At 74.4% G+C, this 56717-nt stretch carries 48 protein-coding genes; 15 read left to right on the forward strand and 33 right to left on the reverse strand.

The genetic code is table 11. The features are described 5' to 3' along the window. On the reverse strand, positions 1-1163 hold a 1163-nt coding region (locus IEZ00_RS27940), incomplete at its 3' end, for an ABC transporter permease subunit (RefSeq protein ID WP_229796159.1). Continuing rightward, positions 1160-2647, reverse strand: a complete 1488-nt coding sequence (locus IEZ00_RS27945) for an ABC transporter substrate-binding protein (protein WP_189226327.1) — start codon at positions 2645-2647, stop codon at positions 1160-1162. The genes IEZ00_RS27940 and IEZ00_RS27945, both read right to left, overlap by 4 nt. Positions 2648-2864: 217 nt before the next feature. Between IEZ00_RS27945 and IEZ00_RS27950 the strand changes: the two genes are divergently transcribed. Further along, positions 2865-3593: a zf-HC2 domain-containing protein gene (locus IEZ00_RS27950; RefSeq protein ID WP_229796160.1), complete on the forward strand. Its 729-nt coding sequence runs from the start codon at positions 2865-2867 to the stop codon at positions 3591-3593. 16 nt (positions 3594-3609) lie between these two features. Here IEZ00_RS27950 and IEZ00_RS27955 read toward each other — a convergent pair whose 3' ends face one another. Next, complete coding sequence (locus IEZ00_RS27955; protein ID WP_229796161.1) at positions 3610-4230, reverse strand: DJ-1/PfpI family protein; 621 nt, start codon at positions 4228-4230, stop codon at positions 3610-3612. Positions 4231-4596: 366 nt separating this feature from the next. Between IEZ00_RS27955 and IEZ00_RS27960 the strand changes: the two genes are divergently transcribed. After that, entirely contained in the window at positions 4597-7575 is a 2979-nt protein-coding gene (locus IEZ00_RS27960; protein WP_189226330.1) for an AfsR/SARP family transcriptional regulator, read from the forward strand. Positions 7576-7614: 39 nt separating this feature from the next. On the opposite strand, the gene IEZ00_RS27965 is transcribed toward IEZ00_RS27960, so the two are convergent. The 4 genes from IEZ00_RS27965 to IEZ00_RS27980 all read right to left on the reverse strand — a co-directional run bounded on the left by IEZ00_RS27965 (position 7615) and on the right by IEZ00_RS27980 (position 15670). After that, the gene (locus IEZ00_RS27965) at positions 7615-11322 is read right to left on the reverse strand and encodes a S8 family serine peptidase (RefSeq protein WP_189226331.1); all 3708 of its coding nucleotides are present in this window, start codon (positions 11320-11322) and stop codon (positions 7615-7617) included. A 151-nt stretch (positions 11323-11473) separates the two neighbouring features. Next, positions 11474-13513, reverse strand: a complete 2040-nt coding sequence (locus tag IEZ00_RS27970) for a bifunctional aldolase/short-chain dehydrogenase (RefSeq protein ID WP_189226332.1) — start codon at positions 13511-13513, stop codon at positions 11474-11476. A gap of 32 nt (positions 13514-13545) precedes the next feature. Beyond that, positions 13546-14706 (reverse strand): L-rhamnose isomerase, encoded by a 1161-nt coding sequence (rhaI, locus tag IEZ00_RS27975; RefSeq protein WP_189226333.1) that lies wholly within the window; start codon positions 14704-14706, stop codon positions 13546-13548. A gap of 184 nt (positions 14707-14890) precedes the next feature. After that, positions 14891-15670, reverse strand: coding sequence for an NYN domain-containing protein (locus IEZ00_RS27980; protein ID WP_189226334.1), 780 nt, complete (start codon positions 15668-15670; stop codon positions 14891-14893). A gap of 152 nt (positions 15671-15822) precedes the next feature. Between IEZ00_RS27980 and IEZ00_RS27985 the strand changes: the two genes are divergently transcribed. Together IEZ00_RS27985 and IEZ00_RS27990 are read left to right on the forward strand one after the other, a co-directional pair. Next, on the forward strand, positions 15823-15984 hold the full coding sequence (locus tag IEZ00_RS27985) for a hypothetical protein (protein ID WP_189226335.1): 162 nt from the start codon (positions 15823-15825) through the stop codon (positions 15982-15984). A gap of 67 nt (positions 15985-16051) precedes the next feature. Further along, positions 16052-16282 carry a hypothetical protein gene (locus IEZ00_RS27990; protein ID WP_189226336.1) on the forward strand — a complete coding sequence of 77 codons (231 nt, stop codon included), beginning with the start codon at positions 16052-16054 and terminating at the stop codon, positions 16280-16282. Here the strand turns inward: IEZ00_RS27990 and IEZ00_RS27995 are convergent. From IEZ00_RS27995 to IEZ00_RS28020, 6 genes are all read right to left on the reverse strand, one after another. Next, on the reverse strand, positions 16222-16818 hold the full coding sequence (locus IEZ00_RS27995; protein WP_189226337.1) for a hypothetical protein: 597 nt from the start codon (positions 16816-16818) through the stop codon (positions 16222-16224). The two genes, IEZ00_RS27990 and IEZ00_RS27995, sit on opposite strands and share 61 nt — an antisense overlap. A 20-nt stretch (positions 16819-16838) precedes the next feature. Then, positions 16839-18680, reverse strand: a complete 1842-nt coding sequence (locus IEZ00_RS28000; protein ID WP_189226338.1) for a WD40 repeat domain-containing protein — start codon at positions 18678-18680, stop codon at positions 16839-16841. A gap of 36 nt (positions 18681-18716) precedes the next feature. Beyond that, the gene (locus tag IEZ00_RS28005; protein WP_189226339.1) at positions 18717-19148 is read right to left on the reverse strand and encodes a PPOX class F420-dependent oxidoreductase; all 432 of its coding nucleotides are present in this window, start codon (positions 19146-19148) and stop codon (positions 18717-18719) included. Between the two features lie 48 nt (positions 19149-19196). After that, positions 19197-19703 (reverse strand): MOSC domain-containing protein, encoded by a 507-nt coding sequence (locus IEZ00_RS28010; protein WP_189226340.1) that lies wholly within the window; start codon positions 19701-19703, stop codon positions 19197-19199. A gap of 48 nt (positions 19704-19751) precedes the next feature. After that, positions 19752-20255 (reverse strand): peptide-methionine (S)-S-oxide reductase MsrA, encoded by a 504-nt coding sequence (gene msrA, locus IEZ00_RS28015; protein WP_189226341.1) that lies wholly within the window; start codon positions 20253-20255, stop codon positions 19752-19754. Positions 20256-20428: 173 nt separating this feature from the next. Further along, complete coding sequence (locus tag IEZ00_RS28020; protein WP_189226342.1) at positions 20429-21634, reverse strand: glycosyltransferase; 1206 nt, start codon at positions 21632-21634, stop codon at positions 20429-20431. Between the two features lie 202 nt (positions 21635-21836). Here IEZ00_RS28020 and IEZ00_RS28025 point away from each other — a divergent pair, with 202 nt between their 5' ends. Further along, a complete protein-coding gene (locus IEZ00_RS28025; RefSeq protein WP_229796162.1) occupies positions 21837-22283 on the forward strand; it encodes a hypothetical protein in 447 nt (148 codons plus the stop codon). A gap of 65 nt (positions 22284-22348) precedes the next feature. On the opposite strand, the gene IEZ00_RS28030 is transcribed toward IEZ00_RS28025, so the two are convergent. Then, positions 22349-23221, reverse strand: a complete 873-nt coding sequence (locus IEZ00_RS28030) for a hypothetical protein (protein ID WP_189226343.1) — start codon at positions 23219-23221, stop codon at positions 22349-22351. A gap of 193 nt (positions 23222-23414) precedes the next feature. Between IEZ00_RS28030 and IEZ00_RS28035 the strand changes: the two genes are divergently transcribed. Continuing rightward, entirely contained in the window at positions 23415-25862 is a 2448-nt protein-coding gene (locus IEZ00_RS28035) for an ATP-binding protein (RefSeq protein ID WP_189226344.1), read from the forward strand. A 36-nt stretch (positions 25863-25898) separates the two neighbouring features. On the opposite strand, the gene IEZ00_RS28040 is transcribed toward IEZ00_RS28035, so the two are convergent. From IEZ00_RS28040 to IEZ00_RS28060, 5 genes are all read right to left on the reverse strand, one after another. Further along, a complete protein-coding gene (locus tag IEZ00_RS28040; protein WP_229796163.1) occupies positions 25899-27362 on the reverse strand; it encodes an MFS transporter in 1464 nt (487 codons plus the stop codon). Between the two features lie 157 nt (positions 27363-27519). Next, positions 27520-28326 (reverse strand): carbohydrate ABC transporter permease, encoded by an 807-nt coding sequence (locus tag IEZ00_RS28045; RefSeq protein WP_189226345.1) that lies wholly within the window; start codon positions 28324-28326, stop codon positions 27520-27522. Beyond that, entirely contained in the window at positions 28326-29219 is an 894-nt protein-coding gene (locus IEZ00_RS28050; protein ID WP_189226346.1) for a carbohydrate ABC transporter permease, read from the reverse strand. The genes IEZ00_RS28045 and IEZ00_RS28050 overlap by 1 nt, the downstream gene beginning before the upstream one ends. Further along, positions 29216-30460: an ABC transporter substrate-binding protein gene (locus IEZ00_RS28055; protein WP_189226347.1), complete on the reverse strand. Its 1245-nt coding sequence runs from the start codon at positions 30458-30460 to the stop codon at positions 29216-29218. Before IEZ00_RS28055 ends, IEZ00_RS28050 begins: the two co-directional genes overlap by 4 nt. Positions 30461-30546: 86 nt before the next feature. Continuing rightward, positions 30547-31428 carry an alpha/beta fold hydrolase gene (locus IEZ00_RS28060; protein ID WP_189226348.1) on the reverse strand — a complete coding sequence of 294 codons (882 nt, stop codon included), beginning with the start codon at positions 31426-31428 and terminating at the stop codon, positions 30547-30549. 82 nt (positions 31429-31510) lie between these two features. Between IEZ00_RS28060 and IEZ00_RS28065 the strand changes: the two genes are divergently transcribed. Then, the gene (locus tag IEZ00_RS28065; protein ID WP_189226349.1) at positions 31511-31990 is read left to right on the forward strand and encodes a MarR family winged helix-turn-helix transcriptional regulator; all 480 of its coding nucleotides are present in this window, start codon (positions 31511-31513) and stop codon (positions 31988-31990) included. A 44-nt stretch (positions 31991-32034) separates the two neighbouring features. Here the strand turns inward: IEZ00_RS28065 and IEZ00_RS28070 are convergent, their stop codons facing one another. Together IEZ00_RS28070 and IEZ00_RS28075 are read right to left on the reverse strand one after the other, a co-directional pair. Beyond that, a complete protein-coding gene (locus IEZ00_RS28070) occupies positions 32035-32784 on the reverse strand; it encodes a GH12 family glycosyl hydrolase domain-containing protein (RefSeq protein ID WP_189226350.1) in 750 nt (249 codons plus the stop codon). A 103-nt stretch (positions 32785-32887) separates the two neighbouring features. Further along, complete coding sequence (locus IEZ00_RS28075; RefSeq protein ID WP_189226351.1) at positions 32888-35581, reverse strand: alpha/beta hydrolase family protein; 2694 nt, start codon at positions 35579-35581, stop codon at positions 32888-32890. Positions 35582-35757: 176 nt separating this feature from the next. Between IEZ00_RS28075 and IEZ00_RS28080 the strand changes: the two genes are divergently transcribed. Beyond that, positions 35758-37098: a protein kinase domain-containing protein gene (locus tag IEZ00_RS28080; RefSeq protein WP_189226352.1), complete on the forward strand. Its 1341-nt coding sequence runs from the start codon at positions 35758-35760 to the stop codon at positions 37096-37098. 120 nt (positions 37099-37218) lie between these two features. Continuing rightward, positions 37219-38235: a TerC family protein gene (locus IEZ00_RS28085; protein WP_189226353.1), complete on the forward strand. Its 1017-nt coding sequence runs from the start codon at positions 37219-37221 to the stop codon at positions 38233-38235. 10 nt (positions 38236-38245) lie between these two features. On the opposite strand, the gene IEZ00_RS28090 is transcribed toward IEZ00_RS28085, so the two are convergent. Then, positions 38246-39523 carry an AAA family ATPase gene (locus tag IEZ00_RS28090; protein ID WP_189226354.1) on the reverse strand — a complete coding sequence of 426 codons (1278 nt, stop codon included), beginning with the start codon at positions 39521-39523 and terminating at the stop codon, positions 38246-38248. Positions 39524-39591: 68 nt separating this feature from the next. Between IEZ00_RS28090 and IEZ00_RS28095 the strand changes: the two genes are divergently transcribed. After that, positions 39592-40842: a tetratricopeptide repeat protein gene (locus IEZ00_RS28095; protein ID WP_373293212.1), complete on the forward strand. Its 1251-nt coding sequence runs from the start codon at positions 39592-39594 to the stop codon at positions 40840-40842. An 88-nt stretch (positions 40843-40930) separates the two neighbouring features. On the opposite strand, the gene IEZ00_RS28100 is transcribed toward IEZ00_RS28095, so the two are convergent. The 6 genes from IEZ00_RS28100 to IEZ00_RS28125 form a co-directional block, all read right to left on the reverse strand. Continuing rightward, the gene (locus IEZ00_RS28100; RefSeq protein ID WP_189226356.1) at positions 40931-42079 is read right to left on the reverse strand and encodes an oxygenase MpaB family protein; all 1149 of its coding nucleotides are present in this window, start codon (positions 42077-42079) and stop codon (positions 40931-40933) included. 97 nt (positions 42080-42176) lie between these two features. Then, a complete protein-coding gene (locus IEZ00_RS28105; protein WP_306344704.1) occupies positions 42177-44735 on the reverse strand; it encodes an HAD-IC family P-type ATPase in 2559 nt (852 codons plus the stop codon). Next, positions 44716-45339, reverse strand: coding sequence for a CBS domain-containing protein (locus IEZ00_RS28110; RefSeq protein ID WP_189226357.1), 624 nt, complete (start codon positions 45337-45339; stop codon positions 44716-44718). The genes IEZ00_RS28105 and IEZ00_RS28110 overlap by 20 nt, the downstream gene beginning before the upstream one ends. Beyond that, a complete protein-coding gene (locus IEZ00_RS28115; protein ID WP_189226358.1) occupies positions 45336-45881 on the reverse strand; it encodes a universal stress protein in 546 nt (181 codons plus the stop codon). The genes IEZ00_RS28110 and IEZ00_RS28115 overlap by 4 nt, the downstream gene beginning before the upstream one ends. Continuing rightward, positions 45878-46336 (reverse strand): universal stress protein, encoded by a 459-nt coding sequence (locus IEZ00_RS28120; protein WP_189226359.1) that lies wholly within the window; start codon positions 46334-46336, stop codon positions 45878-45880. The genes IEZ00_RS28115 and IEZ00_RS28120 overlap by 4 nt, the downstream gene beginning before the upstream one ends. A gap of 114 nt (positions 46337-46450) precedes the next feature. Then, on the reverse strand, positions 46451-47326 hold the full coding sequence (locus tag IEZ00_RS28125) for a universal stress protein (protein WP_189226360.1): 876 nt from the start codon (positions 47324-47326) through the stop codon (positions 46451-46453). Between the two features lie 263 nt (positions 47327-47589). On the opposite strand from IEZ00_RS28125, the gene IEZ00_RS28130 reads away from it, so the two are divergent. Next, positions 47590-48360: a nitroreductase family protein gene (locus tag IEZ00_RS28130; RefSeq protein ID WP_189226361.1), complete on the forward strand. Its 771-nt coding sequence runs from the start codon at positions 47590-47592 to the stop codon at positions 48358-48360. Positions 48361-48385: 25 nt separating this feature from the next. Here IEZ00_RS28130 and IEZ00_RS28135 read toward each other — a convergent pair whose 3' ends face one another. Then, entirely contained in the window at positions 48386-49396 is a 1011-nt protein-coding gene (locus IEZ00_RS28135; RefSeq protein ID WP_189226362.1) for a zinc-dependent alcohol dehydrogenase, read from the reverse strand. Positions 49397-49559: 163 nt separating this feature from the next. Here IEZ00_RS28135 and IEZ00_RS28140 point away from each other — a divergent pair, with 163 nt between their 5' ends. Together IEZ00_RS28140 and IEZ00_RS28145 are read left to right on the forward strand one after the other, a co-directional pair. Next, the gene (locus IEZ00_RS28140; RefSeq protein WP_189226363.1) at positions 49560-50294 is read left to right on the forward strand and encodes a DUF6544 family protein; all 735 of its coding nucleotides are present in this window, start codon (positions 49560-49562) and stop codon (positions 50292-50294) included. A 155-nt stretch (positions 50295-50449) separates the two neighbouring features. Beyond that, positions 50450-51103: a response regulator transcription factor gene (locus tag IEZ00_RS28145; RefSeq protein WP_189226364.1), complete on the forward strand. Its 654-nt coding sequence runs from the start codon at positions 50450-50452 to the stop codon at positions 51101-51103. A gap of 52 nt (positions 51104-51155) precedes the next feature. On the opposite strand, the gene IEZ00_RS28150 is transcribed toward IEZ00_RS28145, so the two are convergent. From IEZ00_RS28150 to IEZ00_RS28160, 3 genes are all read right to left on the reverse strand, one after another. Continuing rightward, positions 51156-52850, reverse strand: coding sequence for a GAF domain-containing sensor histidine kinase (locus IEZ00_RS28150; RefSeq protein ID WP_189226365.1), 1695 nt, complete (start codon positions 52848-52850; stop codon positions 51156-51158). A gap of 143 nt (positions 52851-52993) precedes the next feature. Continuing rightward, positions 52994-53599 carry an Rv1733c family protein gene (locus tag IEZ00_RS28155; protein WP_189226366.1) on the reverse strand — a complete coding sequence of 202 codons (606 nt, stop codon included), beginning with the start codon at positions 53597-53599 and terminating at the stop codon, positions 52994-52996. A 3-nt stretch (positions 53600-53602) separates the two neighbouring features. Continuing rightward, positions 53603-54181, reverse strand: coding sequence for a CBS domain-containing protein (locus IEZ00_RS28160; RefSeq protein ID WP_189226367.1), 579 nt, complete (start codon positions 54179-54181; stop codon positions 53603-53605). A 210-nt stretch (positions 54182-54391) separates the two neighbouring features. Between IEZ00_RS28160 and IEZ00_RS28165 the strand changes: the two genes are divergently transcribed. Together IEZ00_RS28165 and IEZ00_RS28170 are read left to right on the forward strand one after the other, a co-directional pair. Further along, a complete protein-coding gene (locus IEZ00_RS28165; RefSeq protein WP_189226368.1) occupies positions 54392-54826 on the forward strand; it encodes a universal stress protein in 435 nt (144 codons plus the stop codon). Positions 54827-54855: 29 nt separating this feature from the next. Beyond that, the gene (locus IEZ00_RS28170) at positions 54856-55368 is read left to right on the forward strand and encodes a hypothetical protein (RefSeq protein WP_189226369.1); all 513 of its coding nucleotides are present in this window, start codon (positions 54856-54858) and stop codon (positions 55366-55368) included. A 73-nt stretch (positions 55369-55441) separates the two neighbouring features. Here IEZ00_RS28170 and IEZ00_RS28175 read toward each other — a convergent pair whose 3' ends face one another. Beyond that, entirely contained in the window at positions 55442-56542 is a 1101-nt protein-coding gene (locus tag IEZ00_RS28175; RefSeq protein ID WP_189226370.1) for an SH2 domain-containing protein, read from the reverse strand. Positions 56543-56717 lie beyond the last annotated feature (175 nt).

Here is a 56717-nt window from a genome sequence, read left to right on the forward strand (position 1 = left end):
AGCGTGGCGAGCGCGCCGTGGCCGACGCGGGCGAGCACGTCCCGGCCGAGCGCGTCGGTGCCCAGGGGGTGCGCCCAGCTCGGCGCCGCGAGGCGGGCGGCGGTGTCCAGGCGGAGCGGTTCGCCCAGCAGCCCGCACCCGACGACGAGCGCGAGCACCGCCGCGGAGGCGGCCACCACCACGCGGTGCCCGCGCCCCCCGGCGGTCACCACCGGCGGCGGGGCGGGCAGGGCGGCGGCGCGCAGCGCGGGCCCGAGGGCCCGGCGGCGCGCCACGGCGGTGACGACGCCACCCGCGGTGCCGAGCAGGACCAGGGCGAGCACGGACGCCTGGAGCAGCGGGAGGTCCTGCGCCTCGGCCGCGCCGAGCGCGGTGCGGCCCAGGCCCGGCACGGCGAACACCGCCTCGACCGCGACCGCTCCCCCGGTCAGCCCGACGGCGACCAGTCCCAGCTGGGGCAGCACGGGCGGCAGGGCGCGGCGCAGCGCGGCGCGGGCGATGACCGGGGGCGCGCAGCCCCACGACCGCCACAGCACCACCCAGCGCTCCTCGAAGACCGGCAGCAGGGCGTCGTCGACGAGGCGGCCCAGCACGGCCCCGGCCGGGATGCCGAGCGCCAGCGCGGGCAGCACCGCGTGCCGGGGCGCTTGCCAGCCGTAGGGCGGGAGCCAGTCCAGCCACACCGCGCCCACCACCAGCAGCACGGCGGCGAGCAGGAACTCCGGGACCGCGGCGAGCACCGCGGCGGCCGCCCCGCTGCCCCGGTGCGGCACCCCCCGTGCGCCGCGCACCAGCGTCCGCGCGAAGAGCGCGGCGGCTGTGGGCAGCGCGACGGCGAGGGCGGCGGCCATCAGCGTCGTGGAGACCCCCAGCGCGGACAGCACCGACGGCAGCACGGCGTCACCGCTGACCCAGGACCGACCGGCGTCGCCGCGCAGCACGCCCGCGAACCAGTCGCCGAACAGCGCGGCCGGGTGCGCGTCCAGGCCCAGTTCCCGGCGCACGGCGGCCAGCGCCTCCTCGGTCGGCTCCTGCTCGCCCGCGCGGGCGCGCAGCACCGACAGCGCCGGGTCGCGCCCGGCCAGCCACGGCACCAGGCCCACCACCACGACCACGGCGGCGACCGAGGTGACGCGGGTGGCGGCCGCCGCGAGCCCGCTCACCTCAGGTGGGTCGCGGTGGTGACCAGGGTCCGCTCGCGCGGGTCCTTGGCCGAGTCCGCGACGGAGGTCGCGTCGCCCTGGATGACGCGCTCGTGCAGCATCGGGATGGCCGCGTCGGTGCGCAGCACGGCCGCCTCGGCGGCCAGGACGGCCGCCCTGCGGGCGTCGCCCGCCTCGGTGGCCGCCGCCGCGCGCACCAGCTCGTCCACGGCCGGGTCGCACAGCCCCGACAGGTTGAACGAGCCGTCGCAGGTGAAGTCCGACTTCAGGTACGCCACGGGGTCGCCGGAGTCGAGCACGGTCGCGCGGGACAGGATGAACGCGTCGAACTTCCCGGCCAGCGCGTCCTGCTCGATGTGCGCGTACTCGCGCACCACCTGGGTGACGGTGAACCCGGCGTCCTCCAGCCGCTGCTGCACCACCGAGGCGACCTCGGGCAGCTCGGCGCGGTCGGAGAAGGTGGCGAGGGTGATCGCGGCGCCGCGCGGCTGGGCGGGCGCGGTCCGCCCAGCCAGCGGCGCGCGTCCGGCCGCCGCCCACGGCAGCGCGGGGCCGAGCAGGCCCTCCGCGCGGTCGGCGCGTCCTTCGTAGACCGCGCGCACGATCTCGTCGGCGTCGACGGCCTCGCGGACCGCGGCGCGCAGCCCGGCGTCGCGGAACGGCCCGGACCGCGTGTTGAGGTACAGGGTGTTGGTGCGCGGCATGGGGACTTCGGTGATGGTGGCGGGGTCCAGCAGCGCGGCCTGGGACACCGGGACCGCCTCGGCGATGTGCGCCTCGCCGCTGCGGATGGCGGCGGCGCGGGCGGCCCCGTCGGGCACGAAGGACACGTCGATGCCCGCCGCCCGCGCCCGCTCGCCCCAGTAGCCGTCGAAGCGGTCGAGGGTGGCGGTGGTGGTGCCGTTGACCGAGACCAGCCGGAACGGCCCGGTGCCCGTGCCGACCGGGCTGACGCGCCCGTCCGGGGTGTAGGCGCTCGGCGCGAGGATCGCCAGCTGCGGCGAGGAGAGCCGGTGCGGCACCAGCGGGTCCGGCTCGCCGGTGGTGACCACGACCGAGCCCTCCCGCGCCTGCGCGGTGAGCGAGACGCCGTCGAGGATGCGCGGCTTGGGTGAGGCGTTGGTGGCGCGGTCGAGGCTGTTCGCGACGGCGGCCGGGGTCAGCGCGGTGCCGTCGTGGAAGGACACCCCGGCGCGGATGGTGAACTCCCAGGCTCGGTCGGAGATCCGCTGCCAGCCGGTGGCCAGGCCGGGCAGCGCGGTGCCCTCGGCGTCGAGGGTGACCAGGGTTTCCGCGGTGGACCAGCGGGAGAGCTTGAACGCGTCGTCGCTGAGCGGGGACAGGCCGGAGCGGGGCGGTTGCAGCATGGCGAGCTTGATGCGGCCGTTCGAGGCGCCCGCGTCCGCCGCGGGGTCGCCCGCGAAGCACCCGGACGCGAGCAGCGCCGCGGTCATGGCCAGGACGAGCGGGGTGGGAGCGCGCATGGGGGCACCTGGTGGGTCGGCGACGGGGAGCCCTCACCTTATGCAGGCGATAACCGTTTTCATAGTCGTTGTGGTTTGGACCATACCGGCAGGGCAGCCGCCCCCGCCGGACGAGTGCGGCCGACTCGGCGCTCAGCTCCACCGCTGCGATCACGATTCCGGATCGCAACCACACCCCGACGGGGACTCGCACGCCGGATCGGGCGACCATGGGGACGTGGACTGCGAAACGTGCCGCGAAGCGCTCTCGGCCCGCATGGACGGCGAGGCCGGGCCCGCGCCCGACGCCGAAGTGGACGCGCACCTGGCCGGGTGCGCCGCCTGCGCGCACTGGAACACCCGAGCCCAGGCGCTGACCAGGAGCATCCGCGTCCGCCCCGCGCAGCCCTCGCCGGACCTGGTGGAGGCGGTGCTGGCCGCCGCGCCGCCGCGGCACGTCGCCCTGACCCCGCGCCTGGCGCTGGCCGCGGTCGCGCTGGTCCAGCTGTGGGTGGCGCTGGCGCAGCTGCTCGCCGGAGCCACCAGCGGCCACGGCGGCCACGGCTTCGCCGACCACCTGTTCAACGAGGGCGCCGCCTGGAACCTGGCGCTGGGCGTCGGCCTGCTGGCCGCCGCCGTGCGCGTCCACCGCGCGGCGGGGCTGCTGCCCACCCTGGGCGGGTTCGTCGCCGTGCTGCTCGCGTTCTCCGTGCACGACCTGGTCGAAGGCACCGCGACGGTCGCCCGCGTCGCCTCCCACCTGCCGCTGCTGGCCGGGTTGGTCCTGCTGCACCTGGTGGCCCGCGCGCACCGCTCCCAGCCGACGCCCGGCACCCCGGCGCGGCACGACGACGAGGACCACGACCGCGCCGACGGCCACGGCGGTGAACCGACCGGGCACCAGGGGCAGCGCCGCGGCCGGTTCCGGCACCTGCGTCCCACGGCGACCCACCGGCGGGTCGCCTGACCGCTGGTCCCGCTGGTCAGGCCCGCCAGACGGTGCCGCGGCGCTCGTACTCCAGGAGGGTCTCCACCAGTTGCGCCTGCTTCGCGCCGAGGAAGCGCTCCACCAGCCACAGCCCCACGTCCAGGCCGGAGGTGATGCCGCCGCCGGTGATCAGGTCGCCGTCGTCGACCACGCGGGCGTTGATGACGTTCGCGCCCTGCGCGGCCAGGTCCGCCCTGGCGAGGGTGTGGGTGGTGGCGTTGCGGCCCCTGGTCAGCCCCGCCGCCGAGAGCACCATGACACCGGTGCAGATGCCCGCCAGCAGCACGTCGGCGGCGGCCAGGCGGCGCAGGAAGTCCTGGTCGGCCATCAACCGCCGGACCCCGCTCTGGGTGCCGTAGCCGCCGCCGGGCACCACCAGGACGTCCGCCTCGTGCGGCGACCACCCCTTGGCCACCTCCAGCCGCGTGCCGAAGCTGCAGGTGACGGCGCCCGGCCTGCCGGGGGTGACCAGCGTGCTGGTCAGCGCGCCGTTGCTCCTGCGCCCGGCGACGCCCAGCACTTCCAGCGGCCCGGCGAAGTCCTGCTCCTCCACGCCGTCGAACACCAGCACCTGCACCCGCAGCGGGTTGGCCGCCGACGCCACCGGGGCGGCCATCGCCACACCGCCCACCGACAGCGCTGACGCACGCAGGAAAGTACGACGCTCCACTGCTGACCTCCGTTGGGTTGCCATCACCACAGAGGTCGGACGCGGGAGCCGATCGGTTCCGGGGACGAACACGCGGGCCGGCTGACCCGGGTCAACGGTCAGCCGGCCCACCCCCCAGTCGTGCGGTCTCAGATCCCCCAGTCCACACCGTCACGTGCCCGCATCGGACATCTCCCCTCGTCCCCCGCCGGGCGTCGGTCGCCCGACGTGCACCAGGATGCCCGTTGCCGGTGGGCGCAACGTTGACGAAACATTGACTCCGCAGGTCACGACTGTGCTAGACCGTTTCGGTACCGAACGAGGGGACACGGGGTGGCGGTGGACATCCGGCTGCTGGGGCACGTGCGGGCACGCGTCGGCGGGCGGGAGGTCGACCTCGGCGCGGCTCAGCAGCGCTGCGTGCTGGTGGCGCTGGCGGTGGACGCGCGGGAGCCGGTCAGCGCCGACCAACTGGTGCACCGGGTGTGGGGTGACCGGGTGCCGCTGCGGGCCAAGGAGACGCTGCGCACGTACCTCACGCGACTGCGCAAGGCGCTCGGGGACGAGGTCGGGATCGTCCGCCGGGCGGGCGGGTACGTGCTGGAGGTCGACCCGGCCGCGGTGGACCTGCACCGGTTCCGCGGGCTGGTCGAGCGGGCGCGGGCGGCGGGCGGGCAGGCGGACGAGCTGTACGGGCAGGCGCTGGAGCTGTGGCGCGGCGAGCCGTTCAGCGGGCTGGACACCCGGTGGGTCAACGAGGTCCGCGCCGCGCTGGAGCGCGAGCACTGGGCCGCCCTGCTCGACCACACCGACGCGCTGCTGCGCCGGGGCAGGCACGCCGAGCTGGTGCCGGACCTGGTGGCGCGCGCCGCCGCGCACCCGCTGGACGAGCGGGTGGCGGGGCAGCTGGTGCTCGCGCTCTACCGCAGCGGACGCCAGGCCGAGGCGCTGGAGCACTACCGGCGGGTGCGCGACGAGCTGGCGGAGCAGCTGGGCGTCGACCCCGGCCCGGAGCTGCAGGACATGCACCGGCGCATCCTCGGCGCGGACCGGGCGCTGGCCGTCCGCGAGCCGTCCCCGGCCACGGCCAAGCCCCACCAGCTGCCCAGCGCGGTCCGGCACTTCGTCGGCCGGGCGGGCGAGCTGGAGGCGCTGACCGCGTGGGCGGAGGACGCCGCGCGGCACGACGACGCGGTGTCGATCGCCTGCGTCACCGGCATCCCCGGCGTGGGCAAGACGTCGCTGGCGGTGTCGTGGGCGCGCCGCAACCGCGACCGGTTCCCCGACGGCCAGCTGTACGCGGACCTGCGCGGGTTCGACCCGGCGGGCGCGCCGCTGTCGCCGGAGGAGGCGATCCGCGGGTTCCTGGACGCCTTCGGGGTGCCCGCGCACGCGGTGCCCGCCGAACCGGGGGCCAGGGCGGCGCTGTACCGCTCCCTGCTGGAGGGCAAGCGGATGCTGCTGGTGCTGGACAACGCCCGCGACACCGACCAGGTGCGGGCGCTGCTGCCGCACGACGCGGGCTGCCCGGTCCTGGTCACCAGCAGGCGGCAGCTGAGCGGGCTGGTGGCGCGCGAGCACGCCCACCACATCAGGCTGGACGCGCTGGACGCCGCCGAGGCGCGCGACCTGCTGGCGACCTTCGTCGGCTGGGGCCGGGTCGCCGCCGAGGCCGAGGCCGTCGAGCAGATCACCCGGCGGTGCGCGCACCTGCCGCTGGCGCTGTGCATCGCGGGGGCGCGGGCCAGCGCCGAGCCCGGCCTGCCGCTGGCGACGCTGGTGGCGGACCTGAACGCGGAGCGGCGGCTGCTGTCCGCGCTGTCCACCAGCGACAGCGCGGACACCGACCTGCGCAGCGTGTTCTCGTGGTCCTACCGGGCCTGCCCGTCCCCCGGCTCCGCGCGGCTGTTCCGCAGGCTGGCCGACCACCCCGGACCCGACATCGCGATCGCCACCGCCGCCGCGCTCGCGGGCGTCGGCGAGGACGAGGCCCGCGCGGCGCTGACCGAGCTGGCGGAGGCCAACCTGGTGCAGCACCACCGGCCCGGCCGCTACCAGCAGCACGACCTGCTGCGCGCCTACGCCGACGAGGTGGCGCGCGCGGCCGACGACGAGGTCGAGCGCCGGGCCGCGACCACCCGGTGCCTCGACCACTACCTGGCCAAGGCCGCCTCGGCGATGGCGCTGGTCGACCCGCGCGGGTCCGGCGCGTCGGAGTTCCCCGACCGGGCGGCGGCGGTGGCGTGGCTGGACGCCGAGTACCACAACCTCCTCGCGAGCGCGGCGCACGCGGCGGCGCACGGGTGGTACGAGCACGCCTGGCGGCTGCCGTGCGCGTTGCAGTACTTCTTCGACATCCGGGGGCGTGTCGACGACTGGCTGCGCACGCACGGCGCGGCGCTGGAGGCGGCCCGAGAGCTGGCGGACGAGCGCGCCGAGGCCGAGGTCCGCAAGGGCCTGACCATCGTCTGCTGGCTGACCAGCAGGCTGGACGAGGCGCTGGAGCACAGCGGCCGGGCGCTGACCCTGTACCGCCGCTCCGGCGACCGGTCAGGTGAGGCCGAGCTGCTCAACCTGCGGGGGTTGATCGAGGAGCGGGTCGGCCGCTACCACGACGCGCTGCGGCACTTCGGGCAGGCGCTGGCGCTGCGCCAGGGCACCGGGCAGCACCGGGGCGAGGCGGTGGCGCTGCAGAACCTGGGCAACGTGCTGGACGTGCTCGGCCGCCTGGAGGAGGCGCTGGACCACTACCAGCGCGCCCTGGTCAGGTTCCGCGAGTCCGGCGAGCGCCGGGCCGAGGCGATCGTGCTGATCAACGTGGGCATCGTGCGGAAGCGACTGGGTCGCCTCGACGACGCCGTGGCCGCGTTCCAGGAGGCGCTGGTGCTGACCGAGGAGGGCGACCACTGGGTGACGGGCAACGCGCTGACCGGGCTGGGCACCGCGCTGGGCGCGCTGGGCCGCCGGGAGGAGGCGGTGGAGCACCACCGGGAGGCGCTGCGGCTGATCCGCGCGGTCGGCGACCGGGCGGCGGAGAGCGCGGTGCTCAACAACCTCGGTGTGGTCCACCTGGCCGAGGGCGACGCGGCGCGCGCCCTCTCGCTGCACCGCGAAGCGCTGGCGCTGGCGGTGCGGGCGCGGCACCGCCACGAGGAGGCCAGGGCCCACGACGGCATCGCGTCCGCGGTGGCCGACCGCGACCCCGCCACGGCGCGGCACCACTGGACGCGGGCGATCGCCGTCTACGACGAGATCGGGGCTCCGGTGGAGGAGCGGATACGCCGCGCCCTCGCGTCCCTGCCCGCCCCGTGACGGCGGTGGTGGGCGGGCACGCGGCCCGCCCACCACGGGTCAGCCGATCCGGTAAGCCCGGATCACGGTCTGCTCCACGGCGTTGCCCTCGGTGTCGGCGGCTTTGGCGCGCAACGACGCGAAACCGCTGTCCGGGTTGGTGACGGTCGCCGTCCAGCGCTCCCCGTCACGGCTGAGCGGCACGGGCGCCCAAGTGCCCCCGTCGTCGAAGGAGACCTCCAGCTCCACCGACTCGGCCGAGGGGACCGCGTCCTGCCGGTGCAGCGCGACCGGGAACGAGAACGGCCCGGCGGGCGCGGCGTTGCCCAGGTCCACGGCGGGCGCGAAGCCCACCGAGAGCAGCGGGAGCGGCCTGCCCGGTCCCTGGCGGAACCCGGAGCGGAACGTCCAGCTGCCGCTGACCTTCGTCGACAGCGGCCACCACGGCTGCTCGCGGCTGACGTCGGCGGTCAGCCGGTACTCGGCTTCCCCGTCGGGCACCGCGAACACCGCGATGCCCGGCTGGTCCTGCGTGCCCACGACCCGGCCGTCGCGGTGCAGCGCGGTCGACCCCCGGTCGTAGCCGAAGAACGGCTCGGCCGCCCTGGCGTGCCCGTCGGCGTCGGTGAAGAACGGCACGGTGATGTCGAGCTTGTTGCCGACGCGCCAGGCCCACGGGTGGTCCTCGCCGAGCTCGTTGCTGGTGGTGCCGGTGAACCGCGGTGCGGCCACCGCCGCGTGCCACCGCATCCGGTAGGACTTGCCGCCCTCCAGGGTCATCACCTCGCGGGCGCGGCCCGAGGCGGCCCACCAGCCGCCGACCTCGACGTGCCAGCGGCCCGGCGTGAAGTGCTCGACCCGCTCGGCGTGCGGTGGGACGGGCAGGCTCCACTGGGTGCCGATCCGGCCGCCCAGTGCCTCCACCCAGGCCGAGGCGGTGGGCGGCTCCTCCGGCGTGCCGCCGTGGTAGGCCATGCGCACCGCGGCGAGGTCGGCGGTCCTGGCCACGGTGGTCAGCCGCGGCGGCAGCTGCCCCTGCGAGGGGTAGGACAGCTCGTAGCGGTGGGCGCTGGCCGTCCGGGCGGTGTAGCTCGCCGTCACCCCACCCGCCCGGACCAGGTCGGCGAACCGCTGGCCCGGCTTGTCGTGCACGTGCAACGTGGGCAGCGCGGCGGGGGACTCGTCGTCGAGCGCGGCCGCGAGCGCCGTCCGCTCCAGGACGCCGACCGCCACCGCCTTGCCGCCCGCGTCCTTGACCGCCCGGATGCGCCGGTAGACCTCCTCGTAGGTGAGCTCCCCCGGCAGCTCCAGCACCACCAGCTTGCCGTGGGCGTCGATCCCGGCCAGGTCCTCGGGCGTGCCCTGGCCGCCGTGCACGGCGGCCAGCCGCTGGGTGCCGGTGGGCTCAGGCGAGCCCCTCAGCCAGTTCGCGGGCACCTCGAACCGCTGCGGCTGCTCGGCGAACAGCTCCAGGCCGGGCTCCTCCAGCCGCAGGTTGTCCGCGTAGCCGAACCACGGCGCGGGTTCGCGCCGCGCCGACTGCGCGTACAGCTCGCTGAACCGGGGGTCGGACATGACGACGAAGCTCGTCGAGGGCCGCTCGGGGTTGGCGGTCGAGGTCTGCAACCGCGTGGTCTGCACGCCCCCGCGCGCCGCGGGCTGGTCGGTGGTGCGCGAGACCCGCTGCCCCTCGCGCGCGTCGAAGACGATCTCGGTGTCGCTCGACAGCCGCACGTCCGGGTCGACGAACGTGCTCGTCGCGGGCGGCGCGTCCGGCCTGGGGGTCTCGACCGAGCCCATCACGGAGTACCTGCCCGCGGGCAGCCGGGTCGTGCTCGGCACCTGGCCGAACCACACCTCGCCGCTGTCCACGTCGGTCACCATGACCACGGCGCTGTCCTGCGGCGCGGGTTGCGCGCCGTCGCGGTTGCGCACCGACAGGGTGAGGTCGTGCTTCTCCGGCTCGTCGTGGACCCCGACCGGGGTGCGCAGCCGGACCGCCCCGTCGGCGGAGGTGGCCGTGAGCACCCCGCTGTGCACGCCGGGCGCGCCGGAACGGGGGGTCAGGATCAGCTCGACTTCCGCGACGCCGCCCGCCGGGACGGTCACCGAGGACGCGGACAGCGCGGCGAGCCCGGCGGGGGACGCCTTGCCGTCACCGTCGGCGAGGTCGAGTTCCAGCGCCAGGGTCAGCGGCGTGGTTGCGGTGTTGGTGTAGGTCACCGCGCGCCGCTGCGGCTGGGTGTCCGGCCACGCCAGGTAGGCGTTGACCGCGGCGGGTGAGGCGTTCGCCCGCTGGGTGGTCGCCCTGGCCACGTCCAGCAGGCCGCCGCCCACGGCGAGCACGCCCGCGCCCGCCACCGGTGCGGCCGTGCCCACCAGCGCAGCCTTGAGCTGGTCACCGGTCCAGTCCGGGTGCTGCTGGGCCAGGATCGCCGCCGCGCCCGCGACGTGCGGCGTGGCCATGGAGGTGCCGGACAGCCTGGTGTGGTGCTCGTCCACCGGCTCGCCGATCCGGCCCTGCCCGGCCCTGGCCGCGACGATGTCGGAGCCGGGCGCGGCGATCTCCGGCTTGACCGCGCCGTCGGTCAGCCGCGGTCCGCGGCTGGAGAAGTCCGACAGCGCGCCGGACTTGGTGACGCTGCCGACCGCGAGCGCCGCGTCGGCCGCGGCGGGGCTGCCGACCGACTCCGGGCTGCCCGAGTTCCCGGCCGCCGCCACGAACAGCGTGCCGTGCCGGGCGCTGAGGGTGTTGACCGCCTGCGCCACCGGGTCGGTCCCGTCGGTGGGACCGGTGCCCAGGCTGAGGTTGACCACCTTGGCCCCGGTTTCGGCCGCGGCCCACCGCATGCCCGCGATGACGTCGTCGAGTTGGCCGGAGCCGGAGTCGTCGAGCACCTTGCCGACGGCCAGCTTGGCGCCCGGCGCGACCCCCTTGTACCGGCCGCCCGAGGCCGCGCCGGAGCCCGCGATGGTGGAGGCGACGTGCGTGCCGTGCCCGTCACCGTCGCTGGCGTTGCCCTTGCCGCTGAAGTCCCGGCTCGTGGTGACCCGGTCGGCCAGGTCGGGGTGCCGCTCGTCGTAGCCGGTGTCCAGCACGGCCACCGTGACGTCCTGGCCGGTCAGGCCGTTCTGCCAGGCGGCGGGCGCGCCGACCTGCGGGACGCTGGCGTCCAGCGCCGCTTCGACGCGCGCGTTGAGCCAGATCCGGGTGGGACCGCCCGCCAGCCGCGCGCCGCTGGTCCCGCCGCCGGTGACGGCCGACCAGAAGTGGCGCGCGTCGACCTTGTGCTCGGCGACGGCCGCCAGCCGCAGGTCCGGGATCTGCCGCTCGACGGCGGCGCCCGGCGGGGCCGTGGCCACCGCGGCGTCCGGGTACTCGACCAGCAGCGGCACGGTGTCGCTGCGGGCGTCGTCGTAGCGCTGCCGGATCAGCCCGGAGACGTTGAACAGCTCGGCGTCGAGCACCCCGGCCCGCACCAGCGCCACCGCTTCCGCCGGCAGCACGTATAAGTCGGTCTCCGCGCCGCGGCGCTTGCCGTACTGGAGGAAAGCGGTGGCCCGGCCGTCCCGCGACGGCTCGGTGAGCACCGACCAGCGGCCCTGCGCGGTGCGCGAGGCGAGCACGCGGTGCCCGGTGACCAGGGTGACCCACTGCCCGTCCGTCCCCGTCCGCGCGCCCTGCGCCGGGACCGCCCCCGCGCTGCCCGCTCCCAGCGGTGCTGTCGTCGCCGCGGCCACCAGTGCCGCGACGGCGAGCAGCCGCATTCGTCGTTTCATACACACCCCAGTGCGTCAGGAGGGCTCGTCGTCCCTCGCCCACGCACAGACGCCCTTGAGCTGCGCCAGGTTGTCGTTCGCTGCGCGGACAACCTGTTGGGAGCAAGCGGTCGTGACGCTGAGTCACCAGGTCCGCGGGTCAGCGCAGGAACGCGGCGGCCACGCCGGAGTCGACCGGGACGAGCAGGCCGGTGGTCCGGGACAGGTCGCCGCCGGTGAGCGCGAAGACCGCGGCGGCGACGTGCTCGGGCAGCACCTCGCGCCCCAGCAGGGTGCGCTTGGCGTAGAAGGCCCCCAACTCCTCCTCCGGCACGCCGTAGACGGCGGCGCGCCGCGCGCCCCACCCCCCGGCGAAGATGCCCGAGCCGCGCACCACGCCGTCGGGGTTGACGCCGTTGACCCGGATGCCGTGCGCACCCAGCTCCACGGCCAGCAGGCGCACCTGGTGGGCCTGGTCGGCCTTGGTGGCCCCGTAGGCGATGTTGTGGGGTCCGGCGAACACGCCGTTCTTGCTGCAGACGTAGACGATGTCGCCGCCCATGCCCTGCTCGACCATCATCCCGGCGGCGGCCCGGGAGACCAGGAAGGAGCCCTTGGCCATCACGTCGTGCTGGAGGTCCCAGTCCCGCGCCGTGGTCTCCAGCAGCGGCTTGGAGATCGACAGCCCCGCGTTGTTCACCACCAGGTCGACCCCGCCGAAGGCGAGCACGGTCTCGGTGAAGGCGCGCGCCACGGCCGCTTCGTCGGAGACGTCCACGGCCACGCCCACCGCCGCGTCGGTGCCGCCGATCCCCTCGGCCACCGCCGCGGCCCGGTCCGCGTCGAGGTCGGCGACGACCACGCAGGCGCCCTCGGCGGCCAACCGCTCGGCGGTGGCCCTGCCGATGCCCGAAGCGGCCCCGGTGACCAGTGCCACGCGCGTGGCCAGCGGCTTGGGCGCGGGCCTGCGCCGGAGCTTGGCCTCCTCCAGCGCCCAGTACTCGATGCGGAACTTCTCCGCTTCGGGGATCGGGCGGTAACCGGACACCGCTTCCGCCCCGCGCATGGCGTTGATGGCGTTGACGTAGAACTCGCCCGCCACCCGCGCGGTCTGCTTGTCGCGCCCGAAGGAGAACATGCCCACGCCGGGCACGAGCACGATCGCCGGGTCCGCGCCGCGCATCGGCGGCGAGTCCGGGGTGGCGTGCCGCCGGTAGTAGGCGCGGTAGTCCTCGCGGTAGGCGGCGTGCAGGTGCTTGAGCCGCGCCACGACCTCGTCCACGCCCGCCGTGCCGGGCAGGTCGACCACCAGCGGCTTGACCTTGGTGCGCAGGAAGTGGTCCGGGCAGGAGGTGCCCAGCTCGGTCAGCGGCCCCAGCTTCTCCCGCGCCAGGAAGTCCAGCACGGCCGGGGCGTCGGTGAAGTGCCCGACCTGCGGGTGGTCGGTCGAGGCCAGGCCGCGCGCGACCGGCAGCAGAGCCGCCGCCCTGGCGCGGCGCTCGGCCGCGGGCAGCGGCTCGTGGCCGGGCACCACCGCGCCGAACGGCTCGGCCGCGCCGTGCTCGGCCAGGAACCGCTCGGCCGCGCGGATGATCTCCAGCGAGTGCTCCTGGCACTGCTCGGAGCTCTCACCCCACGCGGTGATCCCGTGCCCGCCCAGCACGCAGCCGATCGCGCGCGGGTTGGCCCGCTGGACCGCCGCGATGTCCAGCCCCAGCTGGAAACCGGGACGGCGCCAGTCCACCCACAGCACCCGGTCGCCGAAGCACCGCCGGGTCAGCTCCGCCCCGTCGGCCGCGGTGGCCAGCGCGATCCCGGCGTCGGGGTGCAGGTGGTCCACGTGCGGCGCGTCGAGCAGTCCGTGCATGGCGGTGTCGATCGACGGCGCCGCCCCGCCCCGGCCGTGCAGGCAGTGGTCGAGCGCGGCGACCATCTCGTCCTCGCGCTCGACACCGGGGTAGACCTCCACCAGGGCGCGCAGCCGGTCCAGCCGCAGCACGGCCAGCCCGCGCTCGGTCAGCGTGCCCAGGTCGCCACCGGAGCCCTTGACCCACAGCAGCTCCACCTCCCGTCCGGTCACCGGATCGGTGCCCACCCCCTTCGCGGAGGTGTTCCCGCCCGCGAAGTTGGTGTTGCGCGGGTCGGCGCCCAGCAGGTTCGAGCGGGCGACCAGCCGCGCCGCGGTGGTGTCGTCGGTCATCTCGGGCGGCTCCTCGGCAGACGGGGACGGGGTCAGGCCCAACCGGCCTGGGTGCCGCCGACGCGCTCGGCGGCGATCCTGGCGGCGTAGCCGGAGGCGCGGTAGGCGGCCATCGGGTCGCGTGGCAGGCCGCGGGCCTCGCGGCGGTCGGCCAGCAGGCCCCGCACGTCGGTGTGGAAGGCGTCCATCAGCACGTCGTGCGCGCCGATCACGTCACCGGCCGCCTGCGCGGCGGCGAGCGCCCCGGCGTCCAGGAGCAGCGCCTTGGCCAGCGCCTGCTCGACGTTGAGCACCGAGCGGATCTGGCCCGCCACCTTGTCCTCGATGTTGTGGCACTGGTCGAGCATGAAGTTGACCCCGGAGGAGGGCAGGTGCGCGTCGGTGGCCACGATCTCGACCATGACGCGGAACAGCTGGAACGGGTCCGCGGAGCCGACGATCAGGTCGTCGTCGGCGTAGAAGCGGGAGTTGAGGTCGAACGCGCCCAGGCGTCCGGCGCGCAGCAGCTGCATCACGATGAACTCGATGTTGGTGCCCGGCGCGTGGTGGCCGGTGTCGAGCACGACTTGCGCCCGCTGTCCCAGCGCCTGGCAGTGCAGCAGCGCGGTCCCCCAGTCCGGGATGTCCATGGCGTAGAAGTACGGTTCGAAGAACTTGTACTCCAGCAGCAGCCGGTGATCGGGGTCCAGCGCCGCGTAGATCCGCTCCAGCGACTCCGCCAGCCGGTCCTGCCGGGCGCGCAGCGAATCCTGCCCGGCGTAGTTGGTGCCGTCGGGCAGCCAGAGCTTCAGATCCGTCGAACCCGTCGCGCGCATGACGTCTACGCAGTCGAGGTGATGCGCGACGGCCTTGTCGCGCACGCGCGGGTCGGCGTGGGTGAGCGAGCCGAGCTTGTAGTCCTCGTCCTGGAAGAGGTTGGAGTTGATCCCGCCGATCCGCACCCCGTGCTCCTCGGCGTGGACGCGCAGCCGCTGGTAGTCCTCCACCCGGTCCCACGGGATGTGCAGCGAGACGCGGGGGGCCAGGCCGGTCAGCGCGTGCACCTGAGCGGCGTCGGCGATCTTCTCGAACGGGTCCCTGGGGACGCCGGGGGTGGTGAACACCTTGAAGCGCGTGCCCGAGTTGCCGTACGCCCAGCTGGGCACCTCGATGGTGAACCCGTCCAGCCCGCGCAGCGCGTCCTGCGGCGACATCCCGGCTCCTCTCCAGAGGTTCTCGGCAGCCCGACGGTAGCGAGCATTTAAACGTTTCACAACTACTGGTGCGGCTTCAGCAAAGCACTCAGCACATTCGTTCTGAACTGGTCAGACAGAGTGCTCATCAGAGTTGTGACGTTTCAACACCTACTGCCGCCAGTGGTGCGAGGACTCGCGCTGTTCAGTCGTGGGCGACCTCTTGCGGCCGGTTCCGCGCGTCGCGGACGTAGATGACCACCGGTTTGCCGTCGCTGGCGACGCGGCGCTCCAGCTCGAACAGCCCGGTGGCCGCGATCAGCGTGTTGAGCTTGCCGAAGCCGTAGTTGCGGGAGTCGAAGTCGGGGCGCTGCTGGATGATGATGTGGCCGACGTTCGCCAGCGGCGCCCAGCCGTCCTCACCGCACGCGGCCTCGACCGCGTTGCGCAGCAGGCCGGTCAGCACGTCGTCGAGCTCCAGCCGCGCCCTGCCCGGAGGCCCGACCACGGGACCGGCGGGCTCCGGCGCGTCCTGCGGGTAGCCGAGGTTCTCGAAGTAGACGAACTTGTCGCAGGCGGCGACGAACGGCGCGGGCGTCTTGCGCTCGCCGAAGCCGTACACGGTCAGCCCCGACTCGCGCAGGCGCGCGGCCAGTCGGGTGAAGTCGCTGTCGCTGGACACCAGGCAGAACCCGTCGAAGCGCCCGGTGTAGAGCAGGTCCATGGCGTCGATGACCATCGCCGCGTCGGTGGCGTTCTTGCCGCTGGTGTACGCGAACTGCTGGACGGGTTGGATCGACTGCGCCAGCAGCCGGTCCTTCCACCCCCGCAGGTTCGTCCCGGTCCAGTCGCCGTAAGCGCGCTTGACGTGCGCCGTGCCGTACCTGGCGACCTCGGCCAGCAGCGCCTCCGCGATCAGCGGGCGGACGTTGTCCGCGTCGATGAGGACCGCGAGCTTGGCGGTGCTCGCGTCGACGTCGACCACACGACCTCCTCGACCACCGGGCGGGCCGGACTCCGACCGCGCCAGTGTGGCACCGACGGCGGGCGACGAGTCCGCCGATGTGCAAACGGGTTGGCGGCGATCGCGGCGTCGGTAGCGTCGCCCCCCGCTGGTCGGGGTTTTCAGGAGGCACCGTGGCGGAGCTCTTCGTCCAGGCAGGGGACGTCCGGCTCTGGAGCCAGGCGCTGGGCGATCCCGCGCACCCGCCGGTGCTGCTGGTCATGGGCGCCAACGCCTCGGCGATGGGCTGGCCGTCGACCACGCCGACCGCCTGCGCTCCCTCACCCCGGCCCTGACCGGCGCGCTCGACATGGGCACCACCGACCGCCCCGGCCGGAGCACGGCGAGCGCCTGGAGAAGCTGATGGCGCCGGCCGAGCGGGCCGAGGACGAGGAGTCCGAAGTGGAGCGCCGCGTGGAGCTCTGGCGGCTGCTGCACGGCGCCCGGCTGCTGGGGGTCGGCGGGCTCGGCCACTGCCTGCCCGCCGCCGTCCACCGCGTCGTCGCCGACGCGATCCTCCAGCACGCCCGACGTCACTCGTGGGTGGTCAGCACCAGGCAGAGCACGTTCTCGTCCTCGTCGAGGATCTCGTAGCCGTTGACGCTCTCGCCGCTCACGGGGAAGACGAAGGCGTTGGCGCCGGTTTCCTCGTCCAGGACCACGGTGGCCCAGTTGTCCCGCCGGAAGTGCGGTCCCCTCGCCGCGATGGCGTCGCGGGCGTCCTCGAAGAACGAGGACGCGGCACCGGTCAGACTCGGTGCGCGCATCGCCTGGCCGTCCCACAGGACGGCGTAGTCCTCGACGAACTGGAAGCCCCCGCCGTAGTCCTCGACGTCCCAGTCCGCCTCGGCGATCCGCCCCGGTTCCGCCAGTGGGATCACCACCGCGCGCACGTCGTAGCGGAACGTGTCGGGGTTCCAGTCGTCACCAGGTGAGGCGTTGGTCCCCACGTACACGGGGTAGGTGCCCGCGGGCAGCTCGTGGTAGACCGCCCCGTCGGTGACGTCGGGGGTCTCCCAGACGACCTCGCCCCGCACGACGACGAGGTCGCCCGCGTGGTCGAACCAGGCGGGCTTGGGGTCGTCGACGAACCGGTCGCCCAGCCGCCACAGCAGTTGTCGCATCTCCACGTGTTCTCCCGCACCGCTGGTCACGAGTTCACCCGCCGCACCGCGATGCGCGCGTCGCGCGAGGCGATGGCGATCACCAAGCCGTCGGACGTGCCGCGCGCGGTCACGGCCTTCGTCTCGCCGCACGTGATCGGCTCACCGATGGGCAGGCCGGTTTCCGCGTCCCAGCACAGCACCGTGCCCCGCGGGTCCCCGCTGACGAACACCGGGCGCCCGCCGACCCGCGCCGTGGCCACGGAGGTGATCGAGTAGCGGGGGTGGTGGCCGGGCATCGGCTCGCCCACCGGTTCGCCGGTGGCCGCGTCCCAGCGGCGGAAGGTGCCGCGGTCGCCGCCGCAGGCCAGCAGGACGCGTCCGTCGTCCAGGGTGGCGGCCGCCGCCGGGCCCCAGAGCCCGCTGTCGGTGATCGGCTCGCCCACCGGCTCGCCGGTCGCCGCGTCCCAGCGGCGCAGGGTGTGGTCGTAGGAGCTGCTGACCAGCAGCGTGCGGCCCTCGACCACGACGGCGGTCAGCGAGTTCAGGTTGTTGGTGTGCCCGGTGAGCACGCCGAGGGAGCGCCCCGTCCCCGCGTCCCAGAGCCGGATGAAGTGGTCCTGGTCACCGCTGGCGACCAGGGTGCGGCCGTCCAGGTCGAACGCCAGCACGCAGGTCACCGTCGCGGTGTGGCCGGTCAGCTCCCCCCTCGGTTCGCCGGTCGCGGCGTCCCACAGGCGGACCACGCGGTCCTTGCCGCCGCTGACGACCAGCGAGCCGGAGCAGTGGACCGCCCAGGCCCCGGCGGTGTCGCTCACGATCGGGCGTCCCACCGGGTGGCCGGTGCTCAGGTCCCAGCGGCGCACCGTGGTGTCGCCCGTGCTGACGAGCAGGACCCGGCCGTCGGGCAGTTCGGTGGTGCACATCTGCTGCACGTGCGTGGTGTGGCCGCTCAGCTCAGCCGTCCGCTGCCCGGTCAGCACGTCCCACCGGCACACCCTGCCGTCATCGGAGCCGCTGAACACCACCGACTCGACAGCCGCCAACGCCCGCACCGGGGCGACGTGCTCGGCGAGGGTTTCCCCGACGGGCGAACCGGTCCGCGCGTCCCAGCGGACCGCACCGCCGTCGCGGCAGCCGCCCACCAGCAGCACGCGGTCGTCCACCTCGACCGGGACCAGCGACAGCACAGCTGCGGTGTGGCCGCTCAGCTCGCCCAGGGGCTGCCCGGTCATCGCGTCCCAACGACGCACGGCGCCGTCGTCGGAGGCGCTGAACACCACCGGCCCCACGGCCGCCAGCGCCCGCACCGGCCCGGTGTGGCCGGTCACCGGCTCCCCCAGCGGCTGTCCCGTCACCGCGTCCCACCGCCACAGCGCGCCGTCGGCGAAACCACCCACGACCACCGAGCGGTCCGCCTGCTCGACCGCGACCAGGGACCACACCGACGACGGGCGACCCGGCAGCGGGTCACCCGCCGGTTCCCCGGTCAGCGCGTCCCACCGGCGCACCTCGCCGTCGTCGGAGGCGCTGAACACCACCCGGCCGACGACCGCCAAGGCCCGCACCCACCCGGTGCGGGCCTGTCCCGCCAGCCGCTCGCCGGTGGTCGCGTCCCACCGCGCCAGGCGGCCGTCCTGGAAGCCGCCGACGACCACCGCGCGGCCATCGGCAGTGGCGGCGGTCAACGACCACGGCCACCCAGCACCGCCCGGCGGGTCGTCCAGCGCTTCCAGGGTGGTCGCGTCCCACCGGCGCACCGCGCCGTCACCGGACGCGCTGACCAGCACCGCGCGGCCGTCCGCCGCGCGGACCGCGGTCAAGGCGGTGACCGGCCCCCGGTGCGGGCTCGCCAGCACCAGCGGCTCTTCCCGTTCTCTGCTGTGCACGGAGTCGATCTACCACAGCGGTACGACAGGAACGGGTCAGCGGATCCTGGCCCCGTAGACGTGGTCGACCGTCATCACCATGAGCACCCGGCGATCGGCCACCATCACCGACCGGTACTCGTCCCAGTCGGGGTGCTCCCCGGCGGCGCGGCGGTAGTAGTCCACCAGCGCCTCGACCTCGGGGCCGTGCGGGTCGGTCCCCGGCCCGGTGAGCGTCGCCACGCCCTCGGCGGTGGCCCACGCCCAGCCGTCGGGGCTGGTGACCTCCAGCGTGGCGCGCGGGTCCCGGCGCAGGTTCACCGTCTTGGCCCGCCCTTCGGTCATCGAGACGTAGATGACGTCGGCGCGCCGGTCGTAGAAGGGCATGACGGGCGACAGCTGGGGCCTGCCGTCGGACTTGATCGTGGCAAGAACGCCGAGTCGGCTCTCCGCGAGCAGGTCGCGGGGGTTGAACGGCGCTTCGGTCATGTCGGCTCCTCCGAGGACTCGCGGACCTGATCACCCATCATGGCGCGATCAGGTGAGCAGGGTCGCCGGGCCCAGCCGGAGCACACCGTCGTCGAGGGGGACGCAGCGCACTCCCCCGTGCCCGCGCAGCGCCTTGAAGGCCCCCGGCGCGATCACGGCGTCCATCCACGCGCACGGGTTGGCGGCCCGGTGCGCCTCGAAGCGCACCGGGCCGTCGCCGGAGTCCAGGGCGAACACGTCGTGCCGGGCCAGCCCGTCCACGTCGAACCCGCGCAGGACGACGTTGCGCCGCACGACCAGCGGACTGGGCGCGGTGGCCAGCCCGAGCTCGTCCGCCACGGCGTCGAGCGCTTCGGCGGCGAAGACGGTGACCGCGGCGAAGCGGTGCGCCGGGTGGTTGAAGTAGCGGTCGCCGACCAGGCCCAGACCCGCCCGCACCACCACCCGGTCGCGGGCGACCGGCTCGGGGTCGGGGCGCGGCCCGTCACCGGGCCGTCCCTCGTAGGCGTGCACGGACGAGACGTGCAGCGCGACGACCTCCACCGCCGTGGTCAAGCGCTCACCTTCAGCGCCCGTCTCAGCGCCCGTCCTCAGCGCTCGTCCTCAGCGCTCGCCGAGCTGCCACTCGGGCCGGACGTAGTGGCAGGTGTAGCCGTTGGGGTAGCGCTCCAGGTAGTCCTGGTGCTCCGGCTCGGCCTCCCAGAAGTCGCCGACCTGGGTGACCTCGGTGACGACCTTGCCCGGCCACTTGCCCGACGCGTCCACGTCGGCGATGGTGGCCTCCGCGATCCGCTTCTGCTCGTCGCCGTCGTAGAAGATCGCCGAGCGGTAGCTGGTGCCGATGTCGTTGCCCTGGCGGTCGCGCGTCGTCGGGTCGTGGATCTGGAAGAAGAACTCCAGGACCTGGCGGTAGCTCAACTGGGCCGGGTCGAAGACGATCTCGATGGCCTCGGCGTGGGTGCCGTGGTTGCGGTAGGTGGCGTTGGGGACGTCGCCGCCGGTGTAACCGACCCTGGTGGAGACGACGCCGGGGTGGCGGCGGAAGAGGTCCTGCATGCCCCAGAAACAACCACCCGCCAGGACAGCCCTCTCGGTCACAGTGGCCATGTGCTCGCTCCGCTCCTCGATCCGGTCGCTTCCACCCAGTTGAACGCTCCCGCCCTCCTCATCATCCCCGCCGGGGCTGTGATCCGCGCCCCGCGCGGGGCCTCAAGCGGCGACGGCCCCACGCCTGCAAGTACCACCCGTCCCCCGCCAGCGAGCGCGTGACTACCTCCCGTTCAGCCCAAAGTGGTCAACCGGTGCGCGGCGACCCGCGCGCCGTCGGTGCGCACCGCGCGGGCGACGGCTTCGGCGCGGGTCCTCACCTCCGGTCGCAGCACCCGTTCCAGCGCCTCGGCCAGCGAGTCGACCGTCGGGACGACGGGCGGGTGCGCGACCCCGATGCCGAGTTCGCCGACCCGCCGGGCGAAGTAGTGCTGGTCGTACTGCTGCGGGACGACGACCTGCGGCACCCCCGCCAGAGCGGCCGTGGTGGTGGTCCCCGCGCCACCGTGGTGCACGACGGCCGCCACCCGCCGGAAAAGCGACCGCTGGTCCACCTCCCCGACCGACACGCAGTCGGCACCGTCGTCCGGCAGCGACAACCCCGCCCACCCCCGCAGGACGATCGCGCGCAGGCCGAGCTCCCGCGCCGCCCCGACCATCGCCTCGGCGAGCCCCTCCGGGGCGCGGACGCTGCCGAAGCCGAAGTACACCGGCGGTTCACCGGTGTCGAGGAAGACCTCCAACCCGGCGGGCAGCGACCGCCGCTCCGGCAGCAGCCAGGCCCCCGGCTGGAACACCTCCAAGTCCGGGGCCCCCGGCCACGGCGCCAAGGTCGGGTCGGCGGCGAGCCAGGGCGCGTCGGTGAGCATGTGGCCGCGCACGTCGTCGACCGGGGCCAGGCCCAGCGACGTCCGGTGCGCGTTGAGAGCCGCGCCCCAAAGATCGTTGTAGCGCCGGGCATCGGCCTCCCAGAGCCCGCGGTGGTCGTCCTCCCGCGCCGGGGTCTCGCCCAGCGTCCCCATGACCGGCGGCGCGTGGTGCGGGGAGGGCAGGACCGCCGGGCAGTAGCCCGCGTAGACGTAACCGATCCCCCGCCGCTCGGCCACCGAGCGCGCGGCGACCTGGAGCGCCGTGGCCGCCACGATGACGTCGCAGCCCTCCGCCGCCGCCAGCACGGCGTCGAACTGCGCGGCGATCGTCGCCTCGGCCATGTGGCGCCGCTGCCGCGGCGAGGGCGGGGACGACGGGCCGGGCTTCGCGGTCGACCGCAGCTCGGGCCCGACCGGTGTGAAGGGGATGCCGAGACCGCCGATCCAGTCGCCGAAGTCCGGGGGCGCGCACACGCGCACCTCCTGGCCGAGCCGCCGCAGCTCCAGCGCCAGCGCCAGCAGCGGCTGCACGTCGCCGCGCGAGCCGATGGTCGACAGCAGGACACGCATCAGGATTTCCCTTCGGACGAGAATGCGAGCGAACCCGTTCGCGGAAACGGATTCTGGGGTACTCCGGGGGGCTTGCCACAAGACCGACCCCGCGCTATACGTTCCAATGGGGAGAAACGCGGCACGCGCCGCATCGGCCGAAAGTACTAGACAGCTTTCGCTTGCGCTGCAACCACTTCGCCGCCGCCCTACGCTGCCGATCATGGTGACGACAACGAAGACATCGCCCCCGGCCACGATCATCGCCGCGTTCTTCGGTTTCCTGTTCTCCACGGTCACCGCGTTCGCGGGCGTGGCGTTCCTGCTCGGCGCCCGGCAGGAGCTCGTCGACGCGGTGCGCACCGCGAACCCGGAGATGACCGCCGAGCAGGCGGAGCAGGCGACCACCGTCACGATGGCGTTCAGCGCGGGCGTGATGGTCCTGGTCGGCCTGGTCTACCTGTGGCTGTCGTTCAAGCTCAAAGCCGGGCGCAACTGGGCGAGGGTCGTGCTCACGGTGATCACGCTGCTGCAACTGGCCGCCGTGCTGACCGACCAGGGCACCACCGCGTTCGGCTACGTCAGCTGCGCGATCGCCGTCGCGGCGCTGGTGCTCAGCTACCTGCCCGCGTCCAACACCTACATCGCCGAGGTCAAGCGCTCCGGCTGAGCCGGACGCGCCGGGAGGCGTTCCGGGCCGTGACCCGGAACGCCCCCTCCCCCGGTCACCCCGGCTCAGTCCGAGCAGATGACGTAGGTCCTGAGCTGCCAGTTGTCCGCCACCGCACCGTTCTCGGCGGCCCCCGCACTGCCCGAGGTGGTGGTCAGCGCGGCCGTGGTGCTCAGCGCGATCCTGCCGTCGACGGCGTCACCGGGGGACGCCTCGCTCATCGTCTGGACGCCCACCCCGTGCGCGCGCGTCCCGCTCTGCTGGCAGACCCTGCTGACGCCCCTGGTCGAAGCGGAGCCCGGCGTGGTCGTGGCCTGCTCGACCCTCATCGTGGGCGCCGCGTTGGCGCAGACGCCGAAGACGTCCAACCGCCAGCCGGGCGTGAGCCCCGGCCGCGCGGTGGCGCGGGCCGTGACGCTCTTCGGTGCCACGGAGGTGCCGGGGATGACGTCGTGCACGAGCACGCTGCCGCTGCCGCCGCTGGTGCGGAAGCCGGTCCCGTACAGCGCCCGGCTTCCCGGACACGACATCGACACCTCCTTTGTGGTGGCGGTGCTCGACGCCGTGCTCGCGGGGACGACCTGCAGGTTCGTGGTCAGCGGCCCGCAACTGGCCCACGCCGAGACGCTCCAGCTGCCGCTGAACGCGCCCAGCTCGACCGCCGTCACCCGCGCCCGGAACGGCGGGCTGCCCTCCGGCACGACCGACTCCAGCGTGACGCTGCCCGCTCCCCCGTCGATGCCCCCGCCGGGACCGTAGAGGAAGGTGCCCGTCGGGCAGTCGACCGTGATCGTCTTGCTCGCCTGCGAGTTGGACGGCGACTGCTCGGTCTCGACGGTGATCGCGGTGACCGCCCGCGCCGACGCCACCGGCAGCACCACGGGTGTCGCGACGACCACCCCCGCCACCAGTGCCGCCTTCCACGACCTGCTGCCCATGCCGCACCTCCTGTCCGCTCGACTCCGGGCTGTCCGCTCGGTTCCGGGGAGAACTCTGCGGCAGGTCCGGCCATGACGGCGGAATCCCGGACACCTCGGGGACGTCGCCGCAGCGTGCCCCCGGTGACTTGACGGGGGTGTCCGAGCTGTCCGAGGATCGCCCCGGCCGACCGGACAGGAAGGCGCACGGGTGATGACCGATGCCGGGCGCACGGCGCTCACCCGGTTCGTCGACGAGCTGAAGCGGCTGCGCGACCGAGCCGGGGCGCCTTCGCTGAACCGGTTGGCGGCGCTGACCGCCGCCCTGCCGCACCCGTTGCCCCGCAGCACGATCAGCGACAAGCTCAACGCCCGGTCGTTACCGGAGTGGGAGTTCGTCGCGTCGTTCGTGACCGCCTGCGCCGCGCACGCCGAGCAGTCCGGCGTGGCGCTGCCCCCGACCGCGGTGGACCTGGACCGGTGGGCCGCGCGGCACCTGCGGATGCTGCGCGCGGTCGACGGCGCGCGCGCCGCGAGCAGGTTGGCCGCCTCCGCCCGCGCCGAGCTGGACCGGCACGCCCCGGAGACCACACCGGAGCGCGTCGTGGTGCCCCGGCAGCTGCCCGCGGCACCACGGCACTTCGCCGGGCGGACGGCCGAGCTGGCGGCGCTGAACCGGATCGCCGAGGACGCCGCCGAGCCCGGTGGCGCGGTGGTGGTCTCCGCGATCGGCGGAACCGCGGGCATCGGCAAGACCGCGCTGGCCCTGCACTGGGCCCGCCGGGTGGCCGACCGGTTCCCCGACGGGCAGCTCTACGTCGACCTGCGCGGTTACGGCCCCGGCTCGCCCCTGGCGCCCGCCGAGGCCGTGCGCGGCTTCCTCGACGCCTTCGCGGTGCCGCCGCGCGAGGTCCCCACCACCCCCGACGGGCAGGCCGGCCTGTACCGCAGCCTGCTGGCGGGCAGGCGGGTGCTGGTGCTGCTGGACAACGCGCGCGACGCCGAGCAGGTCCGGTCGCTGCTGCCCGGCTCGGCGGGCTGCCTGGCACTGGTGACCAGCCGCGACCGCCTCGCCAGCCTGGTCGCGGTGGAGGGCGCCCACCCGCTGCGGCTGGACCCGCTCCCCCCGGCCGAGGCGCGTTCGGTGTTGGCCGACCGCGTCGGGCCGCACCGCGTGCTGGCCGAGCCCGAGGCCGTCGACCGGATCACCGCCGCCTGCGCCGGGCTGCCCCTGGTCCTGGCGATCGTGGCCGCTCGGGCCGCCGCGCACCCCGACTTCTCCCTCGCCGACCTGGCCGCCGAGCTGACCGGGGCGCGGGCCCTGGACGTGTTCGCGGGCAGCGACCGGGCGGTGGACGTGCGCACGGTGTTCTCCTGGTCCTACCGCGGCCTGGCCCCTGCGGCGGCCCGGCTGTTCCGGCTGCTCAGCCTGCACCCCGGACCGGAGGTCGGCACGGCGGCTTCGACCTGCCTGGCCGGGGTGCCCGCGCGCGAGGCGCGCCGGCTGCTGCGGGACCTCGCCGACGCGCACCTGCTGACCGAGCACCGCCCCGGCCGGTTCACCCGCCACGACCTGCTGCGCGCGTACGCCGAGGAGCTGACCGAGGAGCACGACGGCACCGAGGAGCGGCGGGCCGCCACCCATCGGCTGCTGGACCACTACCTGCGCACCGCGGACCGGGCCGCCCGCCTGGTCGACCCGTACCGGGTGACCGCCGAGCTGCCCGAGCAGGCGGCGGGCGCGATCCCGGAGCAGGTGCCCGACACCGCGCGGGCGCTGGCCTGGTTCGCCGCCGAGCACCGGGTGCTGCTGGCGGTCCTGGCGCAGGAGCACGCGGGCTTCGACGCGCAGGCGCACCTGCTGGCGAGGTCCCTCTCGACCTACCTCTACCGCGCCGGGTACTGGCACGACTGGGTGTGCGCGGAGCAGGCGGCGCTCAGAGCCGCCCGGCGCGGCGGGGACCGCCGGGGCCAGGCCGCCGCCCACCGCGGCCTGGCCCGCGCCTACCTGCGGCTGGATCGGGAGGAGGCGGCGCTGGCCCAGCTCCGGCTGGCCCTGGTGCGCTATGCCGAGCTCGACGACCGGGTCGGGCAGGCGCACACCCAGCTCAACCTGGCCGAGGTCTTCGACCGGTTCGGCAGGTACCCGATGGTGCTGCGGCACGCCCGGCTCGCCCTGGACGGGTACCGGGCCGCCGCCCACCCCGCCGGGCAGGCCAAGGCGCTCAACAGCATCGGCTGGAGCCTGAGCATGCAGGGCAGGCACCGGGAGGCCGTCGGCTACTGCCGCGAGGCCCTGGACATCCAGTTGGAGCTGGGCGACCGGGACGGCGCGGCGGACACCCTGGACAGCCTGGGCCACGTGCACCACCGGCTGCACGACCACGCCCTGGCCCGGACGTTCTACCAGCGGGCGGCCGAGCTGTTCCAGGAGACCGGCAACCGCCCCGAGGAGGGCTTCACCCTCGACCACCTCGGTGACGTGCTGGCGGAGTCGGGCGAGCCGGACGCGGCGCGGGAGACCTGGCGACGTGCGGTGGAGCTGCTCGACCGGGGTGGTCCGGCGGAGCGGGTGGACGCCATCCGGGCCAAGCTGGAGCGCGTCGGCCCGCGCTCGTCCGTCACGCGGACGGGCGGCCGGAGCCCGTACGAGGCGTTCTGAGGTCCGTCGCCAGGTGCCGCCCCTGGACCCGAACGCTCAGCTCGCGGTGTCCGAACGCGCGACTGACGGTGCCGGAACGCTCGACTCGTCCGGCGGGGCGGGGCGGTCCTTGGCCATGGTGGACACGACCAGCAGCAGCAGGCCCGCCGCCACGGCGACGGCGACGAAGACCCAGCTGAACGCGGTGATGATGGTGCCGGGGTCGTGCTCGCCGCCACCCGAGGCGATCCCGGTGTTGACGATGGCGCCGAACACGGCCACGCCGACCGCGCTGCCCGCGGACCGGGCGAAGGTGTTCATGCCGGTGACGGTGCCGCGCTCGGCCCAGTCCACCGACGCCTGCGCCGCGATCAGCGTGGGCGACGCGGTCCAGCCCAGGCCGAAGCCGATGACGAACGCCGTGAGCGCCACGGTGATCGGGTTCGGCCACGGCGCGACCACGGCCAGCGCCACCGAGCCGACCAGGGCGATGGCGCTGCCGGTGAGCGCCGTGGCCCGGAAGCCCCGCCGCAGGTAGAGGCGCCCGGCGGTGGACGCGGCCAGCGGCCAGCCGAGGGTGAGCGCGGCCACGGCGAGACCGGCCAGCAGCGGGGCCGTGCCCGCCGAGCCCTCCAGGTAGGTCGGCACGAAGCTGGTGATCCCGGTCAGCAGCGCGCCGACGGCGAGCGAGGCCAGGGTGGTGGTCAGGATCAGGCGCCTGCCCAGCACCGCGAAGTCGACGACGGGCTCGGCGGCGCGGCGCTCGACCACCGCGAACGCGGCGAGGGCGACGGTGCCGACCGCGAAGCAGGCGATGCTGGGCGTCGAGGTCCACGCCCAGGCCGTGCCGCCTTCGAGCAGGGCGAGGATCACCGCGGTGAGCCCGACGGTGAGCAGTGCCGCCCCGGCGTAGTCGATGCGGTGGCGGCGCTTCTGGACGGTCTCGCGGTAGAACCGCAGCAGCGCCCACCCGGCGAGCAGGCACAGCGGGATGTTGACCAGGAAGATCCAGCGCCAGGAGGCGAACTGGGAGAACACCCCGCCCAGCGTCGGGCCGACCACCGAGGACACCGCCCACACGCTGGCGATGTAGCCCTGGACCCTGGCGCGCTCCTCCACGGTGTAGATGTCGCCCACGATGGTCATCGCCATCGGGGCCACGGCGCCCGCGCCGAGCCCCTGGACGAGGCGGAACAGGATGAGCGAGGTCATGTCCCAGGCCAGCCCGCACAGCAGCGACCCCAGCAGGAACAGCGCGATGCCCAGCAGGATGACCGGCTTGCGGCCGACCATGTCGGCGACCTTGGCGTAGAGCGGGACGCTGACCGCCTGGGCGAGCAGGTAGATCGAGAACAGCCACGGGAACCGGGTGAACTCGCCGATGTCGGCGACCACCGAGGGCACCGCGGTGGCCAGGATCGTGGCCTCGATCGCGATCAGCCCGGTGGTCAGCATGAGGGCGAACAGGATCGGCCCGCGCTCCGAACGCAGACCCACGGCGGTTGCGGTGCTGTTGGTCACCTAGTCTCCAAGTCGGTCGCTCGGCCCGCTATTCCCGGCGGCGGTACCCGGATACCGCGAGTCGCGCGTCCGGACACCACGAACCGCGCGTTCGGACACCGCGAATCGCGCGTCGGGGGTGAGCCAGCGCACACCGGTCAGTCCACTGTGGACATCGTCATCCGGTGAGGCCGGTCTCGGTGACACCACGGACGAGGTAGCGCTGCAGCAGGGCGAACACCAGCACGATCGGCAGGATGGACACCGCCGCCGCGGCGAACAGCAGGGCGATCTTCGGGTTCTGCGCCGTGAGCAGGCTGGACAGCGCCACCTGGACCGTCCACGTCGAGGAGTCCTGCGCGATCACCAGCGGCCACAGGAACTGGTTCCAGCTGCCGATGAAGTCGATGACCGCGATGGCCGCGAAGAACCCCGTCGAGTTCGGGACGACCACCCGCCGGAACACCCCCCACCGGGACAGCCCGTCCAGCCGCCCGGCCTCCTCCAGCGACACCGGGAAGTCGAGGAAGTACTGGCGGAACAGGAACACGTTCAGGGCGCTGAACAACCCCGGCACCACCAGCCCGCGCAGGTCCGACAGCCAGCCCAGGCTCGACACCACCACGAAGCTCGGCACGAAGGTGACCGCGGTCGGCACCATCAGCGTCGCCACGATCGCGCGCAGGACCAGCGGCGCGTGCCGGTACGGGACACGCGCCAGCCCGTAGCCCGCGAGCGAGCACAGCAGCAACTGCCCCGCCGTCTGCAGCACGGCGACCACGGTGGAGTTCAGCAGGCTGCGCGCGAACGGGATCTCCTCGCCGGAGAACACCTCCGCCGCGGTGGACCACCCGGTGCCCAGCCCGTCGCGGACCAGCACGGCGAACGGCAGCAGGAACAGCGCCGCCGCGACCACGAGCGCGGCCCAGCGCGCGACGGCGCCGACGCGGCCCGCCGGGGTGCGGTGGTAGCCGGGGGGACGCATCAGCCCGCCCTCCGCAGCACCCGGCCCGACAGCAGCGTCGCCAGCGCGATCACCAGCGCGAGCACGACCGCGCCCGCGCTGCCCCGGCCCAGGTCCTGCCCGCCGGAGCCGAGCGAGGTGTAGTACAGGTAGACCAGGGGCGGCCGGGCGAACGGCGGGTAGCCCCTGGAGTCGCCGAGGATGTTGTAGAACTCGTCGAACGCCTGGTAGGCGTTGATCAGGTTCAGGGTGAGCACGGCGACCAGCGCGCCGCGCAGACCCGGCAGCGTGACGTGCCGGAAGGTCTGCCACCTCGGCGATGCCCCGTCGGTCCACGCCGCCTCGTACAGGTGCGCCGGGATGCGCTGCAGCGCGGCGATGAACAGGATCATGTAGAAGCCCAGCTGCAGCCACAGCCGGGCGGTGACGAGCACGACCCAGTACAGCGGCGGGTCGACCGTGCCGACCCACGCCTGCGGCTGCCCGCCGAACCAGCCCAGCGCGGTGTTGGCCACCCCGCTGTCGACCCCGGAGAACAGCGACATCTTCCACACCAGCGAGGCCACCACGTAGGAGCAGGCGAACGGCAGGAAGAACACCGACCGGAAGAACGCCCGCGCGACGCGGACCTGGTTGACCAGCAGGGCCAGCGCGAGCGCCAGCACCACCGTGGTGGGGATGACGAACGCGGCGAACACCGTGAAAGTGCCGATGCTGTCGAGGAAAGCGCGGTCGGTGAGCACGTCCGCGTAGTTGCCCAGCCCGACGAACTCGGTCGGTGTCACGGTGTTGCGCGCGTCGAAGAAGCTGAGGTAGGCGCTCCACCCGATCGGCACGTAGGTGAACGCCAGCAGCCCGGCCGCGAACGGGCCGACGAACAGCCAGAACGCGAGCGCGGCGCGCCGCCCGCTCACCTGTCCAGCCGCGCGATCTCGTCCCGCGCCACGTCCAGCGCCGTGCGCAGCTCGGCCGCCGGGTCCGCGCCTTCACGCGCGATCCGGGAGACCGCGTCCGACAGGGCGGTGTTGGCGCGGGCCGACCAGCGGGCGGGGCTGGCGATGCGCCCGCCCGCGGTGACGAGTTCGGCGATCCGCTTGCCCGGCCCGTCGCGCAGCGGCTCGGCCCGCTCCGCCAGGCTCCGCCGGGCGGGCAGGTGCGCGCCGAACGCGGTGGCGAACTCGGTCTGGTACTCCGTCTTGTCCACCCACAGCCACTTGACGTAGGCCTTGGCCGCGTCGACGTCGGCGCTGCGCGCGTTCACCATCGCGCTGTACGCGCCCACCGGCACCGATTCCGCGCCGTCGGCGTCCAGGCGCGGGAACGGCAGCACGCCGACGTCGTCGCCGTGCGCCTCGGTGATCTCGGGCAGGTTCCACAGGCCGGTCCACTGCATGGCGGCGAGGCCGTCGACGAACGCGCCGGGGTCGGCCCAGTCGGTCGGCGCGCCCAGCAGCAGGCCGCCGCCCCGGTGCAGCTCGCGCAGCTTGCCGAACACCTCGGCGGCGCGCGGGTCGTCGAAGCCGGGGGCCTTGCCGTCCTCGGACAGCAGGTCCAGGCCCGCCGACCACAGCAGCGGCGCGGTGAGCACGCCGACGCCGCCGTCGTTGCCCGCGAACAGGCCGCGCACGCCGTCGGTGGTCAGCCGCCGGGCCGCGTCCAGCAGCTCGTCGACGGTCCAGGGCGGGGTGAGCCCCGCCTTCTCCAGCAGGCTGGGCCGGTAGTACAGGACCTGGGTGTCGATGGCCTGCGGGATGCCGTAGAGCTCGCCGTCGACCGTCTGGGAGTCCAGCAGCGCCCGGACGAAGTCGTCGCGGGTCTGCCCCAGCAGGTCGCCCAGCGGCACCACCTGTCGCTGCCGCACCCAGTCGACCTTGACCTGCGCCTCGAACACGTCGGGCACGGCGCTGTTCTGCAGGGCGGTCATGATCTTGGAGTCGTAGTCGCCGGGGTTCCACTGCACCTCGACCCGCGCGTCCGGGTAGGCGGCGGCGTAGCGCCGCACCGCGTCCTGGACGCCGTCCTCGCCGTAGGCGTGGTACCAGTGGCGCAGCGTCCCCTCGGCGGACCCCTCGCGGCCCGTGTTGGACCCGCAAGCGGTCAGCCCCAGTAACCCGGCGACCACGAGGAACGACCGACGGTCGAGCTCGACGCCCATCCCGCTACCTCCCCGACTCGGTTGTGGGGAAAGTATCGAACCGGGGTGATCACGTGTCGAGCGTTCCCACCAGGGGGGAGGACCGGTCAGGCCGCGTCGACCTCGTCGAGGAAGCCCAGCAGGGCCTTCGCCAGCTCGTCCGGCGCCTCCAGGGCGGCGTAGTGCCCCACACCTTCGAGTGACACCGCGCGGAGCTGCCCCGAGGTGACCCCGGCGAAGGTGTCGGCCGTGAAGTCGCCACCGCCCGCGCCGACCGCGAGCACGGGCACGCGCAGCGGGCGCTCGGCGGCCAGCGCCGCGATGTCCGGGCCTTCCCGCAGCATCGACCGGTAGAGGCCGACAGCGCCCCGGAGGCCGCCCGGCCGCGAGTAGGTCCTGGCGAACTCGTCGACGTCGGCTTCGGTGATCGCCCCCGGCGTCGCGCACAGCGCCGGGAACGCGAAGCGGGACAGGAACTCGCGCTCCCGCCCGGCCAGCAGCAGCTCGGCGATGCCGGGCGCGGCGAGCACACCGATGTGCCAGCTGCCGCCCCGCGTGACGTCGGCCAGCGCTTCCAGGCCGAAGCCGGGCAGTCCCATCTCGATCGCGGTGAAGCTGCGCACGTGCTCGGGGTGCGCGGCGGCGAGGCGGAACAGGGTCGCGCCGCTGATGTCCTGCCCCGCCAGGTGCACCGGGCCGACGCCGAGCAGGCCGATGAGCTGGTGCAGGTCCTCGGCGGCGGTGGCGCTGTCGTGCTCGTCGGTCGCGGTGGCGGAGTCGCCGAAGCCGCGCAGGTCCACGGCGAACACCCGGTGGTGCGCCGCCAACAGCGGGATGAGCTCGTGGAAGGCCCACCAGCTCTCGGGGAACCCGTGGACCAGCAGCAGCGGGGACCCGGTGGTGCCCGCTTCGACGTAGTGCAGCCGGGTTCCGTTGACCTCCACGTGGTGGTGCGCGACCTCGGACAGGGTGGCGGGTGCGGTGTTCATGACGTCCTCAAATAGACAACCTGGTTGTCCATCAATATAGACAACCGAGTTGTCTTTGTCGAGCCGGTCGTACCCTTGGCCCATGTCCCGCTCCGGCGCCGATCTCGCCCTGCTCCTGCTCGGGGGCTTCCGCTGCCTGGTGGACGCGGCCCAGGCCGAGCTGGCCGACCGCGGCCACGGCGACGTCCGCCCCGTCCACGACTTCGCCATCCGGGCCATCGCCTCGGGCGCGGACAGCGCTTCCGAGCTTGGGCGGCGCATGGCGGTGTCGAAGCAGGCGGCGGCCAAGACGATCGCGGTGCTGCAGGAGCGCGGCTACGTGGCCCGCGAGGCCGACCCCGCCGACGCCCGCCGCAAGCGGCTCCGGGTGACCGATCGGGGGTTCGCCATGCTCCGGGAGGCCGAGGCCATCTTCGACGAGCTGCGCGAGCAGTGGGCGCGGCGGATCGGCGCGGATCAGCTCAAGGAGCTCGAAGCGCGGTTGACCGACCTGGTGGGCGCGACGCCCGTGCGCCTGGACACGCCGGGCTGGCTGGCGCGGGACCTGGGCGAGCCGGTCTGAGCGCTGGGCGCACCCGTGCCGACCGGGCGCGCCCAGCGCCGCGCTTACCCGCTGACCGACGCGGAGAAGTTGTCCACCGCCAGGCCCACGCCGCCGTTCCACGGCTCGAAGCCCGCCTGGATGCTCGTCAGGTACCAGGAGTTCGTGATCGCCCCGCGATCACGCACGTCGTTGATGAAGTCCAGCACGTTGAACGACCACGACGTGATCGGCGACGGCGCGACGTAGGAGATCACGTTGTTGCCCCCGTTGTTGCCCCGCCAGACCTCCCAGCCGCGGCCCGCGATGGTGGCGTTGCCCACCGCGCTGCCGATCGGCTGGATCGGGCCCTGCCGGTTGAACCAGATCATGATCTCCATCTGGTTCACCCCGTTGGTCTTCGGCGAGGGGTCGAGCCAGATGTCGTACGAGGCGTTGTAGGTGCCACCCGCGAACCGGTAGTCGATCGAGGAGGTCGCGCTGCGGATGCGGCTGACCTGCATCGGCAGGTTCGTCCCCGGCGAGCAGTTGGCGTAGTGGCAGCCCGCGTACACCGACGGGTAGGAAAGCGGCGCGCCGTTGGTGGCCGCCGAGCCGTCCTGCTGGGTGATCTGGAACCCGGTCGAGGTGACGTTGATGCACTGGGTGGCGGAGCTGCCCCACCTGTTGTTCTGGACCACGTAGCGGCCCTGGATGGTGGTCGTGCCGTACTGCTGGCAGATCGTCGTGTCGGCTTGCGCCTGGCCCGTGCTGGCGGCGAGCGTGCCCGCGGTCAGCAGGCAGGCCAGCGCGAGGGAACGGACGGTGCTCTTCATCGAACTCCTCCCGAACGGTCCGCGGCGGCGGTGGCGGGGCGTTCTGGGAACGCTCCCACAACCAACCGGGTACCCGCCAGTGCGCATGCCGATGCCGATTCGGTCAGCCCGCTCCCGCGTCGGTGACGGTGCCGACGGCGGTGATCACACCGCCGCTGGGGGTGTGCACCGTGAAGTCCAGCCGAACCCGCTCGGCGGGCTCGGCCTCGGCGTCGGTCACCGTCGGCACGGCCACTTCCGCGCTCAGGCCGTCCCCTGCCATGAAGGCCAGCACCGTGCGCAGCTGCGTCGTGGACAGCGGTCGCGACGGCAGCGGCTCCTCGCCGGAGGCCTGCCTGCGGAACCACTCCGGGTCGACGTCCGCGGTGGACAGCTCGGGCCCGTCCGCCGGAGCCAGGGGCGCGCCCGAGAGCAGGACGGTGCTGTCGACCGCCTCGGACAGCGTCGCCCGCCACGTCAGCGGAGCCCCCTCGGCGGCCTCGGCCGGGGCGATGGTGATGGTCGGCTCCGGGTCGTCGTTGCGCACCGCGAGAGCGCCCGAGTGGCGGCCGACGACCGTGCCCCGGACGGCCTTCACCTGCACCCAGCGCCGCACGTCCCGGCTCCACCGGGTGTTGCCCGCCACCTGCAGCCCGACCTCGATCTCGCGCTGTCCCGGCTGGACGGCCACCAGCCGCTGGCTGTACTCCTGCCCCTGCTCGTTGACGAACAGCCGCACCAGGCCGGGACCGTCACCGGAGACGGCGACCGGGAACCGGACGGTCCGGGTGCCCGAGTCGCCCTCATCGACGGTCAGCGCACCCACGTCGACCCGAGGCAGCGCCACCGGTCGCGGGTCCGGCAGACCGCGGTCCCAGCCGTGCGCGTCGATCAGCCACGCCCGCCCGGCGCCACCGCGCGGGACGAGCTCCAGCTCGGCGACGCGGTCGAGGTCGACGCCCTGCGCGGGCAGCGGGAGGCGGGCCTCCTGCGCCCAGTGGGCGGACAGCCGCTCGGTGGCGGGCAGCCCGTCCAGCGACACCTCCCCCAGCCGCGCGCGGCGACCGCTGGTGTCGGCGACGGCCACCTCGAAGCGGTTGCCCAGGCTGTTGGGCGAGACCACCAGCCGCAGCGCCAGCTCCCGCGCGCCCGCCAGCGAGACGGCCCGGCCGGGGCGCACGACCGCTGCTCGGCCCTCCTCGGACCACTTCAGCGCCACCGCGAACCGCCCCTGCTCCGACGGGGCGCCGGAGAACCGGTTGAAGTGCGGCGAGGTCAGCGGGTAGTCCTGGTCGCCGCACGAGGCGGCCGGGTCCGCCGTGACCTGCGCGCACACCCGCGCGTCGCCACCGGCGGTGGTCGCCTCGTCGGGCACGACGAACGCCGACCGCGCGCCGCCGACGGCGTGGCCGAGCACGCGCGCCGGATCGGCCGACGGGGCGCGCGCACCCGAGCCGTCCAGCAGCGGCAGCACCCGCCGGTCACCCTCGACGAACAGGCGCGCCGCCGCCGCGATGTAGGTCGCGCCCGCGGTCTGCTGCTGCGCCGCGGTCAACCGGGTGGGGGTTCCCGGCGAGCACACCGCGTCGATGGGCGGGCTCGCGAAGTCGTCGTACGCCGGGGCTTGCGCCTGGCCGGGAGTCCACTCGGTGTTGAAGTAGTTGTGGTTCGCGCCGACGAAGTACAGCGCGCTGTGCAACGCGGTTCCACGGCTGACCCCGCGGGTCGCGTCCAGGTACATCTGGCCCTGCAGGTCGCTCACGTCGCCGTCGCAGCCGGGCAGGATCGTCACCGAGGGCACGTCCGGCGCCGGGTTGTGCCCGAAGACGGTCGGCCCGATCAGCAGGTCGCCCTTGATCTTCCAGCGCACCGGACCGTCGAAGCCGCTGCCGGGCGGTGGCGGGCTCAGGCTGTCGGTGGCCGCGCGGTTGACGCCCTCGCCGCCGCGCGAGTGGCCGATGAGGAAAACGTTGTCCATGTCGGCGGCGGGCGCGGCGCGGACGATGTCGGGAGCCGATCCCCGGTCCGCGCCCGCCCAGTCGGCCCACTTCGCCAGGTGCGCGCGGACCAGCGCCGACCGCGCTCCCGCTCCCGATTCGACGTCCCCGGCGTCCTGCGCGTTGATCCCGTTGGCCGAGATGGAGACGGTCACGTAGCCCTGCGAGGCGAGCAGTCGCTGCGCCTGGAGGTAGCCGCGGTGACTGGGCACCGGCTCGGCCCCCTCCCGGCAGGGCCAGTTCAGCAGGATGCCGTCCACGACACCGGGCTGGTAGCAGGTGAAGTGCCTGCCGTGCAGGAACAGCGCCAGCGGGCGCTTGCCTGGCGCCCCGCTCGGCGCCACCACCACGGCCCGCATCTCGACCGGCGTCGCGTACCCCGGGATGGCCATGGGAGCCAGCTCGTACTCCCCGGCGCGGGTCGGGAAGGGTCCGGGCAGGCCGGGGTCGACCTCGTTCGCGGGCAGCGGCGCCGGTGGCGCCGGTGGGGTCGAGCCCAGTGGGCGCGGCGGCTCCTCGGCGTCCAGCCGCCTGCCCGAGACGCGGACCTGGAGCCGGTCGGGATGGCCGACCTCCGGCGCGTCCAGGGTGTACGAGCGCAGGTCGGTGGAGGGGCGCGGTCGCCCGAGCAGCCGGTCGCCCTCCCAGAACTCGATCGCGGCGGCGCCGGGCGGGATCGGTTCGGGCGAGGTCCAGACCAGCCGCTGGCCCGCGATCGCCCACCCCGCGGGAGGCTGGTCGCCCTGCCGCGAAGCCGCTGCCGCCGGTGTGGCCAGACCCGCCACGAGCAGCGCGCAGACCAGTAATCGGGTCGGGTGCATGTGCCATCCCCTCGGATCGGCCGGTGTGGACCAGTTCTAGCGTCGTTCCGGATCGACCCGCAAGGCAGCGCGGGGCACGCCCGTTCCGCCGCAGCGCCTTCCGCGCACCGCGCCGCCCGGCGGCGGTGATCGCGCGGAGGTGGCCAGTGGGCGGGCGGGCGAAGTAGCGTTCGGCTGTGGCGGAGCGCAACGAGGTCATCGCCGAGCGGTACCGGCTCGTGGCCCCGGTGGGGCGCGGGGCCACCGGGGTCGTCTGGCAGGCGCGCGACGAGCGGTTGGGCCGGGTCGTCGCGATCAAGTTCCCCACCGCGCTGCCCACCGAGGGCGATCCGTCGCAAGCCCTGGAGCGGATCGCGCGGGAGGGGCGGATCGCCGCCCGGTTGCGGCACCCGCACGCGGTCACCGTGCACGACGTCGTGGAGCACGGCGGCAGGCCGTGCCTGGTGATGGAGTACCTGCCCTCGCGGACGCTGGCGGAACTGCTCGACGAGCGCGGGCCGCTGCCGGGGGAGCTGGTGGCGGGCGTGGGGTGGCAGGTGGCGGCGGCGTTGGCGGCGGCGCACGCGGCGGGCGTCGTGCACCGGGACGTCACGCCGTTCAACGTCCTGCTGGGCGACGACGGCACCGCGAAGATCGCCGATTTCGGCGTCGCCCGCGCGGTCGGCGAGGGCGCGGTGGCCGACACCCGTCCCGTCGTGGGCACGCCCGCGTTCCTCGCGCCGGAGGTGGTGGCGGGCCAAGAGGCGGTGTTCGCCTCCGACGTGTACTCCCTGGGCGCGACGCTGTACGCGGCGCTGGAGGGCCACCCGCCGTTCGGGACGGCGCAGGAGCCGCCGCCGGCGGAGGAAGGGGCGTCCCCCCTGGCGCAGGTGCTGCGGCAGCTCCTGCGGCGCGACCCCGCGCAGCGGCCCACCATGGCCGAGGCGCACGGGCTGCTGGACGCGGTCGTCGCGGGACGGCCGCTGCCCGGCTCGCCGCAGGCGGGCGACACGCGGGCGCTGCCCGCACCCCGCCGCGCGTCGTGGCGCGCGATCACCCTGGTGTCCGGAGCCGCGGTGCTGGCCGTCGGCGGGCTGGTCGTCGGCGGGCTGGTCGTCAACGGGCTGGTGGCCGGGAACTCCTCGCGCGGCGGCGACCCGTCCTCCGAGGCCCGACCAGCCCCGACCGACACCCCGAGCACCACGACGACCACCGCCACCGCCGTCTCGTCCGGTTGCACCGCGCGGTTCGAGATCACCAACTCCTGGCCGGGCGGCTACCAGGTCCAGGTGACCGTGCGCAACGCGGGCGAGCGCGCGCTCGACGCCTGGGCCGTGACCTGGCCCCAACCCGAGGGCCACACGATCAGCAACCTGTGGAACGGGGTCCTCACCGCGAACACCGGCACCGCCTCGGTGACGGTCACCAGCGCCGGTTACAACGCCGAGCTGCCCGTGGCGGGCTCCACCACGTTCGGCTTCACCGCCAACGGCCCGGCTACGCCCCGGCTGGACCTCACCTGCACCTCCGGCGACTGACCTCGAAGCCGCCCCCCAGGCGTCGGTGTTTCATCGGGCGTGGGCGGACCCGCGCCCGTATTGTCGCAACTGCCCGATCATGACCCGATCGGGCAGGGGCGGCACGCGCGGGGAGGACCAGTGCTCGACATCGGCGCGCTCACCTGGACCGTCACGATCGGCCTGATCCTGCTCCTGCTCGCGATCGACCTGGTGCTGGCGGCCGTCCGCCCGCACCGGGTGGGCTTCCGCGAGGCCACCGCCTGGTCGGTGTTCTACGTCCTGGTCGCGATCGGCTTCGGCGTCTGGTTCGCCGCGCGGTACGGCGGCGAGTACGGCACCGAGTACTTCGCGGGCTACATCGTCGAGAAGAGCCTGTCGGTCGACAACCTGTTCGTCTTCGTCATCATCATGACCACGTTCGCCGTGCCCGAGGAGCACCAGCACAAGGTGCTCACCTTCGGCATCCTGCTGGCGCTGGTCATGCGCGCGATCTTCATCGCGCTCGGCGCCACCCTGCTGTCCCTGTTCTCCTTCATGTTCCTGCTGTTCGGGCTGCTGCTGATCTACACCGCCGTGCAGCTGTTCCGACACCGCGACGAGGACCCGGACGTCGAGGACAACGCCGTGGTCAAGACCGCACGCAGGGTGCTGCCGATCACCGAGGACTACGTGGGGGGCAAGCTCACCACGCGCGCCGACGGCCGCCGCGCGTTCACCCCGCTGTTCATCGTCCTGCTCGCCATCGGCAGCATCGACCTGCTCTTCGCGCTCGACTCCATCCCCGCGGTGTTCGGCGTGACCGAGCACCCCTTCATCGTCTTCGCCGCCAACGCCTTCGCCCTGCTGGGCCTGCGAGCCCTGTTCTTCCTGGTCAAGGGACTGCTCGACCGGCTGGTGCACCTGTCCACCGGGCTCTCGCTGATCCTGGCGTTCATCGGCGTCAAGCTCATCCTGCACTGGGCGCACGTCGACATCGACGCCCGCGTGCCGGAGATCCCCACCCCGCTCAGCCTCGGCGTGATCATCGGCATCCTCGCGGTCGTCACGGTGACCAGCCTGATCAAGACCCGGCGCGATCCCGGCGCCAAGGCGCACCCCGGCTCGCTGCGCGCGCACCGGAAGGCGTCCGACCGCGACCGGCCGGACGCCCGCTGAGCACGCGCCGTCAGCGGCGGCGCTTCTTCAGGTACGCCGCGAGCTCGTCGTAGGCGCCCGCGTCGTTGCCGTACAGGGCGTAGTTGCGGGCGGTCTCCATCCACTCGCCGATGCTGGGGCGCACCGACCTCGCCGCGTCCTGGAGGTGGCGCTGGGTGATCGGCTGGACCCGGCCCGAGGCCATGGACTCCTCCATCGCCGTCTCCGTCGCCTGCTCGCAGACCAGCGCCAGGTCGGCGCCGGACATGCCGTCGGTGCCCTTGGCGATCTTCGCCAGGTCCAGCCGCTCGGTGGGGCGGCCGCGCAGGTGCAGCCGCAGGATCGCCTCGCGGGCCTGCGCGTCGGGCGGCAGCACCAGCACCGTCCGGTCGAAGCGGCCGGGCCGCAGCAGCGCCGAGTCGATGTCCCACGGGTGGTTGCTCGCGGCCAGGACGAACAGGCCCTCGTTGTCGGTGCTCGCGCCGTCGAGCTCGGCCAGCATCTGGTTGACCACACCGCGCATCGACGACCCGCCGCGCAGCTGCGACCGCTTCTGCCCCAGTGCGTCCATCTCGTCGAAGAACAGCAGGCACGGCCGGTTGCGGCGGGCGGTGTCGAAGATGCTCCGCAGGTTGCGCTCGCTGCTGCCGATCCACATGTCCAGCACGTCGCTGAGGCCGATCTCGTAGAAGCTCGCGCCCAGCTCTCCGGCCAGCGCGCGGGCGATGAGGGTCTTGCCGCAGCCGGGCGGCCCCCACAGCAGCAGCCCGCCGCGCAGGGACTTGCCGAACTGCAGGCGCAGTTCGGGGTTGCGCAGCGGGGTGAGGAACGACATGTCCAGGCGCTTCTTCACCTCGGCCAGGCCGCCGATGTCCGCCAGCGTGATCCCGGCCTTGCCGAGCGTGCCGATGGCGGGCTCGGCGACGGCCTCGCTGTCGGTCCACCGCTGGAGGATCTCGTCGGCGGTGTCCGGGATGGCCGCCGCCACCGGAGCCGTCGGCGCCGGTGGCGGGGCGACCGGGGCCGCCGGAGCGGTGGCGGGCGGGGCCGCCGGGTCCAGCGCGTCGGCGAGGCGGCCGTAAGAGGCCGCTTTCGCCTCGTCACCGGTCGCCCGTGCGGCGGCAGCGGCGGTGCGCAGCGCCCCGACGTGGTCCGGCACGGCCGCCAGGACGGCGGTCGCGTGGGTGAGGGCCCCGGCCGGGTCGCCCGCCGCCAGCAGCAGCTGCGCGACGTGGGCCCGCACCGGGTGGTTGTCGGGGTCCGCGGTCAGCGCGCCGAGCAGGGCCTCGATCACCGGATCATGCGTCACGCGGCGCACGGTACCCGATGCGGTCGCGTTGACCAGCCGGTTCCGCGTCTCTACGGTATGCCGGACGATTGCGGCGCTCGCCGGGGTGGGGAATGGACGAAACTTCTGCAGTTGCGGTGCGGCGCGGTCAGGCGCTGCTGGAGCTGGGCCGGGCCAAGGAGGCGGAGGGGCACTTCCGCACCGCGCTGGCCGCCTCCCCCGGCGACCCGGAGCTGCACACGCTGCTCGCCCAGTCGCTGCTGCGCCAGCAGCGCTACGGCGAGGCGCGCGACGCGAGCCGCGCTGCGCTCACCGCCGACCCCGAGGACGTGACGGCCCACTCCGCCCTCGCCGGGGCGCTGGCCGGGTTGAAGCTGCTGCCCGAAGCGCTGGAGGTGGTGCGGCGGGCCCTGGAGCTGGCCCCGCTGTCCGCCGGGCTGCACCTGCAGGAGGGCTACGTGCTGCTGGCGCAGGACCGGCCCGCCGAGGCGCTGGAGAGCGTCGGGCGGGCCCGCGCCCTCGCGCCGGAGGACGCCGACTGCGCGGCGCTGCGGGCGGCCGCGCTCTACGAGCTGCACCGGCTCGACGAGGCCGACGCCGCGGTGGCCGAGGCGCTGCGCCTGGACCCGCAGCACGTCGACGCCCACCGCATCCAGGGCCTGCTGGCGCTGCGCCGCGGCGGCGGCGAGTCCGCGATCCGCGCCCACCGCACCGCCCTGCGCCTGGACCCCACCGACTCGGGCGCCCGCGAGGGCCTGTCCGTCGCGCTCAAGTCCCGCAACCCGCTGTACGGGGCGCTGCTGCGGTACGGCTCGTGGCTGTCCTCGCTGCCCACCGGCACGCGCTGGCTGGTGCTGCTGGTGCCGTTCGTCCTGACCCGCCTGCTGCGCCCGTTCGACGGCCAGACGTGGGCCGAGGTGCTGATCGTCGTGGTCGTCGCGCTGGTCGTGCTGAGCTGGGCGCTGGAACCGCTGATGAACTGCGTCCTGCTGCTGGGCCGCGAGCGCCACCTGCTCAGCCGCCCGGCTCGGCTGGCGACCTACGGCTTCCTCGGCTTCGCCTCGGCGTCGATCGCGACCGTCGTGGTCGGCATGACCGCCGGTCCGCCCCGGCTGATGACCCTCGCCCTCGGCCTGGGGCTGTGGGCGATGGCCACCGGTTCCGCGCACACCGTCCGCGCGGACCTGCGCAAGGTGCCCGCGATCGGCGCGGCGGTGGCGGCGCTGCTGGCCGCCGTGGCGTTCGCGGCCACTGTGGCCGGTGCCGAGAGCGCGGGTCTGGTCGTGTCGCTGGTGCTGCTCGGCGGCATCGCCGCCACCTGGTTCACCGTCTTCGCCTAGCTCCGTCCCGAAGTCACCCGTTCGGGCGGGCCGGTAGTGGTTACCGGCCCGCCGTCGAGCGTCGGGTGGTACTTGCCAACGGGTGGGGTCAGGGGGTGGCGGGCGGGGATTCGGGCAGGGGGCAGCGGCCCGCGGCCTCCCACCGCTGCTTCAGGTCGGCGGGGATGCTGAGGGTGGTGGACTGGCCGTCGGTGAGGGTGCGAACGCTGCCGCCGAGCAGCAGCGCGCCCGCGCGGTCGAGAATCGTGGTGGCCAGTGCGCTGCTGTCCTCGGTGCGCTCCAGCGCCCGCACCAGGCGGGTGCCCGCGCGCACCACGCCCGCCCACCCGCGCGCGGAGGGGACTTGCATCCAGTCCGCCACCTCCGGCTTGACGACCTGGCGCACCATGGCGGCCACGATGCCGTCGAACACCTTGCCGGGGAACAGGTTCTCGTACAGGTCGAGCAGGTGGCGGGTGAGCACCACGCCCTCCGGCGAGGGACCGTAGGCGGTCTCCACCAGCGCGGCGCTCAGCTCGCGCGCCTCTTCCAGGCTCTCCGGCACGGCCTCGACGGGGATGCCCAGCATGGCTCCCGCCACGCGCCAGACGTAGTAGTAGTCGGCGGCTTCGGCCTCGGTGACGGAGATGCCGATGCGGCGCATCCCCTCCACCACCTGGACGGAGAAGATCAGCAGCGCGCCGACCATGTCCTGCTGGCAGACCGGCACGCCGTCGGCGGCCACGTCCCAACGCCCCGACGTGGTCAGGAAGTGCCGCACGGCGGCGTGGATGAGCCGGGTCTTCTGGATGGTCGGCACGAACGACCCGCCGCTGCCGAAGGCGTCGCGACCCATCATGTCCATGACGAACTGGGAGGTCTCCGACAACCGCCGGTGCGGCTGGTCCAGGCCGTGGGTCAGGCACAGCGCCCGCGCGCCGCGCGCGTGGGCGTAGCAGTTGACCATCGCGCCGAAGGTGAGCACCGATGCGACGTGCACGCCGTCGTCGACGAAGAACTCGTAGGCCCGCGCCACGCGGTCGTGGTCCACCCACTCCGGTGGGCTGTCGGTGGCGACGAGGAACTCCCGCACCACGTCGGGCAACCGCTCGGGGATGGGCTGGTCGTTGGCGCGGAAGTGCTCCAGCACCTCGTTGACGGCGCCGACCCGGCCGGTGGCGACCAGGTCGGCGATGACGGCGTCGGCGGGCGGGTCGCCCCGGAACTTCAGCGCTTCGACGGCGGCGGTGTCGATCATGGGCGACTCCCCTTCACTTGTGGGACTCCACCCCACACTCCGCCGATTCCCACCGCCAGAACACGATGTGGTGAATCCGCGCCCGAACGCCGCGAGCTCAGCGCTCGGGGGCCGCCTCTTTCCGCATTCCCTTCGGCGACCGGGTGCGCCGCCACCACTTGTCGACCTCGACGACGGCGTAGGCCACGACGGCCAGCCCCACCAACGGCAGCCACGCGCTCCACCCGATGGGCGCGGTGTGGAACAGCGCGTTCATCACCGGCGTGTAGGTCAGCAGCAGTTGCAGCACGACGGTGACGACGATGCCGATCAACAGCCACGGGTTGCGGCGCACGCCCACGCGCGGGCGCAGGTTCTCCAAGGAGCGGCAGTTGAACAGATAGGCGATCTGGGCCGCGACGAACACGTTGACCGCGACGGTGCGCGCCTGGTCGACCGGACCGTCGAAGAGGTGGAAGGCGGCGAACGACCCGGCCAGCAGCACCACGGAGACGAGCAGGACGCGCTGCGCCAGGCTCGCCGTGAGCAGGGGCAGCGACGGCGGCAGCGGTGGGCGGCGCATGACGTCGGGCTCGCGCGGTTCGAAGGCCAGCGTCAGCCCCAGCGCCACGGCGGTGGTCATGTTGATCCACAGGATCTGCACCGGCAGGATCGGCAGGGCGGTGCCCAGCAGGATGGCGGTGAGGATGACCAGGCCCTCGGCCATGTTGGTGGGCAGGGTCCAGATGATGAACTTGCGCAGGTTGTCGAAGACCGCCCGGCCCTCCTCCACCGCGGCGCGGATGGAGGAGAAGTTGTCGTCGGTCAGCACCATGTCGGCGGCTTGCTTGGCGACCTCGGTGCCGCCCCGGCCCATCGCGACGCCGATGTCGGCGCGGCGCAGGGCGGGGGCGTCGTTGACCCCGTCGCCGGTCATCGCCACCACGTGGCCGTCCGCCTGGAACCGCTTGACCAGCCGCAGCTTCTCCTCCGGCGAGACCCGCGCGTGCACGGCGCCGGGTGCGAGGGAGAAGTGCTCGGCGATGGCGCGGGCGGTGCCGAGGTGGTCGCCGGTGATCATGCGGACCTCGATGCCCGCCTCCTGGCAGGCCCGCACCGCTTCCAGCGCCTCGGGGCGCGGTGGGTCGTGCATCGCCTGCAGTCCCAGGAACACGGCCCCGCGCAGGGCTTCCTCGGTCAGCGGGGTGTCCTCGGGAACCTCGGCGCGGGCGAACGCGAGCACGCGCAGCCCCCGGCCCGCCAGCTCCTCGGCGTCGCGGTGGTCGGCGTCGCCGGTGAACTCGGCGATGCGCTCCACCGCCCCCTTGAGGTAGACCACGCCGCCGGTGTGGCGGGTCGCCATGAACCGCCGCTGCGAGGTGAAGGGCAGCTCGTCCACCCGCTCGGGCACGTCGTCGCGGCTGAGCCCGGCCTTGCGGGCGGAGACCACGAGCGCGGCTTCGGTGGGGTCGCCGACCGCGGTCCACCGGTCGTCCTGGCGGACCACGTCGGCGTCGTTGCACGCCAGCCCGGCCAGCAGGACCTCGCGCACGGCGGGGGGCGCGGACGGGTGCCGGGCCACCGGCGAGTAGCCGATGCCGTCGACCTCCCAGCGGTCGCCGCCCGCGACGACGTGGCGCACGGTCATGGCGTTGGCGGTGAGGGTGCCGGTCTTGTCGGTGCAGATGACGGTGGTGCTGCCCAGCGTCTCCACGGCGGGCAGCCTGCGGATGACGGCGTTGCGGCGGGCCATCCGCGCCACGCCGATCGCCAGCGTCACGGTGACCGCGGCGGGCAGGCCCTCGGGGATGGCGCCCACGGCCAGCGCGACGGCGGCGGTGACCATGTCCGCGAACGGCTCGCCGCGCAGCAGGCCGATGACCACGCTGAGCACCGCCAGGCCGAGGATGCCCGCCGTGAGCACCCGGCTGAACCTGGCCAGCTTGCGCGTCAGCGGCGTCTGCACGGTCGTGGTCGAGCCGACCAGCCGGTGCACGTGCCCGATCTCGGTGTCCGCGCCGGTCTCGACGACGACGCCGCGTCCGCCGCCGGTGGTCACCAGCGTGCCGGAGTAGGCCATGTCGGCGCGGTCGGCCAGCGCGGTGTCGTGCGGGACGGGCAGCGGGTTCTTGAGCACCGGCCGCGACTCTCCGGTCAGCGCCGACTCGTCGACGCGCAGCTCCCTGCTGCGCACCAGGCGCAGGTCGGCGGGCACCTGGTCGCCCTCCTCCAGCACCACCAGGTCGCCGGGCACCAGCTCGTCCGAGGCGACCCGCGCGGCCACGCCGTCGCGCACCACGGTGGCCTCGGTGCGGACCATCGCCTCCAGCGCGTCCAGCGCGCGTTCGGCCCTGACCTCCTGCAGGTAGCCGACGATCGCGTTGACCAGGACCACCGCCAGCACCACCGAGGCGTCCACGGTCTCGCCCAGCGCGAAGGTCAGCGCCGCCGCGCCCAGCAGCACGTAGATCAGCGGGTTGTGGAACTGCGCGAGCATCCGCCGCAGCCTGCCGGGGCCGCGGTGCTCGGGCAGCCGGTTGGGCCCCAGCTCGGCCAGCCGCCGGGCCGCCGCGGCGGCGGACAGGCCGGTGTCCGCGTCGGTCTCGGCCAGCAGCACGACCTCGTGCACCGGCATCCCGTGCGGCGCGGCCTCGCGCTCAGCCGTGGCCGACGGCACGACCGACCTCCGGGAAGCTGACGTCGACCACGCCCGCCACCGCGCCCGCGAGCACGGTGGCGACGTGCCGGTCCCGCTCGTCACCCAATGAGTCCACTATGGACACATGACCGTCCACTGCGGACACCTCCCAGCGGTGCGGGTCGGCGTAGAGGCCCAGCCGGTACCGGACTTCCTTCTCCAAGGTGCGGTCGTCGCGGCTGATCGCCCGCAGCATGTCGCGCCGGGTGACCACGCCGACCAGTCGCCTGCCGTCCACCACGCAGGCGCTGCGCACCCCGTGGTGCAGCATCAACCGGGCCAGTTCGGCCACGTCCGTGCCCGGCGAAGCGCCGACGACCGGTTGGCTCATCACCTCGGCGACGGTCCGGCACGGCACCGGCCGCCCGCGCCACGGCTCCCGCCCCAGCAGCGAGCGCGGGTCCACCGGCAGCCGGTCGCGCAGCGCGTCGGCCTCGGTGACCACCCCGACCAGCGCGCCCCGGTCGTCGACCACCGGCAGGGTGGTGAACCCCCTGGCGGCCAGCAGTGCCGCCGCCTCGCGCGCCGAGGACTCGGGCGAGACGGTGACCACGTCGCGGGTCATCAGATCGCGGACCCTCATCGCCCGGCCTCCCGCGCGCTCTCCTGGGCGCTCTCCTGGGCGCTGTCCTGGGCGCTGTCCTGGGCACTGCCCTGGGCCGGTTCCCGCGCCACCCCGGCCGCGGTCGGGTCGTGGCGGGCATCGCCGGGCGGCAGCACGACGACCGGCACGGTCGCGTGCCGCACGCAGTGGCTGCTGGTGCTGCCCAGCACGACCTGGCGCAACCGGCTGCCGCTGTGCGAGGCCACCACCAGCATCGCCGCGTCGCGGGCCTGCTCCTCCAGCACCCGCGCCGCCAGGCCGCGCACGCACAGGCGCACCACCTGCGGCAGTTCCCGGCCCTCGGCCGCGACCGCGCGCAGCGCGTCGTCCACCAGCGCCTCCGAACGCGCGCGGGCCTCCTGCTCGCTGGTCATCGCCCAGTCGGCCAGCGGCTCGTAGGAGTAGGCGTTGACCACGTGCAGCGGCACCTGACGCCGCACCGCCTCGTCCACCGCCCAGCGCAGGGCGCGCTCACCCGCGGCGGTCCCGTCGATCCCGACCACGATCGGACCAGTGCTCACGACTCCACCTCGCTCGACTCGGACTTGGTCTCGGATTGGCGCAGCACGACCACGGGGCACGCCGCGTGGTGCACGCAGTGGGAGCTGACCGAACCCAGCAGCACCCGTCGGACGGGCCCGGCGCCGCGGCTGCCGACCACCAGCAGCGCGGCCTCCCGCGACGCCTCGACCAGCACGTCGCGGGCGTCGCCCTCGGTCAGGACCGGGCGCACGTCGCCCGCGACGTCGGCCACCAGGTCCGCCAGCACGGCCTGGGCCTGCCCGCGCAGCACCTCCCGGTCCAGCCCCGCCGCCACGGCCGCCGACATGGGCCCGATCACCACCGGGTAGTCCACGTGCCAGGCCAGGACCGCGTCGACCGCGACACCGCGCAGCCCGCCCTCCTCGACCGCCCACCGCAGCGCGGCCCGGCTGGCGGGCGATCCGTCCACGCCCACCACGATCCTGTCGTCCATCTCTTCTCCTCCTCGGCTGTTCTGCTCCCAGCGTCGCAGCGGACGACGACCAAGATCAGTGGCCGCGGTCCCGCCCGGGCGGGACTTTCGTCCCGGCCGGTCCGGGAACCGGGCTCAGGACTTCTTCCCCTCGCGCGGCCGGACGACGGCCAGGGGGCAGCGGGCGTGGTGGAGCAGGGACCGGCTGGTCGAGCCCAGCAGCATCCCGGCGAAACCGCCGAGGCCGTGGCTGCCCACCACCAGCAGCTGGGCACCTTCCGCGGCGCCCAGCAGCGCCTTGGCCGGGCGCTCGTGCAGCACCAGGCGGTTCACCGGGACGTCCGGGTACTTCTCCTGCCAGCCCGCCAGGCGCTCGGCCAGCACGCGCAGCTCCTCCTGCTCGACCTGCGACCAGTCCACGGTGAAGCGGGAGTGGTAGGCGCTGTCGACCAGGAAGTCGGTCCAGGCGATGACGGCGGTGAGCGGGGCGCCGCGCAACGACGCCTCCTCGAACGCGAAGGCGACCGCGTCCTCGCTGGTCGGCGAGCCGTCCACGCCGACGACGACCGGCCCATCGGCCGGGCTCTCGTCGCGGACCACGACCACCGGGCACTCGCCGTGCGCGGTGACCGCCACCGCCACGGAGCCGACGAGCAGGCTGGACAGGCCGGTGTGGCCGCGCGAGCCCAGGACGACCAGCCGGGCACCCCTGGATGCCGACACCAGTGCCGCGACGGGGTGGCCGACGGCCACCGAGGTCTCCACCGGCACGTCGGCGACGGCGCGGGCGGCGGCCGCGGCCTGCTCGACCCACTGCCCGCCCTGCTCCTCGAACGCCCGCTGCACCTCGCGGGCGGCCACGACGACTTCCGGGTAACCGCTGACCGGCAGCTGGTAGGCGTGCACGAGGCGGAGCGGCGCGCGGTGGCGGGCGGCTTGCTCCGCCGCCCACCGGGTGGCCGCCAACGCCGACGCCGAGCCGTCCACTCCAACCACGATCGGGGCACTCATCACAGGGTCCTCTCCATGTCCACCGCTGCCTGCCACACTCGTGCGGGCAGCCCGCCGGTTGCCGTCCTCGGGTTCCGACGCTAGGCGGTCCGGGCGCGCTCGGCAGCGGTCCTCGGTCCCGGTCCGACAGGGTCCGATGGCCGGGGTGCGACCGGGCCGTGCCGTCGCACCCGGTCTGCTCGGGACCTTCGGCCGTGTGGCTTGCCCGGGTTCCGGCGGACAGTGGTTGACAGGGGTCCGAACAGGTGAAACGGGTGAACGGGATGACGAGTGCGACCGGGGTGCTGGGGCTCGACGAGGCGGAGGTGGCCGAGGTCGTCGCGACTGCGGCACCCGCCCCCGGCGCACGCGGCACGCGGTCGTGGTGGTTCCGCCTGGACGAGGACCGCATCGAGCTGCACGCCGACGCCGGGGACCGCGAACTGCGCCTGGCCTGCGGCACCGCGCTGTTCAACCTGCGCCTGGCGCTGCGCGGGCACGGCATCCGACCACTGGTCACCCTGCTGCCCGGAGCCGACGCGCCCGGCGCGCTGGCCACCGTCCGCCGAGGCGGCCGCCGCGAACTCGACGACGAGACCCGAGCGCTGATCGGGGCGACGGCGGGCGCGGTGGCGGACCGCGCTCCCCTGCTCGACACGCCCGTCCCCGCCGCGCACCGGCACGCCATGGTGCGCGCCGCCGAGCGGGAGCGCTCCTGGCTGCACGTCGTGACCGACCCCCGCGAACGCGCCCTGGTGCGGCGGCTGGTGGCCGAAGCGCACCCCACGCCCGATCACAACCCGCTGATCGCGGTGCTCTGCTCGTTCCACGACGAGCCCAGGGCCGAACTGCAGGCCGGTCAGGCGCTGCGGCGCGTGCTGCTGACAGCCGCAGGGCTCGACCTGTCCGCGACGGTCCTGCCGGGGGTGGCCGGGGTGCGCGAGGAGCTGCGCCGGGCGCTCGGCGGGGTGATCGTGCCGCAGGCCGTGCTGCGCGTCGGACCCGGCTCGCCGGTGCCCCGACGTGCCGGTGGGGCCGGTCCCACCAGGTGGTGAGACCGGCCCCACCGGGCCTGGGCCGTCAGAACCGGATGACCAGCCGCGCGGGCACCCGGCCGTCGAGCACCTCGGCGAAGGAGTCGTTGACCTCCTCCAGCTCGCGGGTCTGGGCCACCACCTCGGTGCGCCCGGCGGCGTGCAGCGCGAACACCTCGGCCAGGTCGGCGCGGGTGCCCACGATGGAGCCGACCACGCTGATGCCCTTGAGCACCACGTCGAACACCGGCAGCTCCAGCCTGCCGTCGGCGGGCAGACCAACGCACACCAGCCTGCCGCCGCGCCGCAGCGACTCGAACGCCTGCCGGAAGCTGCGCGGCGAGGCCGCCGTGGCGATGGCCACGTCCGCCCCGCCCAGCGCCCGGATCTCGGCGACCGGGTCGCCCTCGGCCGCGTTGACGGTGTGGTCGGCTCCCAGCTCGCGGGCCAGCTCCAGCTTGGCCGCCTCCACGTCCACCGCCACGGTGAACCCGCCCGCGATCCGCGCGTACTGCAGCGCCAGGTGCCCCAGGCCGCCGATGCCGAACACCGCGACCCGCTCGGCCGAGCGCACCCCCGCGACCTTGACTGCCTTGTAGGTGGTGACACCGGCGCACGTCAGCGGGGCAGCGTCCACACTGGACACGCCATCCGGCACGGGCACCACGTACCGCGCGTCCGCCAGGGTCTGCTCCGCGTAGCAGCCGTCCACCGAGTACCCGGTGTTGCGCTGCCGCTCGCACAGCGTCTCCCACCCCGACACGCAGTAGGAGCACTCGCCGCAGGCGCGCCCCAGCCACGGGATCGCCACCCTCGTGCCGATCCGCGCGGGGTCGACACCCGCGCCGACCGCCTCGACCACACCGACGCCCTCGTGCCCCGGCACGAACGGCGGGCTCGGCTTGACCGGCCAGTCGCCGTTGGCGGCGTGGATGTCGGTGTGGCAGATGCCCGACGCCTCCAAGCGCACCCGGACCTGCCCCGCGCCGGGCTCCGGCACCGGCACCTCCCGGACCTCCAGCGGCGCGCCCAGTTGCGTGACGACTGCTTCCCTCACCGCGACTCCTCGTGATCAGCGCGATTCCACAACCGCGAATCCACAGCGGAGTCTGGTTCGGCGCGGCCACCCGGCGCCCCGGTCGGAAGTCCCGTGCCGACCGTTGCCTTGGACCCTGCCGCCCGCCCCGGCGGCGGCGCAGCCTGGGAGGTGGAGGTGCACCATGCCGCACATCGGCGCCACGCGGATCGACCACGTCACCGCGGCCGAGATCGCCCGCCTGCCCGAGCCCGCACAGCGCTACCTGAGGTTCACGCGCGTGCCCGGACAGCCGGTCGACCGGTCGTTCCAGGCCACCACGCACGGCTTCTTCCGCCTGCGCCCCGACCGGCGCTGGACCGCCTGCACCAGCGAGCAGCACAACAGCGCCGCGGACCTGACCCGCGACTACCGGATGCGGCTCAGGCTCGCCCACCTCGTCCCGGTGCGGGCCGAGGACGGCTACGCGGACGGCCACGGCCGGGTGCACGCCACCGCGCTGGGCCTGTTCACCGTCGCCGACGGCCACGGCCCCGAGTACGACCTCGGCGAGCTGGTCACCTTCCTGGCCGACGCCGTCCTGCTGGCCCCGTCGATGCTGCTGCGCCTGCCCGTCGAGTGGACCGCGGTGGACGAGCACGCCTTCGAGCTGACCCTGGCCGACCGCGGCAACTCGGTCACCGCGCGCGTCACCGTGGACGACCGGGGCGCACCCCGCGAGTTCACCACCGAGGACCGCTGGGCCGACCTGCCCGAGGGCCTGGTCAAGACCCGCTGGTCGGTCCAGGTCGACGGGTGGTGCCTGGTGGTGGGCCGGATGCGGCCACGGCGGGCCACCGCCGCGTGGCGGCTGCCCGACGGGCCGTTCGCCTACGCGCAGTTCGACTACACCGGCGCGGAGATCACCTACAACCCGTGATCCCGCGCTGCGGGCGCGGGGTGGCGGCGGGAGGATCGGCGGTGCCGCCCGCCGCCGCCCGGGACGTTGAGCGCGGCGCAGCAGGGTCTTTGGACCCTGTGCCGCGGCGGCGGTGTCGGCGAAGGTCGTTGGCAGGCGAAGAAGGAGTGGATTCAGTGGCGCGGGTGTTCCTGGTGGACGACCACGAGGTGGTCCGGGTGGGGGTCCGGGAGCTGCTCAACAGCGGCGAGGACCTCGAAGTCGTGGGCGAGGCCGCCTCGGTGGCCGAGGCGCTGGCCAGGGTGCCGGGCAGCGGCGCGGAGGTGGCGGTGCTGGACGTGCGGCTGCCCGACGGCAACGGCATCGAGCTGTGCCGGGAGCTGCGCTCGCGGATGCCGGAGCTGAAGTGCCTGATGCTGACCTCGTTCACCGACGACGAGGCCCTGTTCGACGCGATCATGGCCGGGGCCTCGGGTTTCGTGCTCAAGCGCATCCTCGGCAACGACCTGCAGAACGCGGTGCGCACGGTCGCCGCGGGCGGGTCGCTGCTGGACGCCCGCTCGACCGCGGCGCTGCTCAACCGCATCCGCCGGGAGCGGGAGGAGGGCGACCCGCTGCGCGCGCTCACCGAGCAGGAGCGCACCGTGTTCGACTACATCGGCGAGGGCCTGACCAACCGGCAGATCGCGGAGAAGATGTTTCTGGCCGAGAAGACGGTCAAGAACTACGTCTCGCACCTGCTGGCCAAGCTCGGCCTGGAACGCCGCACGCAGGCCGCGGTGCTGTCGACGAAGCTGCGCAGGGCGGGCGCGCCGAGCAACGAGGAGTAGCCCGGCGCCCGGTTCGCGGTGCCGCCCGATCGCCGGGTTCCCGGGTGGCCGGTCAGGGCAGGGGGACCTGCCAGGTGACGCGGGTGCCGCGGTCGTCCTGGCCGGGGCCCACCACGCAGGTGCCGTCGAGCTCGGCGGCGCGCCGCTCCAGGTTGCGCAGCCCGCTGCGGGCCACCGCGGCGGGCATCCCGACGCCGTTGTCCAGCACCGTGATCGTCAGCGTGTCGCCCGCTTCGACGGTGATCACGACCTCGGAGGCGCGGGCGTGCCGGACGGCGTTGGTGACCGCTTCCCGCACCACCGCCTCGGCGTGCTCGCCGATGTGCTCGGGCACCGAGTTGTCCACCGTGCCCGACATCCGCACGGTCGGCGTGACCGAGGCGTCCTCGGTCAGCTCAGAGACCAGGTCCAGCAGGCGGCGGCGCAGCCCCGGCGCGTCGTCGCTGCCCTGCAGGTCGAAGATCGAGGTGCGGATCTCCAGCACCGTCTCGTCCAGCTGCACCACCGCCTTCTGCACCCGCTCGCGCACCCTCGGGTCGCGGATGGAGGCCACCGCGCCCTGCAGGCTCATGCCGGTGGCGAACAGCCGCTGGATGACGTGGTCGTGCAGGTCGCGGGCGATCCGGTCGCGGTCCTCCAGCACGTCCACCAGCCGCCGCGCCCGCTGGTTCTCGGCGAACTCCAGCGCCACGGTCGCCTGGTCGGCGAACGAGGCCAGCATCGGCACCTGGTCCGCGCCGAACTGGGCCGCGCCCTTGTCCCTGGCCGCCAGCAGCACCCCGGTCACCGCGCTGCCCGCCCGCAGCGGCACCGCCACCGCGGGCCCCACGTCGGCCTGCACGTGCCCCAGCCTGCCCTCCAGGTCCTCGACCAGCATCGGCGTGCCCGAGTCAAGCACCTCCGCCACGACCGATCCGGTGCCGCCGAAGAACCCGCCGAGCATCCCCTCCACCTGCGCCCCCGCGCCCGCGGCCACCCGCAGCCGCGGCGCGTCCACGCCCTCGTTGAGCACGATCAGCGACATCGACGCCGAGGACAGCTCCCTGGTCCGCTGCGCGATCAGGTGCAGCGCGTCGTCGGGAGAGGCGCCGCCCAGCAGCTCGGAGTTGACCTCGGCGGTGGCCTCCAGCCAGCGCTCGCGCATCCGCGACCGCTCGAACAGCCGCGCGTTCTCCACCGCCACACCGGCGGCGGCGGCCAGCGCGCTCAGCACGACCTCGTCGTCGGCGGTGAAGTCACCGCCGTCGATCTTCTCGGTCATGTAGAGGTTGCCGAACACCTCTTCGCGCACCCGCACCGGCACGCCCAGGAAGCTGTGCATCGGCGGGTGGTTGGGCGGGAAGCCCACCGACGCCGGGTGCTCGCTCAGGTCGTGCACCCGGATCGCCCTCGGATCCTTGATCAGCAGCCCCAGCAGGCCCTTGCCCTGCGGCAGGTGCCCCATGTGCGAGCGGGTCTCCTGGTCGATGCCGACGTAGACGAACTGCGACAGGTCGTCCCTGGTGCCCAGCACGCCCAGCGCGCCGTAGCGCGCGCCCACCAGCTCCACCGCCGCCTGCACGATCCGCTGCAGCGTCGAGTCCAGCTCCAGCCCCGCGCCCACCGCCAGCACCGCGTCCAGCAGGCGCTGCATCTTGTCGCGGGTCGAGCCGATCTCGGTCAACCGCTCGCGCATCTCGTCGAGCAGCTCGTCCAGACGCAGACCACCCAGCAGGCGGCGCGGGGCATCATCTCCTTGGGCGACCATGATCCCAGCGTTGCACGAGCGCGCGGAACGGGCCAAGTCCACCACTCGGGCAGCGGCCACGCCGGGGTCCCAGCCGGACGTCCTCCCTGCGCGGGCCGCGTGGCGGTGGTCTTGCCCTGCGGGCCGTGGGGCCGCCGCGGTCGTCACACCAGCCGCCGCCAGGCCGGTTCGACCTCGCACCAGCCCTGCTCCCACCGACGCAGCCTGCGCCGGTCCAGCAGCAGGCGGACCACCAGGCACAGCAGCGCCAGCGCGGCGCACAGCGCCGTCCAGGCACCCGTCGCGGCGGCCACCGCGTCGACCACCGCGCCCCTCGCGGTCAGCGGCGCGGGCACCCTCGTCCCGCTCGCGTCGACCCAGACCGGCACGACGCTGCCCGCGAGGACGTCGTTGGCCACCGGGATCTCGTCGCGCCGCGTCGTGCCGTCGGGCAGTCGCCACTCGGCCAGCACGTTCGGCCCCACGACCAAGCCGCCGCCCCCCGCCGAGCTGGGCGCGTCGGCCAGCAGGACCGCGTCCACCTGCCTCCTGCCCAGCAGCTGATCACGAGACGCCGCCGACCGGTCGGCGTAGACCTCCGACCCGAGCGCGGCGGCGAACGGCACCCCGAGCACGGCCACCACGACCGCGCTCGCCAGCAGGACAGCCTCCAGCCGGTCGTCGGCGCGGGCCAGCGGGTTGCGCCAGTCGAACAAGCGGCGGGCCCACCGGGCAACCGGAGTCGCCGCCCGCGCGTTCACCTCCGCCATCCCTCAGGCGTCCAGCGGCTCGTAGAACTTGTGCGGATTCACGTCGGTCACTCCCGGCACGGTCCGCACCAGCGCGGTGACCACCTGCTGCTCCGCCACGTCGTCGAACGGGCCGGTGACCACGACGCGGCCGTCCGCCACCTCGACCCGCCAGCGCCGGGTGCGGCTGTAGGCGCGCAGCAGGCGGTCGACCCTGCCCGCCAGGACGTCGTCCTCCGGGGTCAGCACGCGCAGCAGGTCGTTGCGGCTGATCACACCGACCAGCACGCCGCGGGCGTCCACCACCGGCAGGCAGCGCAGCCGGTGGCCCAGCACCGCGCCCGCCAGCTCAGCGGGCGTGGCGGTCAGCGGGGCGCTGACCACCGGCGCGGTCATCACCTGCCGCACCGTCGCGGCGGCGTCCCGGCCGAGGCTGGCCACCAGCAGGTCGGCTCCGGACACGATGCCGACCAGGTGCTTCTGCACGTCCACCACGGGCAGGGCGGCGAAGCCGTGGTCCACCAGCAGCGCGCTCGCGGTGCGCACGGTCGTGGCCGGGGTGACCGAGACGACCGGCCGGGTCATCACATCTGCGGCGTTCATACCGGTGACGATCCACCCGTCCCGGTGCGCGCGGTAGTGCGGTTGGGCCCTCGCTCGCGGAGTCCTTGGTCCCGATTCGCCCGCGAACCCGAGTCGAGCCCCCGAGGTCCGGCTCGGGACTTCCGGTGCGCATGGACTCCGCTCCGCGGTGACCTTGTGCCCTCCCGCCGTCGCAACCCCGCAGCGCACGCTGGAGCCAGGAGGTGCCGGATGATCGTCGTCGGTGTGGACGGGTCGCCCGCCAGTCGCGGGGCGTTGCGCTGGGCGTTGGACGAAGCGACGCGCACCGGCGCGTCCGTCGAGGCGGTCATGGCGTGGTCACGCGAGCCGGAGCCGGTGCCCGCCGCGTCGCCGGGCGAGCACCCCCACGGCGATCAGCCCGACCGCAGGCACCCCGCGCGGGAGCTGCACGAGATCGTCGAGCAGGTGCGCGCACGGGTGCCCCGAGCGCCCGAGGTCGTCGAGGTGACCATCGTCGGCGACGCGGGCCGGGCGCTCACCGACGCGTCCCGGCAGGCGGACCTGCTCGTGGTGGGCGCCACCGGACGCGGCGCGCTGGTCCAGGCGCTGCTCGGCGACGTGCCCGCGACCTGCCTGCGCCACTCGGCGTGCCCGGTGGTCGTGGTGCCGCCCCGGCGCACCTGACCGATCCCGCCCCACGGAGGTGACCCGCCATGACCACCACGACCCCGACCCGGCTGCCGCTGCCGCTGCCGCTGCTGATCGACCAGCTGGCCGCGCACCCCGACCTCACCCGCACCACGGCGTGCGTGGTGCGGACCGATCCGGCCACGGCCTACCGCACCGTGCGCGAACGCCCCGCCCCGCGCTCCCGCCTGTGGGAGCGGCCGGGCTGGAGCGTGCTCGGCGAGCGCCCCGGCGCGGAGCTGGTGTTCGGCTCGATCCTCCCGTCCAGGTCCCCCGCCCGCCCGCGCGAGCTGGAGGCCAGGGACTTCGTGGACTTCGCCCTGCCCGGTCACCTCAAGGTGGCCTGCTCGCTGTCGGTGCTGCCCTACGGGCAGTGCCGCGCGCTGGTGACCTGCGAGTTCCGCGTCACGGCCACCGACCCGCGGTCCTGGCAACGCCTCCGCCACGGCCGAGGGCTGATCAGCCCGCTGCTGGGGCTGCTGCAGCGCGCGATCCTGCGCTCGGTGCGGCGGGACAGCGCCCGCAGTCGCCCGCGTTGAGGGCGCTGTCCCGTGGTGCCGCCCCGGTCGTGGTCGACCGGGGCGGCACCCGCGTGCCCTTCTCCGGTGGCGGTCAGGTCCGCCCGCGCCGGGCAGCCGCGACCAGGAGCGCGCCCGTCAGCAGCGCGAGCAGACCGGCGAGCGCGCGCCAGGACGCGCCGGTGCCGGTGCCCGCCAGCCCGGAGCCCGCGTCCGAGGGCGTGGTGGGCGCGGCGGTGCCCACCTCCGGTGAGGTGGTCGCCAAGGTGGTCGAGTCCGGGTCGGGCTGCTCCGGACCGGGTTCGACGAGCACCAGGCGGACGCCGGGATCGCCGCCCGCGCTGACCGGGAAGTCCTTGCCCGAGGCGATCTCCCACGGTCCCACCACCCCGGTGTCGTGCAGGCCGACCGGCACGTCGGAGAACCCGAACCGCCCCTGCTCGTCGGTGGTGTCCCTGACCAGCACCGCACCGGTGACCTGGTCCCTGAGATGGACCTCCGCGCCCGGCAGCGGCCTGCTCGTCAGCGCTCCCGCGACGTCGGACGCCGAGGCGCGGCGCACGGCGAGCAGCCCCTCGACGCGCGCCGCGCGGCGGCCGGGGACGCGGGCGAGCGCGGACGCCCCGGCGCTGCCCTCGCCGAACGGCGGTGAGCCGAAGGCCCCGCTCACCCTGATGCGCCCCAGGTCGGCCCGGTGGTCGTCGACGGGGAGGCGCACCTGGACGGTCCGCGTCCCGCCGGGCGGCAGGGTGACCCCTGGACCGGGGTAGCGCAGATCCCCGAGGTCGACAGCGGTCCCGCCGTCCTCGTCGAAGCTGCCGGTGACGCCGGGAACCGCCGCGCGGCCACCGTTGGTCACGGTCAGCACCAGCAGCGCGATGTCACCGTTCCGGTAGGACTGCCGGTCGAACGCGGCTGTCGCGGTGAGGACGTGCTCCGCCACGAGCTCGCCGCGGAGCGGGACGTCCGGGCCGGGGCCGTGCCCCACTCCGACCCGAGGCCGGGGGAACGACCACCCGTTGGCGGCGACGCTGATCGAGTAGCCGCCAGTCCGGTCGGTGACCGCCCGGTGCTGGCCAGGCGACTGCGGCGTGGTGGGCTCGGTCACCTCCGCGCGCCCCTCGAACGCGGACACCCCGACGCAGAGCGCCGCCGTGGACACCAGCACACCCAGATTCCTGAACGAGCGCGACATCTCGACCTCCCGACCCGTTTCGCCCCGTCCAGCCTCCGCCCGCCGCGGCGGTGCGGGCAGAGGCGTCGGTGCCCGGTTCCGGATCGTTCGCCCCTGCCCCACTGGGACTTCCTGCCTCGGCCCGCCTTCCGCGGGTCCTTGGTCCCGCTCCGGACGGGTCATCGGCCGCTGTACC

This window comes from Saccharothrix coeruleofusca (assembly GCF_014648515.1).
GTDB lineage: Bacteria > Actinomycetota > Actinomycetes > Mycobacteriales > Pseudonocardiaceae > Actinosynnema > Actinosynnema coeruleofuscum.

What these genes read in the sequence shown, in the direction of transcription:
- IEZ00_RS27945 (WP_189226327.1), bottom strand. Translation starts at nt 2,647, where the DNA reads ATGCGCGCTCCCACCCCGCTCGTCCTGGCCATGACCGCGGCGCTGCTC.
- IEZ00_RS27955 (WP_229796161.1), bottom strand. Translation starts at nt 4,230, where the DNA reads ATGGCCGCCCCGGTGGCGTCGGCGGCCAACCCGCTGCGGGTGCAGGTG.
- IEZ00_RS27965 (WP_189226331.1), bottom strand. Translation starts at nt 11,322, where the DNA reads ATGCGGCTGCTCGCCGTCGCGGCACTGGTGGCCGCGGCGACGACAGCA.
- IEZ00_RS27970 (WP_189226332.1), bottom strand. Translation starts at nt 13,513, where the DNA reads ATGACCGACGACACCACCGCGGCGCGGCTGGTCGCCCGCTCGAACCTG.
- rhaI (WP_189226333.1), bottom strand. Translation starts at nt 14,706, where the DNA reads ATGTCGCCGCAGGACGCGCTGCGCGGGCTGGACGGGTTCACCATCGAG.
- IEZ00_RS27990 (WP_189226336.1), top strand. Translation starts at nt 16,052, where the DNA reads ATGGCGCCGGCCGAGCGGGCCGAGGACGAGGAGTCCGAAGTGGAGCGC.
- IEZ00_RS28005 (WP_189226339.1), bottom strand. Translation starts at nt 19,148, where the DNA reads ATGACCGAAGCGCCGTTCAACCCCCGCGACCTGCTCGCGGAGAGCCGA.
- msrA (WP_189226341.1), bottom strand. Translation starts at nt 20,255, where the DNA reads ATGGCCACTGTGACCGAGAGGGCTGTCCTGGCGGGTGGTTGTTTCTGG.
- IEZ00_RS28020 (WP_189226342.1), bottom strand. Translation starts at nt 21,634, where the DNA reads ATGCGTGTCCTGCTGTCGACCATCGGCTCGCGCGGCGACGTGCAGCCG.
- IEZ00_RS28025 (WP_229796162.1), top strand. Translation starts at nt 21,837, where the DNA reads ATGGTGACGACAACGAAGACATCGCCCCCGGCCACGATCATCGCCGCG.
- IEZ00_RS28030 (WP_189226343.1), bottom strand. Translation starts at nt 23,221, where the DNA reads ATGGGCAGCAGGTCGTGGAAGGCGGCACTGGTGGCGGGGGTGGTCGTC.
- IEZ00_RS28035 (WP_189226344.1), top strand. Translation starts at nt 23,415, where the DNA reads ATGACCGATGCCGGGCGCACGGCGCTCACCCGGTTCGTCGACGAGCTG.
- IEZ00_RS28045 (WP_189226345.1), bottom strand. Translation starts at nt 28,326, where the DNA reads ATGCGTCCCCCCGGCTACCACCGCACCCCGGCGGGCCGCGTCGGCGCC.
- IEZ00_RS28055 (WP_189226347.1), bottom strand. Translation starts at nt 30,460, where the DNA reads ATGGGCGTCGAGCTCGACCGTCGGTCGTTCCTCGTGGTCGCCGGGTTA.
- IEZ00_RS28060 (WP_189226348.1), bottom strand. Translation starts at nt 31,428, where the DNA reads ATGAACACCGCACCCGCCACCCTGTCCGAGGTCGCGCACCACCACGTG.
- IEZ00_RS28065 (WP_189226349.1), top strand. Translation starts at nt 31,511, where the DNA reads ATGTCCCGCTCCGGCGCCGATCTCGCCCTGCTCCTGCTCGGGGGCTTC.
- IEZ00_RS28070 (WP_189226350.1), bottom strand. Translation starts at nt 32,784, where the DNA reads ATGAAGAGCACCGTCCGTTCCCTCGCGCTGGCCTGCCTGCTGACCGCG.
- IEZ00_RS28075 (WP_189226351.1), bottom strand. Translation starts at nt 35,581, where the DNA reads ATGCACCCGACCCGATTACTGGTCTGCGCGCTGCTCGTGGCGGGTCTG.
- IEZ00_RS28100 (WP_189226356.1), bottom strand. Translation starts at nt 42,079, where the DNA reads ATGATCGACACCGCCGCCGTCGAAGCGCTGAAGTTCCGGGGCGACCCG.
- IEZ00_RS28110 (WP_189226357.1), bottom strand. Translation starts at nt 45,339, where the DNA reads ATGAGGGTCCGCGATCTGATGACCCGCGACGTGGTCACCGTCTCGCCC.
- IEZ00_RS28120 (WP_189226359.1), bottom strand. Translation starts at nt 46,336, where the DNA reads ATGGACGACAGGATCGTGGTGGGCGTGGACGGATCGCCCGCCAGCCGG.
- IEZ00_RS28125 (WP_189226360.1), bottom strand. Translation starts at nt 47,326, where the DNA reads ATGAGTGCCCCGATCGTGGTTGGAGTGGACGGCTCGGCGTCGGCGTTG.
- IEZ00_RS28130 (WP_189226361.1), top strand. Translation starts at nt 47,590, where the DNA reads ATGACGAGTGCGACCGGGGTGCTGGGGCTCGACGAGGCGGAGGTGGCC.
- IEZ00_RS28140 (WP_189226363.1), top strand. Translation starts at nt 49,560, where the DNA reads ATGCCGCACATCGGCGCCACGCGGATCGACCACGTCACCGCGGCCGAG.
- IEZ00_RS28150 (WP_189226365.1), bottom strand. Translation starts at nt 52,850, where the DNA reads ATGGTCGCCCAAGGAGATGATGCCCCGCGCCGCCTGCTGGGTGGTCTG.
- IEZ00_RS28155 (WP_189226366.1), bottom strand. Translation starts at nt 53,599, where the DNA reads ATGGCGGAGGTGAACGCGCGGGCGGCGACTCCGGTTGCCCGGTGGGCC.
- IEZ00_RS28160 (WP_189226367.1), bottom strand. Translation starts at nt 54,181, where the DNA reads ATGAACGCCGCAGATGTGATGACCCGGCCGGTCGTCTCGGTCACCCCG.
- IEZ00_RS28165 (WP_189226368.1), top strand. Translation starts at nt 54,392, where the DNA reads ATGATCGTCGTCGGTGTGGACGGGTCGCCCGCCAGTCGCGGGGCGTTG.
- IEZ00_RS28170 (WP_189226369.1), top strand. Translation starts at nt 54,856, where the DNA reads ATGACCACCACGACCCCGACCCGGCTGCCGCTGCCGCTGCCGCTGCTG.
- IEZ00_RS28175 (WP_189226370.1), bottom strand. Translation starts at nt 56,542, where the DNA reads ATGTCGCGCTCGTTCAGGAATCTGGGTGTGCTGGTGTCCACGGCGGCG.